Source organism: Lelliottia sp. WB101 (assembly GCF_003051885.1).
Taxonomy (GTDB): Bacteria; Pseudomonadota; Gammaproteobacteria; order Enterobacterales; family Enterobacteriaceae; genus Enterobacter; species Enterobacter nimipressuralis.
In genome coordinates this window covers 2643923-2701593 of record NZ_CP028520.1, presented here as the reverse complement: position 1 = coordinate 2701593, position 57671 = coordinate 2643923, and the positions used below count along the sequence as shown (strand labels likewise).

Sequence of the window (57671 nt, the reverse complement as noted above, 5' to 3'; positions counted from 1 at the left end):
GGTCTTTTTTTGTCTGGTTATCAAGCTTTTGGTTTGTAGTTGCGCAGCGCGTTGCGCCCTAACACAACGCCAGAACCGATAATGCCGCCCAGCAGAACAGCCAGAATCAGCGTAAGAGCTTTCTTCGGACTATCGCGACGGATCGGCAGGTTAGGCTTCATGACATAGCGGTAGGCATGAATGCTAGCCGGATCGACATTAAGATTGTGAATATCTAGTAAATTTTGTTTGGTCTGATAATAAGCACCAGAGAAGACCAGAGGACGCGTAGACTCGTGCTCAATCATTGAACTGAGCGCTTCACTGCCCAACAGGAACATTGTTTCCTGCGTCACATCCTGCGTCTGCTGGATTTGAGGAGCCGTGATTTTCGCGGCCTGCGCGAATTTCAATGCCTCTGTAATCTGTTTAATACGCAGATCTTTCTGTTCTTGCGAGACTTTTTCCTGGTTCTGCAGAGAGTCGTTCAACGTAACGATTTGCTGTTTGATGTTGTCTTTAAGGTCAACATCAAGCTCTTTCGCCGTCTGCTCGTCAATCTGCTGAATGTATTGTGCCAGCTGTTTTTGTGCGGCTTCTGCTGTTTCCCCGGCATAGCTTACTGTAAGGGGCAACTGCTGTCCTTTAACTGCTGGCTCAATGGTCAGTTTCTCAGGTACTTCCTGGTTTTCAAGGGCCTGTGCTAACGCGGAAAATGCCGAGTTGAAACGCCCAACAACGCGAATCTGAGTATCAAGCATTGAGGGCGCTGCTGATCCATATAGGATATTCAGAGCATTAGTGTAGGTTGCGATTTGAGCGGCATCTGGCTGGGTAATTAACGCGGTAGAGGTCCATTTCTCTTTTGTCATAGTTAAATAAATGCCAGCAAAGACTATCGCTATAGCTACAAATGCAGCAATGATCCACTTCCCACGCCAAAGCTGCATCATTAAATCTATCAAATCAATCTGTTCCGGGTCATGCCGACTAGTGAGCTCGTTATTGCTGTTCTGGGACATACATTCCTTAACGGTGAAATTTGCGTAAAAATTTTCTAACTAGTCTATCTCGTACTGATAATTTTTCTATAAGAATCCGTTGAGAATCTGCCGACTGGTGAAGTTTTGCTTACTCCACGCTTAGAGGTATGATGTGCGTCATAGGTTTTATGCTTAACAGATAGCTGTTTTTGATAGCAAAGAGGATGGATATGAAATTTCTGGTCACTGGTGCAGCGGGTTTTATCGGCTCACACGTCAGTAAGCGTCTTTTAGACGCAGGGCATCAGGTTGTCGGTATCGACAATCTCAACGACTACTACGATGTCAACCTGAAGCAGGCGCGCCTGGATCTGCTGACATCCGGGAATTTCAGCTTTCATAAACTCGATCTGGCCGACCGCGAAGGCATGGCAGCCCTGTTTGCCAACGAGAAGTTTGACCGCGTTATCCATCTGGCCGCTCAGGCAGGCGTGCGTTACTCGCTGGAAAACCCGCATGCGTATGCAGATGCCAACCTGACTGGCCATCTGAACGTACTGGAAGGTTGTCGCCATAATAAGGTTCAGCACCTGCTGTATGCTTCCTCGAGTTCGGTCTATGGTCTTAACCGTAAAATGCCTTTCTCGACCGATGATTCGGTAGACCATCCGGTATCCCTTTACGCAGCGACCAAGAAAGCCAACGAGCTGATGTCGCATACCTATTCGCATCTCTATAACTTGCCTACTACCGGCCTGCGCTTCTTTACGGTGTACGGGCCGTGGGGCCGTCCGGATATGGCGCTGTTTAAGTTCACCAAAGCCATGCTCGAAGGCAAAAGCATTGATGTGTACAACTACGGCAAGATGAAGCGTGATTTCACCTACATTGACGACATTGCCGAAGCCATTATTCGCCTGCAGGATGTTATTCCACAGGCGGATGAAAGCTGGACAGTTGAAGCAGGCACGCCAGCAACCAGTTCCGCTCCCTATCGCGTCTACAACATCGGTAATAGCTCGCCTGTTGAACTGATGGATTACATTACAGCGCTGGAAGAAGCGTTAGGCATTGAAGCAGATAAGAATATGATGCCGATTCAGCCGGGTGATGTTCTGGAGACCAGTGCGGATACCAAAGCGCTGTACGAGGTGATTGGCTTTAAACCTCAGACGTCGGTCAAAGAAGGCGTGAAGAATTTCGTTGACTGGTATCGTGACTTCTACAAGGCTTAAAAACAACAATGCCCGGCAGTGCCGGGCATATTCTCGATGCGTTTAGCAATAAAGATTAATCACTTCCGAACAGATCGCGGGTATAGACTTTATCCGCCACATCCGCCAGCTCTTCTGCCATACGGTTTGAAATAATTACATCGGCATCTTTCTTGAATGCGTCCAGATCGCGAATGACCCGTGAATGGAAGAACTCGTCTTCTTTCATCGCCGGTTCATAAATAATCACTTGCACGCCTTTCGCCTTAATACGCTTCATGATCCCCTGGATGGAGGATGCGCGGAAGTTATCTGACCCGCTCTTCATGATCAGACGATACACCCCCACCACTTTCGGCTGACGCGCCAGAATGGAGTCAGAGATGAAATCTTTACGCGTACGGTTTGCTTCCACAATCGCGGAAATCAGGTTGTTTGGCACCGTTTGGTAGTTTGCGAGCAGCTGCTTGGTATCTTTTGGCAGACAGTAACCGCCGTAACCGAATGACGGATTGTTATAGTGGTTGCCAATGCGCGGGTCCAGACAGACACCTTCAATGATCTGTTTGGTGTTCAGGCCAAGGCTTTCCGCGTAGCTATCCAGTTCGTTGAAGAAGGCCACACGCATCGCCAGATAGGTATTGGCGAAAAGCTTGATAGCCTCAGCTTCAGTGGTGTCGGTGAACAGCACATCAATATCTTTCTTGATCGCCCCCTCCTGCAACAGCGCCGCAAAGCGCTCGGCACGTGCGGAACGCTCACCAATAACAATACGCGATGGATAGAGGTTGTCGTAAAGAGCCTTGCCTTCACGCAGAAATTCTGGAGAGAAGATCACGTTATCGATACCCAGTTTCTCTTTAATTGACTGGGTGAACCCGACAGGGATAGTCGATTTGATGATCATCACGGCTTCAGGATTCAATGCCACCACATCTTTAATCACTGCTTCTACGCTGGAGGTATTGAAGTAGTTGGTCTTCGGATCATAATCCGTTGGAGTGGCGATAATCACATAATCTGCACCGCGGTATGCGTCTTCTTTATCGGTTGTTGCGCGGAAGTTGAGCGGCTTGTTGGCCAGGTATTCCTCGATTTCTTTGTCAGCAATCGGGGAGATCTTCTGGTTAAGCATATCCACTTTGGCCTGCACGATATCCAGCGCCACCACTTCATGATTTTGTGCGATCAGAATACCGTTAGATAGACCGACATAGCCTGTTCCGGAGATTGTAATTTTCATTCGTTCAACTTCTTCAAGTATGAGTGTCAGGAGGCCTCTACAGTGCCACCGCTGTAAACAACTGTTGAGGTTTTTACCTCTTATGTTTATGCACTGTCAAGGCAAAGACCTTGCTACCGTAGCGGGGTAACAGCGTCAATTATTCGGCAATTTTCGCATGAGACTGTGCAAAGCGAGGAGACACGGGGAAAGGAACAACAAAAAAGCCCGGTAATGATAACCGGGCTTTGCTATCAGACTGAGTTAAATCAGATTAATCCAGCCATTCGGTGTGGAACACACCTTCTTTGTCAGTACGCTTATACGTGTGTGCACCGAAGTAGTCACGCTGCGCCTGAATCAGGTTCGCAGGCAACACCGCTGCACGGTAGCTGTCGTAATATGCAACTGCTGCTGAGAAAGTCGGAACCGGAATACCGTTCTGAACCGCGTATGCAACAACATCACGCAGTGCTTGCTGGTAGTCGTCAGCAATTTTCTTGAAGTACGGTGCCAGCAGCAGGTTAGCAATGCCTGCGTTTTCCGCGTAAGCATCGGTGATTTTCTGCAGGAACTGGGCGCGGATGATGCAACCGGCGCGGAAGATCTTGGCGATCTCACCGTAGTTAAGATCCCAATTATTCTCGTCAGATGCAGCACGCAGCTGAGAGAAGCCCTGTGCGTAAGAGACGATTTTGCCCAGGTACAGAGCACGGCGAACTTTCTCGATGAACTCAACTTTGTCAGCGGCAGGTTTAGCCTGTGGGCCAGACAGCACTTTAGAGGCTGCAACGCGCTGCTCTTTCAGAGAAGAGATATAACGTGCAAACACGGACTCAGTAATGAGAGACAGTGGCTCACCGAGATCCAGAGAGCTCTGGCTGGTCCATTTACCGGTACCTTTGTTCGCCGCTTCGTCCAGAATCACATCAACCAGGTATTTACCCTCTTCGTCTTTCTTAGTGAAGATATCTTTGGTGATGTCGATCAGGTAGCTGTTCAGCTCGCCAGTGTTCCACTCAGTGAAAGTCTGCGCCAGCTCTTCGTTGGACAGATTCAGGCCGCCTTTCAGTAACGAGTAGGCTTCAGCAATCAGCTGCATGTCGCCGTATTCGATACCATTGTGAACCATTTTCACATAGTGACCCGCACCGTCTGGACCGATGTAGGTCACGCACGGTTCTCCATCTTCTGCAACAGCGGCAATTTTAGTCAGAATAGGCGCGACCAGCTCATACGCTTCTTTCTGACCTCCAGGCATGATCGATGGGCCTTTCAGGGCGCCCTCTTCACCGCCAGACACGCCGGTACCGATGAAGTTGAAACCTTCCGCAGAAAGCTCACGATTACGACGAATGGTGTCGTGGAAGAAGGTGTTACCACCATCAATGATGATGTCGCCTTTATCCAGATACGGCTTCAGGGAGTCGATAGCAGCATCAGTACCCGCGCCAGCTTTCACCATTAACAGGATACGACGCGGCGTTTCCAGAGATTCAACAAACTCCTGCACCGTATAGAAGGGAACCAGCTTCTTGCCAGGGTTCTCGGCAATCACTTCTTCGGTTTTGTCACGGGAACGGTTGAAAACGGAGACGGTATAACCACGGCTTTCGATGTTGAGCGCCAGATTGCGCCCCATCACTGCCATACCGACAACGCCGATCTGTTGTTTGGACATTACATACTCCTGTCAGGTGTGGTCACCGCGACTTATGCGCGGCTTGAATGTTTGCTTGATGTTAACTCAGGTTGCACACCGCTGTGTAGTGCAAGATGCTTTTAACCACTGCGACGGCTTAGTTATACGGCAACATCAATATATAACGCCATCATAGGAGGGCTACGGCTTTCATCGCTACCTTGCCGAGTTTTATTGCAGACTAGGGATTTTGCCTAAAATTGTCTCTACGTATTCTTTTGCCTGCAGTTCATCAGCGGCTTCTGTATAGCAACGCAATTCAGGGGCATTTCCCGAAGGGCGAAGATGGAAAACATCGCCATTATCAAGCGTGAAACGCGCACCGTCAGTTTGATCAATATCGGCGCATTGACGTTGCGATAGCCCGAGTTGACTTAAAAAGTTCTCGGGTGACATCACTGCTGATTCAATGATTTGCTGACTTTTCTCTGAAGCGAAGTTCTTGATCCTGTCTGACCAAGTAAAACGCTGAGGCAGATTTTCAACAAGTGACGAAATGTTGTCTTTACCTGCTGCAACAAGCAGCATTAAGGCTGGCAAAACAGCGTCTCGAGTTGGCAATGCTGAGAGCGTTTTACCGTTAATGACCAAATCGGTAGCTAATAGATAACCACCGTTAGCCTCAAAACCAGCAACACAATGATAAGACTCGATTAGACCCTCAAATCCAGCAATGACATAAGGTGAACCAATTTTGGTACGTAGCACCCTTTTAAATCGCTTACTCAATTCAACTGCGGTATTGCAACTCACAGGGATGGCCAAAGCTTCAATATCTAAAGCAATAGAAGTCAGCAAACCGAGGATATCGCCGCGCAACCAGTTGCCTTTTTCATCTGCCACTAGTGGGCGGTCTCCGTCGCCATCTGTTGAAAATATGGCATCTAAACAATATTTTTTAGACCAAGATTTAGCTAGGCTTCTGTCCTTATCTCCGACTGCTTCAGTATCGATGGGTATAAAATCATCACTTCTTCCTAAAGAGACAACTTCAGCACCTAATGATGTGAAAAGCTGATGATACAAATCTCGCCCTGAACTAGAATGTTCATAAATACCAATTTTTTTTCCGCAAAGTAAGTATTTGTCAAATAGAGATGTGTATCTAGCTATATAATTATCAGCAGCATCAGTACATTTAACGAGAGTAGGCAATGCAGATATTTTGGAAAAAGAGTAGTTACTATTAGAAATGGAGTATTCATCATCCTTACTAATTTCACCGTCAGGCCTATAGAACTTCATTCCATTTCTATCAAAGGGAATATGACTACCAGTAATCATAATACATGGAATTTTTTTTGTTAAAGAATAACTGGCGATCGCTGGTGTAGGGACAACGCCGTGAAACTCTACTTCAAAACCATGTTCTTCTATAGCCGCTGCACATGCTTGCGCAATTCCATAACTACTGGGACGGTTATCAATTGCCAAAGCGACCGTCTCAAATTCGAATTTCTGACTTATAACAGCTAGAAAAGCATGAGTGAACGCAGCACTAATATCATCAGTGAATTCTACAACAAGTCCACGAGCACCACTCGTTCCAAAGGAAATATTACTTGTTTTTATAATATCACTGGTAACTATGTTCGTCATAATTTTGCACCTGTATCAATTCTTATAATATCATCTTCGCCAAGGTAATCACCTGATTGAATCTCAATAATTTCTAAAGGATAGTCACCAATATTCCTAATGGTATGAACGCAACCAGGAGGAATGTAAATTGATTCATTAGCCTCATATATCTTTAAGACTTCATCTAAAATTACCTCAGCCTTTCCAGAAACGACAACCCAATGTTCTGCACGGTGCTTATGAAATTGCTTAGAAATAACACTGTCTTTATTAATAGTTATCCGATTAACTTGAAATCGAGAGCCTCTATCTAGACGTTCGTGCGATCCCCAACGCCTATAATTCAATGGATATTGGCGAAATTCTTCACGATCTTGAGACTTTAACTGGTCAACAACTAGTTTTACATCTTGATCTTTATTTTTTTGAGTAATCAGAACTGCATCTTTAGTACAGACAACCACAAGATCTTCAACACCTATCGTTGCTACTAACGTCGAATCCGTTTTTACAAAATTATTTTTACAATCAATGGAGATCACATCTGAATCAGAACAATTTCCAGATTCATTTTTCTCACCTAATTGCCATAATGCAGACCATGAACCAACATCACTCCAACCTGCATCCATAGATACCACAACGCCAATACTTGTATGTTCCATCACGGCATAATCAACGGATAATGAAGGATTCCTAGAGAAAGAATTGCGATCTATTCGTAAAAAGGATTCATCAACTTCCGAGTTATTTACTGCATGAGAGCAGTTCTGTAATATATCAGGGGCATATTTTCTTAATTCATTAATAAATACCGAAGCTCGAAACATGAACATGCCACTGTTCCAGTAGTAATCTCCCGAGTTAACATAAGAACAAGCAGTCTCGTAGGAAGGTTTTTCTTTGAATGACTCAATAAAATGAGAACCATTCAATTCGACTCCACGCTTGATATATCCATATCCTGTATGTGGAGAGGTTGGTTTTATACCAAAAGTTACCAGGTAATCTTTCTCAGCCAAATGGATTGCGTTTGCTATCGCATTATGAAAAGATGGTGTATCTGCAATAAAATGATCGGCTGCTAAAACTAATAATAAAGGGTCCTCTCCCTTTTTAAGGGCGTCAAGAGCCGCAACTGCAATTGCAGGTGCTGTATTTCGTCCAAAAGGTTCAAGAAGGATTGTGGCATTTTCATACCCAATTTCTTTGGTTTGTTGATTGACTAGAAAACGATGTTCTTCATTACAAATAATCTGGGGAGATGCCATTTCCAAACCATTTAAACGAATAAGAGTTTGTTGAAAAAGGCTATTTTTTTCATCAATTAATTTAAGGAATTGCTTCGGTCTTTGAGTTCGAGAAAGTGGCCATAATCGAGTCCCACTTCCTCCGGCAAGAATTACTGGTTTAAAAGAAATCATTTTAACACCTATTTTCTGAAGATTGCTCTGTATGCATAAAACAAAAAATAATAAGCTGCAGGTAATAAATTTATTTTCTCAATTTCACGATAGATATACCATTGCCTTTTTGCTTTTTTAAATTTATTCCTGGACAATGATCCAGGAACAATTCTGTAATGTGTCAAACAATGATTAAACAAAACTGCATTAGTTTCTTTCAATAATTGAAGCCAAAAAGCATAATCTTGGCCTGTTCTAATCAGTGGCATTCTATGTTGCTTTACAAGACATTTTTTTAATATTACTGTCGAGCATCCTAGGGTTGCTTTTTTCATTAACATATCTTTATAAGTAAAAACTTCTCCAGAATGTGTAGCATCGACAATTTTACATAATTTCCTTTCAGAAAAAGTTTCACAAGCATATGAGGTGAAGCAAAATTCAAGGGATCTTTCTTCCATATATTTTATTTGTAATGATAGTTTATCTTTTTCCCAATAGTCGTCTGCATCAAGAAAAGCTATATATTCCCCATTGGAATGATCAATAGAATTATTTCGAGCAACGGCCGCACCACTATTTTTATTCAACTTAAAGAGGCGAACGCGTTCATCTTTCATGGATAACTGCTTCAGGAAGTCGAAAGAGCCATCATTGGAGCAGTCATCAGTAACAATCCATTCCCAATTTTTATAGTTTTGCTCGGAAATTGATCTATACGTCTCTTGAATAAAACCAAGGCTATTGAAAGTTGGTGTAATAATCGAAACTAATGATTCATGCTTCACTGAATCCATTCCTCAACAATTTTGGTATCATTATTTCCCTCTCCTAAAACATAATTATTATGAATGTCCATATTATTAATAATAATTTTACACTGCTCAAATGAATCAATGAGAGCTGATAAATCATCAATATTTTCTGCAGAAACCATGTGAGGATAAGACTCCAGAAGGCTTTCTACAGCGTCATTTTTCAAAGTGAACACTAATTTTTGATGAATAATTGCATCAAGAGCAGTTGCTGATGCTGTCATCTTATATTGCGATTTATCAAACAAATAAATGAATCCATCAATATCTTTAATAACGCTTTCAAACTCTTCGTCACTATAAACAGTGTCCCACAGCTTAAACTTCACATCAGAATCATAATTTACAATGAAATCTTTATGTGCCCTGCCAATTGCCCATATTTCAGTGGAACTAGATGTTGATAAATCGTAAATTTTATTACAATTCTTCTTGTCATCTCTAAGAAGGCCAACCATTGCCAATTTAAGAGGCTTACCTTGAACTTCTCTTGCTGTATTTGATATTTTATTTGAAGGTAACGGATGTTTGATATAATAATAATTCCCGTTGTATGCAATGTTTTTTTTGATATGTTTACTCAAAAATAAGAATTTAGCTCCAGCTTTTGAAAGCTTCTGAAAAGCATATTTAAATAATTTCGCAGCTTTAGACAACTTTTGTGCATTAGCGCTTAACGCTTCTGCTTGGCCGTGCATGACAATACTCGGCTTTAAAAAAGAAAAGAAAGAGAGAATAAATACCTGAAGATTACTTGCTCCTAAAATACATATTTTTCGTCGTGTCATTAACATATATGGCGCAAGTATAATAAACCATACAACTTTTATAATCTCTCTATTAATTAATCTAAGATATGTGTTTTTTATCTTAGATTCTTTTAACAAATAACCTATATTTTTTTTTCGATTAGTTTTTAAAAATTTTTCGTGCACATCGTTTAACAGAAAAATGCTGTCTTTTTTTTCAAAAAAATCAATAAATGCTTCAACAAATAAAGAATGTTCTGCACCATGCGCATAAAGATCAACTACAAAATATTTCGAGATATTATTTTTCATATTTTAGATACTTTCATAAATGGAAACCTGTAAAGCAGTTTATGATAATTACTGTATAAATCGCCAACTTGTCTATCTGAAGTTTTTATAAAAACAACATTTGGTATCGATTCTAAAAGTTGTTTTTTATCACTAGAACAAAATATGATCGCATTTTTTTGCTTAGCAACTCTTTTGATATCCTGAATAGTCGCTCCGTCTCTATCTGTGAATATAGTCAAGTAATTATCTGTACGAGCCCTTTTCTTCCTTTGTTCCCACTTATCTTTTGCCTCATTAAAACTACTATAGTGTTGAAAAAATATAGTTATATCAGCTAATTTACCACATGGGTATTTTTTTTCTGTATCTTTAAATTCAGTTAATTCCTGATTCAAATAAAAATCGAGTTGTTCTGTAAGTTTAATGAAATCACTTGGATTAATCCATAAATTAATAGTAGGCGATTTATACTGTTTTTTTGCTGATTGGTAGACTCTGGTGCCAATACAATTAGATGATATGATTGTAATGTCTTTATTAACAAAAAATCGCAACAATATATTGAACATTATTTTTTCTAATTTAATGACTATATTTTTAACTAATTTTAGAAGTTGCTTCATACTTAGAAACCTTGTAGATAATCACAACATTAATAACCTGAGATAAAGACAACATAAATATATAAATAGCCAATCCATATTTAATTAGAATAATAATGCAACATAGCGAAACAAGCGTCCAAACTAGCGAAACTTGGAAGAATAATCGCGAAGCTCCAAGAAAAATCATTTTAGCTATTGCTGTCTGTCCTAACGGCCAGAACAAACAAAAGAGAGTCAATGCAAGGAGGAATGAATCATTTGAAAAATATTTTTTCATCCCGAAAAGGAGCTCATAAAAGGACTCCCCTCCTAAATACCATATAATCAAATAGGCAAGTGACATAACATATAATACAGCAGCGTAATACTTGAATATGTTCGAGGAAAACTGTTTTTTCTGAGCATAACGTATAACAATTTTATTCATTGCTCCAGCAATCAATCCTGGTGCACTATAGCAAGTATTAAATATCCTTATGGCTATTAATGCAGAAGGACCAATAAGCCAACCAATAAGCAAAGGGGAGATAGAATCGCGACATAATGATAACAAAGTGCCAGAAAAATACCCAAGTGAATATAACGGGTATCTATTCTTACTTTCATTAACGTTATCTGATTTGACGTGTTTTATATTTTTTACGTGATAAATCACACTAGCTAGTGCAGAACCAATTACGCGAAGTATTAATGCCACGATTAGAAAATTAAAATCAATGAAATTAAATAAAACAATAACAGTAACCAATGTTAAAATAATATCTATTATAAAATAAAAAGTATGTTTTGCTGAAGTACAAAATATATTTATCGTTCCAATAGATAAAATATTTGCTAAAAAGCAAACATATAAAAGTATATAATTAGCCGCTGAAATTGAGTATGACAAAATGTATGCTGAATAAACATAAACAAATAACAAGGATAATATCGGAATAATATATTGTAACCTGCATTGCTTTTTATATATTAATTGTGCCTCCTCGTCTTTATAAGACATAGTGTGTGTTAAAAATAATCCTTCATATAATGTATTTTGAGCATTAACTACCAACATAACCATCAAAAGAAAAGCTGCATCAACTTCTGTCAGATGCTTTATTCCCTTTGATATTAAAATAAAGCCAGACCCGGCAATTAAAAGATTTCTAATGAAGACAATAAACCCAGCGTTCATTAATATTTAAACCCAGTGATGAACATTATTAGCTTAGCCACAATTGAATTCTTAATCATACAATAATGAATAATCGAGAGCTTTTTACTATGCTCACTCAAATAATGCTCATGGATGATAGATTTAGCTTTAGACTCAAAAAATGACTTGTTACGATCATTTATTTTTTCTGATTTGTACCATCCATTATTTTCGTTCAACCACTTTTTAAGAAATACAGAATAACTTTTTGAGAGAAAAATATTATTTCTATATATATCATCTGGTAGGATCTTAACTTCAATATTATTTAAGTTAATCAAATCACTAAACTTATCGAAAGATAGATTGCTAAAGGCAAGAAATTTAGAATTAAAGTATCCTCCTTTCATTTCTGTATTTTGAAGAAATTTTGAGACATGCCAAAAGCCAAACATCGTTTGGTCCGACAACCGTTGGAATAAGTTTTTTAACTTCCATTCATTAAATGCAATTTGCTCGATTTTCCTTAATTTTCCGTGCTTCAAAATAGTATCATTAAGTAGGATGAATGATTGATTGGTTTCTACTGATACAAATTTTTTTTCAATATACCATTTAAGACCATAGTAATAACCAGAAAATTCCATTTCATTATTTACATAATCATTACTAAAAATAGCCATCTTCTGATTAGTGAATGATACAATTTCTCCTAGACGAGTGTTTACTATAACAATGTCAGTAATAAAGCACCATTTTAAAAAGGACTTTATTTTTTTAATATAATGTTTATATTCTGGGTCTTCATCGTAGCAAACAAAAATTATTAACCATCGTGTCATACAATCTCCAGTCGCCTTTTTCTTGTAATAAGAAAAACTTGAAATACCATAACAACAAATAACTCAATCACAACATCTCGTAAAAGAACTGGGGAAATTAAAAAACCCAAGGCGCAAAATCTAAATAAAAACCAACTAAAAAGTAATAATAACCTTGCGTTTAATAGCACAACCATAAATAGCATAGTAATAAAATAAGGTATAAAGCTGTATGATCCAAAATCAATGTATACGGTTGACCATAATGGATACATTACATTAGCGTTAAGCGAACCATAAATATCTGATACTCCGAGATTCACAAAATCATAGAGCATTTTATTATCAAAAAATGCATTTGAATTCAATGGATCACCAACAATTTTGGAAAGTGCATATCCAAAGTATCCGATACTTATGCCTTCAAGGTTTATATTACTAATTAAGTAACCACCTAAACCAAACGAATAAGAAAGATAAAATATAATATTCAATATACTCCGCCCAATTGCCCCTTCTACATTATCTGTACGCCCCTGAAGGATTGGCATCAATACCATGAGTAATATCACCCCCCCGCAGAGCAGGACAACCTGTTTCTTTGAAATATTTATCTTTACATTTGACAAGAACATAGCAATTGCAAAATAAAAAACCATCGTTCTTGATAGGTTAGTCATAGAGAAAAATACTAGCGCACACAAAATATAAATAAACGTTTTTTTTGATAAGGCTATTTTAATAGGTTGCATTAATGAACATAGCAGTACCATTAATGTACCACTATTAATCAAATTGATATAATATAATATATTGCTCGAAGAAATGATTTCAAGTTTAGCATCCCTCCCTGAAACAGGAAATGTTACAATCAACAGAATTAAAGATAAAGCTATACTGCCCTTGGCAACAGGTATGCACCATTGCAAATTATCAAAATATACTGTTTTTCTTCTTTGTCTAATCATAATCAAATAGCCTAGTATTAATGCAGCTATTTGTGGCCATATATATATTAAATTGAAATCAATTGCGGACGTTAATGCACTAAATTGATTTGTAATTGAAACTGCAGCATAAAGCAGAAATATAAATGCTATTGCCCGCATTTATTATGACCCTTTTAGAAAAGCACGAAGAGAAAGAATATATGCTAATGCAAAACCAACTCTACCATGCATAAAACCACCCTCTATAATATATTCACGCGAAAACGCTTTTAAAGCTTTTTTTACATTAAAGCTTTGTTCACCACTATCAATGAAGCCTTCAAATTCAGAATATCTGACAAGTCTACTTATAAATTCTAAAGCTGTTGTGGAATGGTAATGATATAGGTAATAACCTTTTTTGAAAGACAAAGTCTTGACATTTGAAATGTCATCGCGGAACCTTAAACCCGCATGAATCACATCTGACACAACTACTGTATCTCTTCTAAAAAATCTTAACTGACGATCATTTTCTGGTGAAAATTTACCCCATACGATATCTTTTTCAAACATACGATTAAGTCTGGGAATAAGCAAACCACTGTTTAAAACGTCATCGAATCCACTAAGTCCTTTGCCAGATTGGAACTTTCTCAGTTCGCTGATTATTTTTTTTGAAGGTGATTCGTCAGCATCTAAAATGAAAATATAATCATTTTTACACGCGTCTATACCCGTTTTTCTTGCTGGCTCAACGTATCCCATTTTATCAATTTCTATGAACTTAGTATTTTCAATATTTTCAAATAACTCACGCGAGCCATCATTACTTTTCATATCAACGATGATAACCTCATCAAATATATCAACTAAAGGAATGATATTTCGTCTTAAATTATCAATTTCATTTAAAGAGTTTACTAATAAAGATATTTTATTTTCCATCATTTAATATTCTTGCTTATATTGTTTGAACGAAATACCTTCTTTGTCTTTCCCTGAGATTTGTGGAGGTGTGTTGGTTCTCCATTTAATGTTCAACTCTGGGTCATTCCAGGATATAGTAACTTCTGATTCCGGATGATAATAGTTTGTTGTTTTATACAGAAATTCTACTGTTTCTGATAAAGTTAAAAAACCATGAGCAAAGCCCTCAGGAATCCACAACTGGCGCTTATTCTCAGCTGAAATGTTAACACCTACCCACTGACCAAACGTTGATGAATGCTTTCGCACGTCCACAGCTACATCAAAAACTTCGCCGACAACGCAACGTACTAGTTTACCTTGCGCATATGGCTCCTCTTGTAAATGGAGACCGCGAAGTACCCCTTTATGTGATTTCGAATGATTATCCTGAACAAACTCAATATTGCGACCTACCGCCTCTTCAAACACTTTCTGGCTGAAGCTTTCAAAGAAAAAACCACGTTCATCACCAAATACTTTCGGTTCAAAAATCAAAACATCTGGAATATCAGTCTTAATCACATTCATTGCTTAATAGCCTTTAATCATTTTCAGCAGGTACTGACCGTATGCATTTTTCTTCAACGGCTCTGCCAGTTTCTTAACCTGATCAGCGTCGATAAAACCTTTACGATACGCAATTTCTTCCGGGCAGGAAACTTTCAGTCCCTGACGCTCTTCTATGGTGGCAATGAAATTGCTCGCTTCTATCAGGCTCTGATGTGTACCGGTATCAAGCCAGGCATAACCGCGTCCCATCATGGCAACTGAAAGACGCCCCTGCTCCAGATACATACGGTTGATATCCGTGATTTCCAACTCACCGCGCGCAGAAGGTTTCAGGTTTTTCGCCATTTCTACAACATCATTATCGTAGAAATAGAGACCCGTTACGGCATAGTTACTCTTAGGCTCCAGCGGCTTTTCTTCCAGGCTGATGGCCGTACCCTTTTTATCAAACTCTACAACGCCATAGCGCTCAGGGTCGTTAACGTGATAGGCAAAAACCGTTGCACCAGCATCTTTATTCAACGCAGCTTCAAGCTGTTTTGGCAGGTCATGACCATAGAAAATGTTATCGCCCAGCACCAGCGCGCAACTATCGTCACCAATGAACTCTTCGCCAATAATAAAGGCCTGCGCCAGACCATCAGGACTAGGCTGCACTTTATATTGCAGGTTCAGCCCCCACTGGCTGCCGTCGCCGAGCAGTTGCTCAAAGCGCGGCGTATCCTGCGGTGTACTGATGATCAGAATATCTTTAATTCCCGCCAACATCAGTGTCGACAATGGATAATAAATCATCGGTTTATCATAGATAGGCAGCAATTGTTTACTTACCGCCATTGTCACAGGATAAAGACGAGTGCCAGAACCACCAGCCAGAATAATACCTTTACGCGTAGTCATCATTTTTCTCTATAAACGCAAAATGCCCTCTAAAGAGCATTTAAAATATTTAAATAGATTGAGCGGTAAACAGTTCAGCGAGCATACGTTTCACGCCAATATCCCAGGACGGCAATACCAGATCAAAGTTCCGTTGGAACTTTTCGGTGTTCAGGCGTGAATTTTGCGGCCGTTTTGCCGGAGTCGGATACGCTGATGTCGGAACGGCATTCAATTTTTCGATTGCCAATTCAATACCCGCTTCTCGAGCTTGTTCGAACACCAATGCGGCGTAGTCGTACCAGGTTGTGGTATTTGATGCTACAAGATGATACAGCCCCGCCACTTCGGGTTTTGCCAGCGCCACACGAATAGCGTGCGCGGTACAATCAGCTAAAAGCTCAGCTCCCGTCGGGGCACCAATCTGGTCGTTGATCACTGACAGCTCAGTCCGCTCTTTTGCCAGGCGCAGCATCGTTTTAGCAAAGTTGTTCCCTTTACCGGCGTATACCCAGCTGGTGCGGAAAATCAGATGCTTAGCACAATTCGCCTGCAGCGCTTTTTCGCCGTTAAGTTTAGTCTGACCATAAACGTTCAGCGGTGCCGTTGCATCGGTTTCCTGCCAGGGCGTCTCGCCGTCGCCAGGAAAGACGTAATCTGTGGAGTAATGAACAACCCAGGCACCAATCTTGGCAGCTTCTTTTGCAATCGCTTCAACACTTGTTGCATTCAGTAGCTCAGCGAATTTTCGCTCGGATTCGGCCTTGTCCACCGCGGTATGTGCGGCTGCGTTAACGATCACATCAGGCTTAATCGAACGCACCGTCTCGGCAATACCTTCAGGATTGCTAAAATCACCACAATAATCTTTGGAATGGACATCCAGGGCGATGAGATTACCAAGGGGAGCGAGGGCGCGCTGTAATTCCCAGCCCACCTGCCCTGTTTTACCAAACAGGAGAATGTCCATTACTGACGCTCTCCATAATTCTGCTCAATCCAGGTTTTATAAGCGCCACTTTTCACGTTATTCACCCAATCCTGATTGCTGAGATACCATTCCACTGTTTTGCGGATCCCGCTCTCGAACGTTTCTTGCGGTTTCCAGCCCAATTCTTCACCAATTTTATGGGCATCGATTGCATAGCGGCGGTCGTGTCCCGGACGGTCGGTCACATAAGTGATCTGATCGCGATAGGAGCCGTCTTTCGGTACGATTTCATCCAACAGATCGCAGATGGTATGAACAACATCAAGGTTCTGCTTCTCGTTATGGCCGCCAATGTTGTACGTCTCACCAGGCTTACCCTGAGTGACAACGGCATAGAGAGCACGGGCATGATCTTCAACATACAGCCAGTCACGGATCTGATCGCCTTTGCCATAAATCGGCAATGCTTTACCGTCCAGAGCGTTGAGGATCACCAGCGGAATAAGTTTTTCCGGGAAATGATAGGGACCGTAGTTATTAGAACAGTTAGTCACAATGGTTGGGAAACCATAGGTACGCAGCCATGCGCGAACCAGGTGATCGCTTGACGCTTTGGACGCGGAATACGGGCTGCTCGGCGCATAAGCCGTCGTTTCAGTAAACAGCGGCAGCTCGGTTGAAGCCGGGTGCTCATCAGGATGGGGCAGATCGCCATACACTTCGTCAGTCGAAATGTGGTGGAAGCGGAATGCGGCTTTTGCATCTTCATTCAACGCAGACCAGTATGCGCGCGCGGCTTCCAGCAGGACATAAGTCCCGACTATATTGGTTTCGATAAATGCCGCAGGCCCCGTAATGGAACGATCCACGTGGCTTTCAGCAGCCAAATGCATGACAGCATCAGGTTTGTGCTCAGCAAAAATGCGCTCCATCGCCGTTTTATCGCAGATGTCTGCCTGCTCAAATGCGTAACGCTCACTGTCACTCACTTCTGCAAGCGACTCCAGGTTACCGGCATAGGTCAACTTATCAACGTTAACCACTTCATCCTGGGTATTTTTAATAATATGCCGCACAACTGCAGAGCCAATAAAACCAGCACCGCCAGTAACAAGAATTTTCACGTTAGCTATTCCGTTGATTGAATATATCGGGATATTGATGTTCTGAATTCAGAATAATATGAGCGAAAACAGAAAATATGCACGCTACCGCCCCTGGCTTAACAGCTACCAGTGCACTGAGTACATTCGCAAGATGTGTTGACTTATGGTCATTTTTCGGACGTTAGGCGTAACTGGACAACCATAGAAGTCTGTTAATTGTCGTCCTTATCGACGACAGAAACAAGTAGAAATCCTTATCAAGTCGCCCAAAAAAACATCAGCTAACTTATTGTAATGTGAGAACTTTAAAAACAAAAAACGGCAACGAGCATTCTTGAGGATTTGCCTTCACTCAGAATGATCGGTTGCCGCTACTTTCGTGCTGCGCGCTTAGGAGGCCTGTAGAATTACTCGCTCGTCAGAAGTTTCTCAATGCTCTTACGGAACTTCGCCCCTTCCTTCAGGTTGCGCAGCCCATAGTTTACAAACGCCTGCATATAGCCCATTTTCTTACCGCAGTCGTAGCTGTCACCGGTCATCAGCATCGCATCCACCGACTGTTTTTTCGCCAGTTCTGCAATGGCATCCGTCAGCTGAATACGGTCCCAGGCACCGGGTTCCGTTTTTTCCAGCTCGGCCCAGATATCAGCGTTCAAGACATAGCGGCCTACTGCCATCAGGTCAGAAGCCAGTGTCTGCGGCTGATCGGGTTTTTCGATGAATTCAACAATACGGCTCACCTGCCCTTCTGAATCCAGCGGCTCTTTGGTTTTAATCACAGAGTACTCAGACAGATCGCCTTTCATGCGTTTCGCCAGCACCTGGCTACGGCCCGTCTCATTGAAACGCGCCACCATAGCGGCGAGGTTATAGCGCAGCGGATCGGCTGAAGCATTGTCCAGAATGATATCTGGCAGCACCACGATAAACGGGTTGTCACCGACAACCGGACGCGCGCAGAGAATGGAATGCCCAAGACCCAGCGGCTGTGCCTGGCGCACGTTCATGATGGTCACCCCTGGCGGGCAGATAGACTGCACTTCGGCCAGAAGCTGACGCTTAACACGCTGCTCAAGCAGCGCTTCGAGTTCGTAAGAGGTGTCGAAGTGGTTCTCTACCGCATTCTTGGAAGAGTGAGTCACCAGAACGATTTCTTTGATCCCTGCAGCAACAATCTCGTCGACGATGTACTGGATCATCGGCTTGTCAACGATCGGCAGCATCTCTTTAGGAATCGCTTTTGTGGCTGGCAGCATATGCATACCCAAGCCCGCTACCGGAATGACTGCTTTCAAATTAATCATTATTTCTTCCACCTTAAAATGGTTGCCGAATTATAGCTGTTAAACCCGTTTTCGCCAGCATGTTTTACGGTAATTCAGGACCTGATGGTACGCTTTCGACCCACAAATTACAGTAGTTGTTGTCCGAATACGTCACAGTTTTGACACAGAATAATCGCAAAATGGCTGACGCAGACTCTATCTGTGGGGCAGTTTGAAGTTCAGCCTCTCCACATTCACCACCTGCTGATCCACCCGGTCGATATCCACCGAACTCTGCCCTTTTTCATTGACCGCATGAATATTCGCCAGTGAGAGCAGCGTCTCATCTTTCGCCATAAACTTGCCGCGCACGTCTTTGCGCAGGTCAAAATTCATCTTCAGCGCGGGCCCGACTGTCGCCTGTTGCATCACGTTGATGTTGCGTAAAAATAGGTGCTGCGGTTTGTTGTGCAACTCCAGCGTCGCGCGCTGCATCTCCACGTTGGTGATGGCGACAAACGAGGTCGCGTTGCCCGATGAAATCTGTATGCCGCGCAGTTTGTATGCCAGCTGTCGATTATCCAGGCGGATATTGTTGAGCCTGAAGTTTTGCGGAATCGACAGGTAATCGCCCTTAATCACCCCGTAGCCGATCAGCATCCCGGCGCTGTTGACCATATCAACATTATCGATGACAAAGTTATCGCAGCCGTAAATCGCCACCGTGGCGTTATCAATCCCGGCTTTTTTACTGAAATCCGGGGTGATGTTTTTGGCTTTCACATTACGAATAATAAAGTGCTTACCGTTTTCCACGTGCACCAGTTGCCGACAGTTACTGCCCGTAATGTTCGCCACCACAAAGTTCTTCACGGTCTGCTTTTCCGGGTAGTCGTTATCGTAGGTACTCCCGGCGAGGCCAATGCCGATGCCCCAGTTAATCTTGCCGTTGGTACAGTTGATATTGTCGATCACATGGTCAGAGATCAGGATATTGCGGTCGTTAATGGCAACGTTCCATTCGATCGCATCGCCCTGCAAATGGCTGAAATGGCTGTTCGTGATCCGCGCGCCGTCGACCTGATTATGGAATCCCTGACGCAGAATGGCGTAGTTGGCCTGCGACACGCTGATGTTATCGATCAGCAAATTCCGCATCACCCGCGGTTTTTTACCGCCGATGTAAATCTGCGTCACCGGGCCAAAGCCGCTCATTGCCAGGCCCTGAATCACGCAGTCAGAGCCGCGCACATCCAGGGTGATGTTTTCCGTGCGGCCCTTCCCTTCGCCGATCACCTTGCTGCCTTCCTGTAACACAAAGCGCCCGCGCCCGTTGCCGGTGAGCGCCCCGCGAATCAGCAGGGTTTTACCATCGGGGATAAATATCCCGGTGTTGATGTTCTCGCAGGTGAGTCCCACCGGAACCACCACCGTATCGCCGTCGACAAAAGCCTGCTTAAAAGCAGCGATCCAGTCCTTGCGATTGTACTGGCTGATATCGACCGTGCCGCTGCCCGCCGCGCGTGCGAGACGTGACGTGAGCAACGGCGTCGCGGCCAGCAGCGAGCAGGCGGTCACAAAGTTGCGTCGGGTTATTTTTTTCAGCATACCACCTCGGCTTATAGCGTTTGTAACAGGCTCGCTAACTGACGATTTATTACCTGCTGATTAAATTCGGTTTCGACTTTTTGCCGCGCGTTATGCAGCACGGGCGCCAGCTCCTGCTGGTCGATATCGCTGAACGCGGCCAGCCTGTCGGCAAGCGCGACCGCGTTATTTTCCGGCACCAGCCAGCCGGAATGGCCAGGCTCGATCAGCTCCGGGATGCCGCTGTGCACGGTGGAGACCACCGGAATACCCACCGCCATCGCCTCCATCAGGGCAACAGGAATTCCCTCCATATCGCCATCCGCACCGGTCACGGACGGCAGCAGGAACACATCGGCGTCGTCGAGCATGGCTTTGACTTCATGACTCGGCTTAAAGCCCGGCATCTCAACAAAACCTTCCAGTTGGTATTGCTCGATCAACGTGCGCAGGCGACGCTCCCACGGGCCAATCCCGAGAATGCGATAGTGAAAATCCACCCCACGCGCCCTGAGCTGACGGCAGGCTTCAATCGCCACGTGCAGCCCTTTTTTCTCGGTGAGACGCGCCACAGAGATAATTTGCAGCGGTTTACCCGGCACTTTCACCGGGCGCTGGGTAAAGCGCTCCATGTTCACGCCCATCCGCGACACGGTGATTTTATCGGACGGACAGCCCATGGTTTTCAGCCGTCCGGCCCAGAGTTCGCTGATTGGCAGCATCATGTCGCCGCGACGAAACAGCTTCTGATATTCACCGGTGTAATGGTTCAACACCTCATGGCTGGAGATGTCGATCCCGTGGAAAATGGTCGCGATTTTGCCGTCAATCACCCCCAGCTCGCGCAGTTTTGCCGCTGTCACGCCCGCCGGGCCAAAGTGGGCGATAAACACATCGGCGCGAAATGGCCGAGCCGTTTGCCCGCGAATCGAGGAGAGGATCAGGTTGCGCGCTTCAGCGCCGTAGCGGGAAACGTTGAGCGCCCGCCAGGTTGATGTGCGATGCAGCCCGCGCAGCGTCTGGCCTGCACGAAAGCGCAGCTTCGCCAGGCGGCCCTGTGGCTCATCCTGCAGCCAGCGGGTTTTCGCCGCAAGATCATACTGCGTCCAGGCCGCATGAGTATTCTGCGTATCGCCCTTTTGCAGGGCGACAATCTCCACGTCATATCCCATATCGATAAACGCGGTGATTTGGTTCAGCACAAAGGTCTCCGATGAGAGCGGGAATTTCAGCAAGAAGAAACCAACCTTCATTTGCCCTCCCCGATGCGGTCGAGGACGGATTTGACCATGCTAATCCCGTTTTCCCGCTCGGCTTTCACCGCATGCGCCAGGCGTTCATTGATTGCCGGAAGCTGGCCGAGAGTATCGCCCACCATCGCGCCCAGGGAACCGTCCAGCAGATGTCGAATATCCACCGCCATCTCCGGCATGCCCAACTGCTGCATAATGCCCGCTGATTTGTGTTCATAGTTGATGGCGATAGCCGGCGTGCCAAAGTTCATGGAGATGATCGCAGAGTGCAGGCGTGTGCCCACCGTCAGGTCGCAGGCGGAAAGCAGCTTGCCCATCTCCAGATCGTTAAGCTCATCCATCACCACGTGGTAGCGCGACGGATCGTTCACGAGGTTGCGCAGGTTCAGCGCCACCATCCGGTCATCTTTGTTGTAGCTGTCGATGCCCGTACAGGTGGAGAGCGCCAGCACCAGATAGCCGCTGTCGAGCACGCGATTCACCATGTCGGCGAACGCCTGCTCGTAAGCCGCCTGAGTGGTGCCCAGACGCTTATCGAACGGCGCCAGTTCACGCAGGGTAATAGCCACGGTTTTCTGTTTCGCCGCCACGTTCAGCCAGTGCTGAACTGCATAGCTGGCCTCAAAGTTATCGTTCTGGTGATCCACCAGCCAGGCCGTATCCACCCCGTGCTCAACTTTTGAGGTATCAATTTCGCTGCGTTTCATCAGATCCAGGCTCACGGATTCGCGCAGGATCAGCGCATCGCAGTGGCCAAACACATAGTTCGCCAGCTGGTTAAACTGCGGGTCCTGGAATGGCCCGACGCTGTGGCCAATCATAAACAGCGGCTTTTTCGCCATAAAGGTGCAAAGAGCATGCTCGAACTGCGGCACGCCGTAGAGATCGACAAAGAACGACCCGCCAACCTGAATAATGGCGTCATAGCCCGACAGCAGGCGCACAAAATCGGTAAACCCCTGGGCGATAGCAATGTTGCGCAGCTTGCCGGTGTCGGTGACACGCGACAGCAGCACCTGATGCTGATAGCGGCGACGCAGCACTTTTTTCACGCGGCCCACAACGCCTGCGGCAGTGTTGTGCTGTTTCATCTGGCTGTAGAGCGGATCGCCCATTACCGGGCGGTTGAGTAACCACGACGAGCTCACCGGATAGCGGCTCATCACATCCACTTCTGTCTCAGGCTCGAGTGTGTTAATGGCATCCAGCAGGCCGCGCAGAATGGCGCTATCGCCACGGTTGCCGCAGGTATGGTTGCCCAGAATCAGTAATTTCATAATGACCTCTTAAAAAAAATCAGCCTGCACGAAGCAATGTTTTCATTTTTTCGCTGCGACAAAACTGGCGCTTCATCTCAACCACCAGCGCATTACGGGACAGCACAATCATCACCACAAACGCCAGCGCACCTGCGGCGATCTGTACCGCCAGCAACGCGCCCAGCGGCAGATGTCCGTTGAGTACAAATCCTAATCCGTAGCTCACAGCCAGCGTCGGCAGCGACAGATAAAACGGCAGCCACAGGCTCAGGATGTACTGGCGATAGCTGGAGCCAAGCACCGGTTTAATCATCACGAAGTAGCTCAGCACGGTGTTGATTATCTGCACCAGCAGGAAGCCAAGCGTTACGCCAATCGCGCCCGCCATGTGCCCACCGACGATAATCGCCGGAATAAACAGGAACGTTTTAAAGACGTTGAATTTGAAGCTGATATCGACGCGCGCTTTGGCCATCAGCAGTGAACCAATCGGGTTACCGACGGAACGCAGCAGGCCCACCACGCACAACAGCTGCAGGATCGGGATAATCCCGCTCCACTTCTCGCCAAACACCAGCGGAACGAAGTTATTGGAGACCACCATCAGCCCGAGCAGCGCCGGGAAGTTAATAATCCCCACCACCGACAGCAGCTTGTAGAAGTTCACGCGCAGCTTGTCCGTGTCGTCCTGAATTTTGGCGAACGCCGGAAACAGCACGCGGGTAATGATCGGGTTGAGTTTCATCGGCGGAACAACCGCCACGTTGTACGCCAGGTTATAGCCACCCGCGACGCTGGCACCGAGAATACGTGCCAGCACCAGCGTGGAGAGATTGGTATTCACATAGTTGATAATGCTGTCGGCAGTCAGCCACGCGCCGAAACGCAGATTGGAGGAGACGGACGCCAGCGAAAAGTGAAAACCGGGACGGTAAATCTTTCGGCCAAAGAAGCCGAACAGCAGCGTACGCACCGCAGTGTTGACCAGATACCCGAGGATCGCCGTCATCGCCAGCGGCCAGAAATGGGCGCTGACCACGGTGAAGGTAAAACCTGCCAGCACCGAGGTAGTCTCGATCATGCCGATCTTGTTGAACTCCAGCTCTTTTTGCATCAGCGCGCGGAACTGCTGACCGTGCGGGATCACCACAAAGGCAAACGACAGGGTGCGGATAAGCGGCGCGAGATCCGGGTTGTTCAGCACATCGCCGATAACGTCACTCAGCAGAAACACCACCACAAACACCGCAATCCCCAGCCCGACGTTCAGCCAGTAAAGCGTCGTGAGTTCAAGATGACTGATCTCTTTGCGCTGAATAATCGAGTTGGCAATGCCGAAGTCCGACAGGGTATCCGCCAGCGCGATAATCACCAGCGAGACCGTCAGCAGGCCGAACTGGTGATTATCAATAATCCGCGCCAGCACCGTCATCTGCACCAGCCCGAGACCGATGATGATGATGGTGGCCATCGCCGACCACTTGGCCCCGCTGATGGTTTTTTCACGTAAACTCATGACCACTCCTTTAAGCCTGTTCCATCAGGCACTTAATACGCGGCTTTATTAACAAAGCCTTTAAAGATGGTCAGAAACACGATTTTGATATCGAACCAGACGCTCCACTCGCGGATGTATTCCAGATCGAACTCAATGCGTTTTTCCATTTTTTCCAGCGTGTCGGTTTCGCCGCGCCAGCCGTTGATTTGCGCCCAGCCGGTAATGCCTGGCTTCACTTTGTGACGCAGCATGTAGCCCTCGATCAGCGCACGGTACTGCTCGTTATGCGCCACCGCATGCGGACGTGGCCCGACAATCGACATTCCGCCGGTCAGCACGTTGATAAACTGCGGCAGTTCGTCGAGGGACGTGCGGCGCAGGAAGTTGCCCACGCGGGTGACGCGCGGATCGTTCTGCGTAGCCTGAGTCACGACCCTGTCGTTTTCCATCACCTTCATCGAGCGGAATTTCCATACCATGATCGGCTTGCCGTCCATCCCGTAGCGGGTCTGGCGGAAGATCACCGGGCCTGGCGAGGTGATTTTGACCGCCAGCGCAATGCCGCACAGTACCGGGGAGATCAGCAGCAAAATCAAAGAAGAGAGCACGATATCTTCTGCGCGCTTGAGCAGACGGTTGATCCCGGAGAGCGGCGTGTCATACAGCGGTACCACCGGCACGCCGTTCACTTCTTCAATACGCGAGTGCAAAATGTTGAAGGTAAACACGTCAGGGATCAGGATCACCGAGCAGGTGGTGTCGGCCAGCTCACGCATCAGGTGTTTGATACAGGACTCTTCGCTCATTTTCAGGGCGAGATAGACGTTATGAATTTTGCCCGCGCGCGCATCTTCGATCAGCTGGTCGTAGTTACCCGCCCAGTCCGACGTCACGCCGCCCGGTTTAGCATCGTGATACACCCCCACAACGTCGAAGCCCAGCCACGGCTCTTTGCGAAAACTGTCCAGCAGCGCTTGACCCACGGGCAGATCCCCTGCCACCGCCACGTAACGCTTGTTATAGCCGCGGTTACGCAGCCAGCCTGCGATACAGCGGATCAGGGAACGGCAGACCACCATCCCGACGCTGGTTAACGCGTACCAGCAAAGATAGGTTTTCAGGCTGTTATCAAAGTCGCTGCTGAATGCCACCAGCCCGGCGCTGAAAATCAGGCTTAAGGTCCAGTTTTGCAGAAGTAACATCAGCTCGGTGGTGATTTTGACTCCACGGTAAGAGCGATAAAAATCGGTCATCCCGCCGATCATCTGAAAGACCACCAGCGCCAGCAGCGCCATCAACAGATGCATGTATAAAAACGACAGGTCGCTTAGCTGACACACCACCCACAGCCCACCGAACATGATGGTGATATCAGAAAAACGCTGCACCATAGAGATTAACGATGCATTCGTTTTGGCTCGCTCGCGCTTTTTTAGATTTGTCATCGTTGTTCCTGTTATCGGGTTCCCTCTCCCATCGGGAGAGGGCAATGATCACTGTTTCAACAGCGCCAGAATGTCCTGCGTTCGTGCCTCCATCAGCGGAACGTCGGCACGCGACTCCACGTTCAGGCGTACCACCGGCTCGGTGTTCGACGAGCGCAAATTAAAGCGCCACTGCGGGAACGACATGCTGATCCCGTCCGTACGGTCGATTTCGAGGGCGTGCAGGGCAAAATGCTGCTCGACGCGGGCGATAGACTCGGCTGGCTGTTCCAGCTTGCTGTTGATTTCGCCGCTCGCCGGGAACGCCGCCATGCGGTCGCGCACCAGTTCGCCCAGGGTTTGTCCCTTCAGGCACAGCAGCTCGGTCACCAGCAGCCACGGGATCATCCCGCTGTCGCAATAGGCAAAATCACGGAAGTAGTGATGGGCGCTCATCTCGCCGCCATAGATGGCGTCTTCTTCGCGCATGCGCTCTTTAATGAACGCGTGACCGGTCTTCGACATCACCGGCGTGCCGCCCGCAGCGCTGACCACATCGACGGTGTTCCAGGAGAGACGCGGGTCGTGAATAATTTTCGCCCCCGGGTTTTTCTCAAGGAAGGCTTCAGCCAGCAGGCCGACAATGTAATAGCCCTCGATAAACTGGCCTTTTTCATCGAAGAGGAAGCAGCGGTCGAAATCGCCGTCAAAGGCAATCCCCATATCCGCGCCATGCTCGATTACCGCGTTGCGGGTATCGTCGCGGCACTCTGGCAGCAGCGGGTTCGGGATCCCGTTCGGGAAGTTGCCATCCGGGGTGTTGTGGACTTTAACAAAGGTGACCGGCACGTTCAGCGCCTTAAAGCGGGCTTCAAGGGCGTCCACCACCGGACCCGCCGCGCCGTTGCCGGAGTTAATCACCAGCTTCAGCGGCTTGAGGTTTGCCACGTTGATATACCCCAGCAGATGGTCGATATACGCGTTGCGCAGATCAATCTGCTGATAGCTGCCGCGCGCGGCGTCGTTCACCGGCGGGAAGTCGTTGGCTTCCGCCAGACGCTGCACGTCGCGCAGCCCGGTGTCGCCGCTGATCGGGCGCGCGCCTTCGCGCACCAGCTTCATGCCGTTGTAATCCATCGGATTATGGCTGGCGGTGACTTCGATGCCGCCGTCCACGCCCAGGTGGAAAGTGGCGAAATAGATCTCTTCGGTGCCGGACAGGCCGATATCAAGTACATCCACACCGGCGTCCTGCAGGCCCTTTGCCAGCGCCAGTTTCAGCGCTTCACTGGTGAGACGCACATCACCGCCGAGCACAATGGTTTTCGGTTTCAGGTATTCGCCGTACGCGCGGCCAATGCGCCACGCGATATCTTCATTCAGCTCTTCACCCAATTTGCCGCGAATATCGTAGGCTTTGAAACAGGTTAACTTATTCATGTTTTTACCCTTCTTCAGGCAACAGTCGGCCCTGACCAGAAAGTGGCCAAAAATTATCGTTGTCATTATTTGCCGGATGGCGCCATGCCACCGGGCATTGTAAACCGGTGCTAAACCCGCCCGTACCGGTCCTGGAACCGGACAATATCGTCCTCTTCCAGATAGGAGCCGGATCGCACTTCGATCAGATCGAGAGGAATTTTCCCTGGGTTTTCCAGACAGTGCGTCGCGCCCAGCGGAATATAGATAGATTCGTTTTCACCAAGCAGTTTGATCTCACCATCAATGGTGACTTTCGCCGTCCCCGCGACCACCACCCAGTGTTCCGCACGATGATGATGCATCTGCACAGAAAGCCCCTCGCCCGGTTTCACGGTAATGCGCTTCACCTGATAGCGATCGCCCGCGTCGATGGAGTCATATTTGCCCCACGGACGGTACACTTCGCGGTGAATGTGATGCTCATGACGGCCATCAGCTTTAATCTGCTCAACGACTTTTTTGACGTCCTGGACGGAGTTACGGTCGGCAATCAGCACCGCGTCTTTGGTCTGTACCACCACCAGATCTTTGACGCCGACCGTGGTGACCAGGCCGGATTCCGCATAGACATAGCTGTTTTCGGTTTTATGGCTGATAACATCGCCATGATGGACGTTGCCTTCCGCCGTATGGGCGCTGATTTCCCACAGAGAGGACCAGGAGCCGACATCGCTCCAGCCCGCATCCATCGGCACCACCACCGCGTCCGCCGTGCGTTCCATTACCGCGTAGTCCACGGACTCTTCCGGGCAGGCGAGGAACGCCGCTTCATCCACGCGGATAAAGTCGAGATCCGGGTCTACCACCGCCATCGCTTTTTCGCAGGCGCGGAGAATATCCGGGCGATATTTTTCCAGCTCTTCCAGATAACGCCCGGCGCGGAACAGGAACATCCCGCTGTTCCAGTAGTATTCGCCGCTGCCGACATAGGCCTGAGCGGTTTCCAGATTCGGTTTTTCGACAAACTGCGCCACGTTAAAGGCCACGCTGTCGCCTTCTCCGGTCGTTACATCGCCGCGACGGATATAGCCGTAGCCGGTTTCCGGGAGATCCGGCACGATGCCGAAGGTCACCAGTTTGCCGCTTTCGGCATAAGGAATGGCGGCGCGCACCGCGTTACGGAAGGCGTCTTCCTGCTGAATCACATGGTCAGCCGCCAGCACCAGCATCAGCGGATCGCAATCGGGGCTGCTGCGTCGCGCGGCCAGTGCCGCCAGAGCGATCGCCGGGGCGGTATTACGGCCTGCCGGTTCCAGAATGATGTTCTCCGTCAGCTTATTCAGCTGACGCAGCTGTTCGGCGACAATAAAGCGGTGCTGCTCGTTGCAAATCACCACCGGACTTTCGCACTCCACGCCGTTCAGACGAGAAACCGTCGTTTGCAGCATGGTGAGTTCCCCTTTCAGGCAGAGGAACTGCTTGGGATAGAGCACGCGGGACAGCGGCCACAACCGACTACCGGAGCCACCCGCCATCACGACCGGGTACAATTTATTCTGACTCATTATTCATCCCCGTATATCTGCAATAAATTGGCTAAGCACGTTCTCTTTTTCGAGCGTGCGTTCGGCATAATCACGTGCCACCGTGTTCTCTTTTGGCATCGCGAGAGCCTGTTCAATTCCGGCGGCCAGCGCCGTTACCGACTCCGGCTCAACGCAAACGGCGATCCCCGGATAGCTGTCACACAACTGGCCTAACTCGGTCTCCGGCTCGGCGGTGATCACCGCATTGCCGCCGACGGCCAAAATGTTGGTCAGCTTGGAGGGCAGTACCGCATCTGCGGCGCCGCGCTTTTGCACGACCAGGTGGCAGTCGCCCATCTTCAGCAGGGCTGGCAGCGCTTCATAAGACTGAAGCGGGAAAAATTTCACGTTGTTCAGGCCGCGTTCGCTGACCATTTTCTCAAGCCGGGCTTTGCCACCGCCCTGCCCGACAATCACAAACATCCACGGGTGATTGCGAAGCTGCTGCGCGGCGTCGATAACGCTTTCCAGCCCCTGTTTTTCCCCGATGTTCCCTGAGTAAAGAATGATTTTTTGATCAGAAGGCAGACCGAGCTGGGTACGTAACGCCATCGCATCGCTCTCGGTTACGTCGCGAAAACGCGCCACTTCGGACCAGTTCGGGAAAAAGATCACTTTCTGCGCCGGGACGCCCTTTTCCTGCGCTTTGTTCATCATCGAGCGCGAGATGGTTGAGACGTAATCGACGTTATGCAGGCCGCTGCGCTCAAAGGCGCTGGCCAGTTTCGCGATTGTCCCGCCTTTGCCTTTCCCGGCCATACCGAGGCCGAGCATCGCGTCGACTTCATAATCCTGGATGTGCAGCAGGGTGCGTGCGCCAGAGAGTTTGCCCAGCAGGCGCATGCCTGGCGTGCAAAACAGCGTCGGCACCACGCCAATAATGCGATCCGGCTTCCAGCGGCGTTGGGCCATCAGCGGGAAGAAACTGCTCAGAGCAAAGCTTCCCAAATGCAGCAGGCGTTTTAGCGTCGAGGGCTGTTTCGGCACATACAGCGGGCAGCGCCAGACGGTCGCGTCCCCCTGCTCGCGGCGATAGCGCCAGCTGGAGTAGCGCTCGCCGACTTTCCATTCCGGGTAGTAAGGCGGGGCCGTAATGACCCGCACCTCGTGACCCTGACGGGCCATCCATTCGACCATTTCACCGGTGTACTTACCGATACCGGTTAGCTCCGGCGAGTAGTTGATGCCGTAGACCAAAATCTTCATAGTCCCGGCACCTCAGCCTGACGTTCCGCCAGGAAATAGGCGCGACTGTTGTCGTGAACGTTGTCACTGGCCAGCAGCGCGGCCTGTTCCAGCCAGCGGTAATCGTCGTGCTGAGAATCAGGCAGACGCAGGTCTGCCTCACTCACCTTCAGGCGAAAACCGAGCACCACGTAATGGGTGCTAAAACCGGTGCCGGAAAAGTTATCGTCATAGAAGTGCTGCCAAACCCCGTAAAACTGGCCTGCCGCCATCGGCAGACGCAGCCCCAGCTCCGCCAGGGTGAGACGTTCAAACGCAGTGTCTAACGTCTCATCCTTTTGCACGCGTCCTCCCGGAACAAACCAGAATCCTTGTGCCGGGCGATTGGTGCGTTTACCGAGCAGAAACTCACCGCGTTCGTTCTCCACGATCAAATCGATGGAGATCAGCGGAGTGGAGCGGACTACCGTGGCAAAATCTTCCTGACTTAAAAACATGATTACCCCCGGAAGCGATGCTGGTTTTCCAGGAACCACTGGTACGTACTCGCCAGTCCCTGTTCGAGCGACACTTCGTGATACCAGCCGAGCTGGTGCAGACGCGTCACGTCCAGCAATTTACGCGGTGTGCCGTCGGGCTTAGTGGCGTCGAACACCACGCGGCCTTTGTAGCCCACCACCTGGGCGATGGTCTGCGCCAGTTCGCGAATGGTGCAATCCACGCCGGTGCCAACGTTGATGTGCGACAGCATCGGCTGGGTGTTTTCAGCCCACACCTCGCGATCCAGTTCCATCACGTGAATGCTGGCGGCAGCCATGTCATCCACATGCAGGAATTCGCGCATCGGCGTCCCGCTGCCCCACACCACCACATCAGGCGTGTTGGCGGCGGTCGCTTCGTGGAAGCGGCGCAGCAGCGCCGGGATCACGTGCGAGTTACTCGGGTGGAAGTTATCGTGCGGGCCGTACAGATTGGTCGGCATCACCGAGCGATAGTCGCGGTCATACTGGCGGTTATAGGACTCGCACAGTTTGATCCCGGCAATCTTGGCGATGGCATACGGCTCGTTCGTCGCTTCCAGCGTGCCCTGCAGCAGCTCGCTCTCAGCGATCGGCTGTTTGGCCAGCTTCGGGTAGATACAGGATGAACCGAGGAACAGCAGCTTATTCACGTTGTGCAGATGCGCCGCGTGAATGATATTGCTCTCGATCATCATGTTTTCGTAGATGAAATCCGCCGGGTAGCTGTTGTTGGCGACAATGCCGCCCACTTTCGCCGCCGCCAGATACACCTGGTCAATACGTTCGTTAGCAAAGAACTGCTGCACCGCCTGGCTGTCCAGCAGGTTCAGCTCGTCGCGGGTGCGAAGAATCAGCTCTGCATCGCCACGCTGTTCCAGCTGGCGAACGATGGCCGATCCCACCATTCCACGATGACCGGCGACAAAAATACGTTGTTTGGTCATGACTCAGGACTCCAGCGCGATGGCAACCTCGTAGCCATGGGACTTCAGCAGGGAGTGTTTTTTCGCTGCTTCGAGATCGTGGGCAACCATTTCAGAGACCATCTCCTGCAGAGTGATTTCCGGTTTCCAGCCCAGTTTTTCGTGCGCTTTGGTTGGGTCGCCGAGCAGGGTTTCCACTTCCGCAGGACGGAAGTAACGCGGGTCAACCTGAACAATCACATCGCCCGGTTTCACGCCCGGTGCATCGTGACCGGTCACAGAAACCACCACACCACGCTCTTCTACACCGGTGCCTTCAAAGCGCAGTTTGATACCGAGCTGTGCGGCTGCCATTTCAACGAACTGACGCACGGAGTACTGCACGCCGGTGGCAATCACGAAATCTTCCGGTTTGTCCTGCTGCAGCATCATCCACTGCATTTTCACGTAGTCTTTCGCATGGCCCCAGTCACGCAGGGAGTCCATGTTGCCGAGGTGCAGGCAGGATTCTAGGCCCTGCGCGATGTTAGCGATCGCACGGGTGATTTTACGGGTTACGAAGGTTTCGCCACGACGTGGAGATTCGTGGTTGAACAGAATGCCGTTACAGGCGTACATGCCGTAGGATTCGCGGTAGTTCACGGTGATCCAGTAAGCGTAGAGTTTGGCGACAGCGTAAGGAGAGCGCGGGTAGAACGGCGTGGTCTCTTTCTGTGGGATTTCCTGCACCAGGCCGTACAGCTCAGAGGTGGATGCCTGGTAGAAACGGGTTTTCTTTTCCAGACCCAGGAAGCGGATGGCTTCCAGCAGGCGCAGCGTGCCCATACCATCGACGTCTGCGGTGTATTCCGGGGATTCGAAGGAGACAGCCACGTGGCTCATTGCGCCCAGGTTGTACACTTCATCCGGCTGCACTTCCTGCAGGATACGGGTCAGGTTGGAGCTGTCGGTCAGGTCGCCGTAGTGCAGATGGAATTTCGGGTTTGCAGCATGCGGATCCTGATAGATGTGGTCCACACGTTCGGTGTTGAACGAAGAAGCGCGGCGTTTAATGCCGTGAACTTCATACCCTTTCTCCAGCAGAAACTCCGCCAGATAAGAACCATCCTGCCCGGTAACGCCGGTGATGAGAGCGACTTTAGACATGTTTATATTCCTCTACTTATCGAATTTAATCAGTTTCAACGCGTTCGCGTATCACCACTGCGGGGTTGCCACGGCAAATCTTATTTGCCGGTAGCGATTTAAAAACGCTGCTGCGGGCGCCAATAACGGTGCCATCGCCAACAGAAACACCAGGTGCAACAAAAACATCTGTCGCCAGCCAGCATTTTTCGCCAATCACAATAGGCGTGGCGTTAATATCGAAATGCTGACTCATAAAATCGTGACTGCCGGTACACAAATAACACTTTTGTGACACCACAGAGTGGGCGCCAATCGTAATATCGCCCAGGGTATATAACACCGCGTCATCACCCACCCAGGCGTAATCACCGAGGGTTAATTTCCAGGGATAGGTAATTTTCACGGACGGGCGAATAACCACATTTTTGCCAATTTTTGCGCCAAATAAACGCAGCAAAAAGGCTCGCCAGCGATACAGCACCTGCGGTGACCAGGCAAATAATGTTGCCTGCACCGCCCACCACAGCTGCACTTTTATTCCATTTCCACCGCGAAAACCTTTCGGGACGGTAAAACCACTGAGATCCTGCATCACCTTTCCTTATATTCAGGCTTTGTTATATAAGGCTTTCGTTTTGCCCGTCGTTTTCAGACGTAATAAATAGGATAATTCCGCCCAGAAGCCCGGCACGCGCAATATGTTGCGCTGGACTTTTTTAGCATCCTGGCATAATTCCAGATTATTCGAGGTTGACACACCACCCATCGAGAATTCCGATACCAGCCCTTTAATTCGACGGAACGGATAACCGGATTTATACAGACTGGCGGCCAGTGCATAATCAGATGACACTTTATATTGCAAATCGTACGGGTGCTTTTTCAGGCCCGCCGTCGGGAAGAAAATCGCCTGATGGCTGGCAGGCAAACTGTGGTAGATATACCAGCCGCTTTTGGCGCTACGACGAATTTTTGTGCCATCGCCGAAATCGAGCAGCGCATCACCGATAAACATCGCTTCTTCTTTCTGGCGCGACAGCTGACGGGCAAACAATGCCACATCGTCGTGGAAAACATCACCGGAATTGAGGAAGATCGCATAGCGCCCTTGCGCCATGTCGATGCCTTTATTCATCGCATCGTAAATGCCTTTATCTTTCTCGCTGATGTAACGTAAGTTGAACTCACCGTTAAGTTTTTCCAGAAACTCCGCGGTGCCATCGTCAGAGCCGCCGTCGACCACAATCCATTCAAACGTGAGGCTGGGATCGCGAGCCAGATTGCGCAGCGAGCGCCAGGTTTTGACGACCCCTTCGTGATTGCGAAAAGCGACTGTAATGACGCTAAGAAACATAAACCACCTCGTTTCGTCATACGTTCGTAATATTAAGCGCTTTGCGCAGAATAAACGGACAGACAATTAAGAATGCATATTCCGGGCTAAATATTGACCCGGTAAAAAACAGCGACACCGGCGTAAAAAGATAAAGCTGCACACGGAAATTCTGATTATCACCAAACGCGTTAATCATCATTTTGAACACTTTAAACAGGTACCATGCTGTTAACAGTACGGCGAACCAGGAAAAGTAAATAATTAACAGATACAGCCCATTGTCTATGGTTTTACCGACATCCGCACCGTTAAAGATTCCGAATGATGCAACATATTCGTAAAGTGAGCCAAATCTGACTACGCCATCAATATGAGTTAATGAATACCCCACCATCACCAGTGGCCCAATGATACGATAATATGATGACGAACCTTCCGTGCCTAAATCACCGAGACGCGTGGCGATGTAGGGGAATGCAAAAACAATACCCACTAAAAATACGGCTAATGAAATGATAGCCAGGGGTAGTTTTTTCTTAATCGCGTCTTTATTCAGGTACTGAAAGGCCCATTCCAGCAGGTAAAACAAGATAAATGTCATTACCCCGGAGAAAGAGCCTGACAGAACAATCCCTGCAAGAATCATAGCATCGGTCTTAGGGGTTTTGATACCAAACTGTTTGATGCTGAGCCAAATTGAGATTAGTGCCAGAGCAAAAAACGCCGGTTCAAAATAAAGCGCAGTGGTGCGTTTGCCACCAAATTTAATGAAGTTCAGAACATAGCTATTACTGTAAATCAGATATTTCGAAATCATCTCCATCAGGCTACTGCCGCCGGTCAAAATAATTTGCGCCATTTCCATAGCGGCAAGCATAACAATGAACGCAACGGCAATATAAAAGAACCTAAGGATTTTCCGATAATTGTGCGGCGAAATAGTTTTAAACCGAATACTCCACACCATGCCAATAATAATGACGATATAGACAAATAACATGGTGGAGGTGACGTACTTGCTGGCATCCAGCGACTGACCAAAGATGTAGTTAAATGCCGTTAAGCCAAAACCCAGCCCCAGAGCAATCATCAGTTTCTTCACGCTAATTTTGTCGACATAGAGCAGCAACAAAAGCGGTAAGAAAGTCACGATGGTGATCGGGAAGCTTTCGCCCAGTTGGGCAATTTTGACGTTAACCAGCAGATAAATCAGCGGCAACAGCAGGTAGCTACAGATTCTGATAGAACGAGACATACTCCTCCAGCATCTGTTCACCGCTGTAAGCCTTGCGGCTGCGGTTGCGGAACGATTCCAGGCTGGTGTTAAAAACAGCCTGCGCGATCTCGGCTTTTGGTCGTTGCACCAGCGGCAACACCTCGTGCTCGCTGAAAGTTTTCCCGCCTGATTTCTCCAGCACTTCGCGCGCGGCGTCGCTGTGGGTGGCGATCACCGGCACGCCGATGGAGAGCGCTTCGCACAAAATCAGCGGGTAGTTGTCCACGCGAGAGCTAAACACCAGCGCGTCCATGCCGTTCAGGGCGCTCATCAGCTTGCGTTTATCCGTCTCAAAGCCGTGATTAATCACGTTCGGCCCTTCAAACGGCGAGAATTTGCCGAAGGTGTGCAGCTCAATTTTGTCGCCGAGCGCCATCATGTCGCGCACCAGCTGTTGATTGGTTTTGCCGTCGTAGCGCAGATCGTGCGCAACCACCGCAATTTTCGGCTTACCCGGCGTCACTGCCACCGGCGTGAGTTCCGCCAGAATGTCTTCGGTCGCCACATCAATGCCGTTATTGATAATTTTGCAGCGCCCGACGCCATACAGGCTGTTAAAGGCATCCGCCACGTGCTGACTCGGGGAGATAAAGTGGCAGCCAAGGGCCATCATGTCGCGGAACAGCTGACGTTTTCCCGCCACCAGCTGGTGCGCGCGATCCACTTTCACCGGCGGATAGTTGCTGAGCGTCGGGCATTTCTGGCAGTGCGTTTTCCAGCCTTCGCAGCCATCGGTGAACGCGCAGCGTCCGGTAACGCTCCAGTGATCGTGCAGGGTCCAGACAAACGTGGTGTCCGGCTTGTGCGCCTGCACGTTTTCACAAAAGGCAACCACCTCTTCGAGTTTCAGCCAGTAGCTGTGCATAACGTGGAAATGCAGAACCACCGGGCCGGGGGTGCGCGTCACGGTGCGGTAGAGGTTATTCAGATTGCCGAACAGATCGCGGTTGAACAGACGAAACAGCGCGATGTTGGCCACCGATGTCAGACGCGGGGTCTGCTTCAGGACGTGCGGATAGTTATCATGACTAACGCTTTTTTTACCGCCCTTGCCGTAGCCATACACAAAGCGGGACTTGAACCCTTTTTGCAGCGCACGCTGATGCAGATCCAGCGCCACGCCGGCCGCCCCGCCTTCGGCAAGACGGACGTTAAATTGCAGAATATTCATTTCAACACCTTCACGCGGGCTTTTTCACCCACCACCAGCGCGTTATCCGGGATGCTGTCCAGCACCACGCTCCCCGCGCCAACGGTGACGTTGTTGCCAACGGTAATCTCACCAATCATCACCACATTGGCCCCCAGCTCGACGTTGTTGCCAATCACCGGGCAGGCCAGGCTGTCCGGGCCACGGTTACCGATAGTGACGCCGTGGCGAACGGTGAAATCATCACCCGCGACCACGAATTTATTGATAACGATGGCGTAGCCGTGGTGAATGGTAAAACGTCGTCCGATGGTGGCCGCCGCCTGGATTTCATAGCCAAACAGGCATTCAGTGATGATGCGGTACAGCACCAGAACCGGCGCTGCCCACAGGTTATTGAGCACATTCTTCTTGCGCCAGACGGAGCAGAAATGGGCGATGCGATACGCCAGAACCATGCAGCACGGGCGCAGGCTCCAGCTGTTTGCGCGGCAATCTTCCAGAATCATTATTTCCCCCGCAGCCCGTCGGCCAGACGCTTAGTGTTTCGCACGGAAAAGAGCGTCAGCAGCGTGCGCCAGTTCATGCGCTTATTGCGGATCTGATAGAGGGTAAACAGCTGATATTTACGGCTGGCACGATCGAACTTGTCTTTATGCTTGCGATAGAAGTGGAAGTAGCCGGAGAATTTTTTCGGCGATGAGGTGATCTGCATTTCACCGTGATTGATGTGCAGAATTTGCGTGGCGTCATCCACTTTCCAGGGTTCGCCATACTCCACCACCATGCGCAGGAAAATGTCGTAGTCCTGCGCCGCTTTCAGTTCCGTATCGAACAGGCACTCTTTAAAGCGCCATGCCCAGGTAAAGACCTGGTTGCCGATGATATTGCGTTTGTAAAACAGACGGCGCGAGTACGGCGATTTCGGGTACAGCGGCAGGCTGGCAGGCTGGGAGTAAACTTCGCCCTGGCAGACATAGTCGTTGGCATACAGAAACGCGTGGGTGACCAGCTGATGTTTATGCGCCAGGAAGGTCGACAGACGGTTAGGCGTCCACTCGTCGTCGTCATCGATTCCGGTCAGGAACTCCCCTTTCGCCTGCAAAATCGCCTGGTTGCGCACCGCGCACGCCCCGGAGTTGATGGCGTTGTGGGTATACATCACGCGCGGGTCGTTCAGCTCGGTGACAAATTTTTGCAACTGCTCGAAGGATGACGAGCAATCATCCACGATGATCAATTCCCAGTGGTCATAGTCCTGACGTAAAACCGATTTAATCGCACGGATCGCCAGCTGCTGACGATTCCAGGTTGGCATATAGATGGAGATCAAAGGGCGTGGTGTTGTCATTTTATTCCCCGGATGGCTTGTTGCCCTCACCCCTGCCCTCTCCCACTGGAAGAGGGAATTAAGGTTAGGGTGAGGGAAAACGATTATTTACTGTCAGACTTATATTCGTACTCGTAATACCCGTAATCCTGGTACCCGGTTGCGCGGCGGAAGATAGAGTTCAGAATCACCCCTTTCACTTCGATGCCGTTCTGCTCGAAGCGACTCAGGCTGGTTTCCACCTCTTTCAGGGTGTTCACCGCATAGCGCGCCACCATAAGGGTGGTCCCGGCGTGGCGGCCAACAATCGCGGCGTCGGTGACGGCCAGAATTGGCGGCGTATCAATCAGCACCAGGTCGTAGTGTTCACTCGCCCATTTCACCAGCTGTGCGAAACGTTCGCTCATCAGCAGTTCGGACGGATTCGGTGGCACCTGGCCGCGCGGCACAAGGTCAAAATTGGTAATGGAGGTCGGCTTGGCGCACTGGCTGATCTCCCCTTTGCCGAGCAGAATTTCCGACAGACCGTTGACGTTGTTGGTGCCAAGCAGCTCGTGGGTGTAGCCCTTTCGCATATCGCAGTCGATCAGCAGCACGCGTTTGTTGGTCTGACTGATTACCGCCGCGAGGTTGGCACACACGAAGGTTTTACCAATCGACGGGCTGACCCCGGTGAGCATCAGGACGTTATTTTTGGCCTGCATCATGGCGAAGTGCAGGCTGGTACGCAGGCTGCGCACCGCTTCAATCGCCAGATCCGTTGGGTTACCCACGGCCAGCAGCTGGCTCTGTTTGTAACGTTTGACCCCTTTGACCGTTTTGACGCTATCGCGCGATTTCTGCCATTCCGACAGCGGAATGCTGGCATAGACGCTGATACCGTTCTCTTCGAGGACCTGCGGGCTTTCGATACCGCGGTTGAACAGGGAGCGCAGCAGCACACCGACGATGGAGAGCATCAGGCCGAGAATAATGCTGCCGAAAATGATCAGCGCTTTCTTCGGTTTCAGCACGCCAGGCTGGGTGATAGCGGAGTCAACGATGCGCACGTCACCGACGGTACTGGCTTCGGTGATTTTCAGCTCTTGCTGTTTATTCAGCAGCTGCATGTACACCTGCTGGCCCGACTCCACATCGCGTGTCAGACGCACAATTTCCTGCTGGGTTTTCGGCATCGCGGTGACGCGGTTGTTGAGTTTCGATTTCTCATCTTCCAGCGCCTGGCGTTTTTCCAGCAGCGTGCGGTAAGCCGGGTGGCGTTTGGTGTAAAGCTTGGAGATTTCCGCTTCTTTGAAGGTCAGCTCGTTTAACTGGGCATCGATGTTAACCATCGAATCGAGCACCGATTTCGCCTCCAGCGGCAGATCGACAGAGTCTTTCTGCTGGCGATAGGCGTTAAGTTTGTTCTCCGCGTCATCCAGACGGGTACGCACTTCCGGCAGCTGTTTCGCGAGGAAAGCGAGGCTCTTCGCCGCCTCTTCCGACTTGCGCTCCACGTTCTGCTCAAGGTAGTTACGGGTAATGCTGTTCAGGACGTTGCGGATCATCTCCTTATCTTCACCGGTGAAGCTCAGGCTCAGCACGCCCGTGTCTTTGCCATTTTCGGTGACGGTCAGGTTGTTTTGCAGATTGTTGATCATGCCAAGCGTCGAGAATTTGCTGACGGTAAATTCACCGCCCTCAGCCGCCTGAATGGCGCTGACCATCATGGTGACACCGTTTTTAGACAGCAATTGCCCCACTTCGCCGCGTGCGCTAAAGCCCGCATCGCTGGTCAGTTCATACTGCTTAGGGCCGAGCACCGTCAGGGTGAACACCTGATCCGCCGAACCTTTTGGCAGGGTAAAGGTGGTGACTTTAACGGTATCGTTTTGACGCCCCATCAGTCGGTCCCAACCGGCACCAAACACCGGGAAGGTGTTTTTGCTGACGGCGATATCCAGGTCGAGATCGTCAACGGTTTTACCGAGGACCATGCGCGACTGAATCAGCTGGATTTCCGCATCGGACGCCGGTGGCTTATTCGCCAGCGCTGAACCGATATCCTGCACCAGTGAGTTACCGGAGTTTTGCTCGATCTGCACCAGCGCATCGGCACTGTAGATAGGCGTAGCAAACAGGGTGTAGATCACGGCGGCGATGGCAAAAACCGCGGTAATGCCCAGCACCCACCAGCGCGCCTCGACCACCGTCCCGACCAGACGGCCAATATCAATTTCATCACTGCCCGAGATCGGGGCGGCAGAAGGTTTTGTTTTTTCTGTCATTGTTATCCCTGCTGAGCTTTCAGTGCCTGCGCCCACTGTTGGGCAGACTGGTCTAGTAAGGTATAAACCGCCTCAAATGCCTCACGGCTCTTGCGATACGGATCGGGAATTTCGCGCTCACTGTCCCAGTGACCAAACAGCATCACTTTGCCGCGCATCTCCGGTGCGATTTCGCACAGCGCACTAATGTGGCGTTTTTCCATCGCGAGGATCAGATCGTACTCCCGGCACATCCGGCCAGAGACCTGACGGGCCACATGCCCGTCGAGGGAGAGGTTATGCGACTTCGCCACGCTCGTTGCGCGCTCATCCGCCCCCTTCCCCACCAGCGCCCCCAGCCCTGCGGAGTCCACCACCAGATCGGGCTGATAATTTTTCAGCAGCCGTTCAGCCGTGGGGGAACGGCAAATGTTCCCCACGCACACCACCAGAATTTTGTTAAACATCGCGGGTTACCAGGTATGAATGTCGCGCGCCGTGTCCGTCATGTAGCGAACGCCACTGATGGTTGGCAGCAACTGGTTGATCAGACGGTTCCAGCGTGTGACTGGCGCGGTAGTGACATAGACCACATCGTATGGCTGCAGACGGAATTCCGTCGCCATCACCAGGGACGTCGCATCGGACATATCCAGCTGGTAGATGTTGGCAATCTTGCCTTTCGCACTGCCTTCGCCTTTTAGCGGACGGATCACGAAGATGCCGCTGGCGTTAGACGACGTCAGATCCAGACCTTCCGCATTACCCAGCGCTTCGGTCAGGGTCATGCCGCTGAAGTCCATTTTGAGGGTGCTCTGTTTTTTAACTTCGCCCATCACGAACACTTTCAGATCGTCGTTGCGCGGCACAAACAGAATGTCGCCCGGATAGAGCAGACGGTTTTGGCTCAAATCGCCGTTCTGCATCAGCGCCTGGAGTGAAATGCGCTCCTCTTTGCCGTTGTGCGTCAGCACCACGTTGCGCCAGTCGGCCTCGTCCGTTAACCCGCCCGCGGTGTTGATGGCGTCGAGAATGGTCAGCGGTACGTTGGTGATCGCCTGCTGGCCTGATTTATTGACCTGGCCGGAGACGTAGGCTTTCTGCGAACGGAATGCGGCGATATTAACGTCCACCTGCGGGTCAGCGATGTACTGCGCTAAACGGCCGGTAATATCACTACGAATTTCTGCGAGGGTTTTCCCCACGACGTGCACTTTACCGATGTAGGGATAGAACATGGTGCCATCAGGCTGCACCCAGTTACCGGTATCGCTGGAGCTGCGGTATTGCCCTGCTGGAGTGGTCAGTTCCGGGTGATCCCAGACGGTGACGCTCACAACGTCGCCCGGCCCCACGCGGTATTGATAAGAGGCAATTTCCTGATCCAGAGACATATTCGGCTGTGCAACATTCGGACGCGGGCGTAATTGTTCGACGATACGCGGCGTTAATGGATAAACATTCACCATTTTGTCGAGATCAAAATCAGCATCCTGTTGCTTGATCACATCCTTGCCCATTGTTGACATATTGCTGCCGGGAAAGACCGTACAACCACTCATCAAGGTCACAGACACCAATAATGGCATCAATTTCATTTTGGATTTCATCATTGATTATTTATCACTTTGGCAGAGTAATTATCCTGTGCAATTTAAATAAGCGCGGGTTGTTTAGGCAATCAGAATGCAGTTAATAAAATAGAAATATAACTGGCATCAATCCTAAAAAACGCTTATTCATCCATTGGCTATTGACAGAATAATCGAGGCTGATTCACACGCTTTCAGGCACGCTACCGCCCTTGGCTTTCAGTTACCAATCCACTGACGAAACAATATATTATGGATAGACACCCTCTAAAATTAGGTCTTGCAGGATAAATATATCCGGCATTTTCAATGCCTGAGCGGTAATGAATGTTCGCTCTTAAGACCGTTACATAAATAGCAGCAAGAAGATTTAACATTTGATGCCTGGAGAATTGTTGCAGCTAACCTAATAGCAGGCAAGGAGACAACCGTCCTATTATTGGTTTTTAAGAATAATATTAAGCGCAAAGTTTTATGGTTTTAGGAATTTCTTTATATTGACAAAATTCAGACATAAAACATTTCATGCGATATTTCCTAATTATCCGTTTAACCGGATAATTTAACTTTCATATAGAAATAACAGGGTTATTCGCCATGGCTATTTCACGTGCTTTCATTAAGAGAAATCTCAAGCAGTCATTGCAATTTTTGCCAGCTTTATCCATGATCGAAGTGTGACAAATGTCATATCTTCAGAGGTACTGCTATTACTATGGAATGGATTGCCGATCCATCAATCTGGGCCGGGCTGGTGACGCTGGTCGTCATCGAATTAGTGCTTGGCATCGATAACCTGGTCTTTATTGCCATCCTCGCCGAAAAATTGCCCCCGGCGCAGCGCGACCGCGCACGCGTTACCGGTTTGCTGTTGGCGATGGTGATGCGTTTGCTGTTACTGGCTTCGATCTCCTGGCTGGTCACCCTGACCACTCCCCTCTTCTCGTTCCACGGCCTGAGCTTTAGCGCCCGTGACGTGATCATGTTGTTTGGCGGCCTGTTCCTGCTGTTCAAAGCCACCGTTGAGCTGAACGAACGGCTCGAAGGGAAAGACAGCGAGAACCCCACCCAGCGTCGTGGGGCGAAGTTCTGGCCCGTGGTCGCGCAAATCGTGGTGCTGGACGCGGTCTTCTCGCTGGATTCCGTGATTACCGCCGTGGGGATGGTTGATCATCTGCCTGTCATGATGGCGGCGGTGATTATTGCCATCACGCTGATGGTGATGGCGAGCAAGGCCCTGACGCGCTTTGTGAACAGCCATCCAACGATTGTGATTTTGTGTCTGAGCTTCCTGCTGATGATCGGCTTTAGCCTGGTCGCAGACGGCTTTGGCTTCCATATTCCAAAAGGCTATCTGTACGCAGCGATCGGTTTCTCGGTGATTATTGAATCCCTGAACCAGCTGGCGATTTTCAACCGCCGCCGTTTTCTCTCTGCCAATCAGACCTTGCGTCAGCGCACGGCGGAGACCGTTCTGCGTCTGCTCAGCGGTAAGAAAGAGGACGCCGAGCTGGATGCAGAGTCAGCGTCACTGCTTGCCGATCACGACGACAGCCAGATCTTTAACCCGCAGGAACGGCGGATGATTGAGCGCGTGCTCAATCTTAACCAGCGCTCGGTCAGCAGCATCATGACGTCGCGCCACGATATCGAACATATCGACCTGAATTCGCCGGAAGCGCAGATCCGCGCCCTGCTGGATAAAAACCAGCACACTCGCGTGGTGGTGACCGGGGGTGATGATGAGGAAGGTCTGCTTGGGGTGGTGCACGTCATTGACCTGCTCCAGCAGTCCCTGCGCGGTGAGCCACTGGATTTACGCGCGCTGATCCGCCAGCCGCTGGTGTTCCCGGAAACCCTGCCGCTGCTTTCGGCGCTGGAACAGTTCCGCAACGCGCGCACCCATTTTGCCTTTGTGGTCGATGAGTTTGGTTCCGTTGAAGGGCTGGTGACGCTGAGCGACGTGATGGAAACCATCGCCGGTAATTTGCCTAACGAAGTGGATGAGATCGACGCCCGCCACGACATCCAGAAAAATGCCGATGGGTCCTGGACTGCCAATGGTCATATGCCGCTGGAAGATCTGGTGCAGTACGTTCCACTGCCGCTGGATGAGAAGCGCGAATACCACACGATCGCCGGTCTGCTGATGGAATACTTACAGCGCATTCCGCAGCCGGGTGAAGAGGTTCAGGTAGGGGAATATGTGCTCAAGACGTTGCAGGTGGAGAGTCATCGCGTGCAGAAAGTGCAGCTGATACCCCTGCGCGGAGAGGATGATTTGGATTTTGAGGTTTGATCTCTTCTTATCCCCCTCTCCCGTTCAAGGAGAGGGGGATGATTGGATCAGAGCTTATCTAAAAGCTTCTTCACATCTTTGCTGTTCTGCGAATCTTTATTCTTATCCGCCCACTCATTCAGACGTCGTTTCGCTTCATCCTGCAGATGTTTACGCAGGATCTGGTCAACCTGAAGACTGTAATTCAGCTCCTGCCATCTGCCGTAAACGTTGAGCGGGATAGCCGTCTCTTTCAGGACATCAATCAGTGGGCCTTCGCCTTCCCAGCCGGACATCACGCGGACGTTAAAGCGCGTATCCGTCGTCTCTTTCACCAGATCCAGCGTGCCTTTGCCCGTGACCGCCAGCATCGAGGATTGCCCCTGCATGTCATCAAGCGTGAGCTGCCCGTTGTCGAGCGTCAGATCGGTGGTAAAGGTGTCGAGTTTCGTCGCGCTGTCGAAGTTCTCTTTGGCTTTGACATTGCTGCTGCGCTCGACGGCCTGCTGCACCAGCTGCTGGAAGTTCAGCCCTTCCATGCGGCTGTTGGCGAGATCAACGTGCGCCTGCCCCTGCCAGCTGTGACGGAAGGCGTCAGCGTCAATCTTATCGCCGGAGAAATCCCCCGCCATGGTCAGATTTCCGGTCAGCGCGATAGGGTAATCAAAGGCTTTGAGGATAGTGCCAATCTCTATGTTCTCAAGACGCGGCTGGAACTCGGCCTTCGCCATATTCTTACGCACGTCCAGCATGCCAGGCAGCGAAATATGCCCCGCCCCCATCTGACCGCTTAGCTCGGAAATGACCAGTAAACCGTTATGGTTCAGCATCTGGCTACTGACGTTCGTGAAGTCGATGCCCCGCCAGCGCACCGCGTTGGCTTTAAGCAAAATATCCGCCGTAAAGCTGCGCAGCCCGTTGTAGTCTGGCGCGTCGACGTTTGACGCAATAACCGGTCGCATCTGTTTCGGCAGTCCAGGTGCCTGAGTGTCGTCACCCTCTTTCGCCGGGACCGGCTGCGGAGGCAACAGATTTACCAGGTTGAGCTTGTCGAACTGAAGATCAAAGACCCATTTCGGCTCTTCGCCCAGCAGCACGCTGGCACGACCTTTTAAGGAACTGTCATTTGCCTGCAGGTTGAGATTATTCAGTTCAAGCTGTTTTTGCTCTTCGCGCCACATCGCCTGCAGTGTGCCCTGGCCAGTGATCCCTTGCGTTGGGAGATCGGCGCCAGAGAGTTGCCAGTTCAGCTGTTGAATATCGGCGGTAAGTTGATGCGGGTAGTCCGACGCATTGACGCGGGCATTTAGCGACAGAGTCAGGTCACGCTGATTGCGATTAATGCGACCTGAAAAATCGACCGTCGCCAGATGATGCGGGTCCTGTTCCATCGTCAGATTAATATTGCGCACGGTGACCTGGTCGTCATCCTCATGCTGGAAGACCAGCACGCTGTCCGCGACTTTCAGACTGGCGATATCAAATGACCAGCCCGCATCTTCGGGGACGTCGGGGAGTGAATTTGCGCGAGGGGCAACAGGCTCACCCGGCTTTCGGACGGCTTCTGTTTGCGGCGTCAGCTGAATGACGGCACCTTTCAGCATCACCTGACGCACCTGCAGCTGGTGCGAAAGCAGCGGCATTAAGGCGACGTCCAGACGCATATTGTCGGCAGAGACCACCGGCAAAGCGGCGCCCGGTGCAGTCAGTGACATGCGGCCAGACAGAATGCTGAGTTGCGGCCAGACATGCCAGCGAAGAGGCCCATCCAGCTTCAGTTCATACCCGCTTCGTGCTTCGACCTGGCGGACCATGTAGGCGCGGAAATCATTGGGGTTAACCAGCAGAACCAACGCTGAAAGGCCAGCAACCAGCACCACCAGCAAAATCATCAGCGTTGTAAGAACTCTTCTCATGGCATCCTCGATGAAGCCTAATTCAGTCTTTATCAATACGACTGGCAACCGCACCCTGCTGGTCGCGGTACTTCGCGTCCTGACGGCGGTTGTAAGGGCGCTCGGCCGGGCCGGTCAGCGGCTCGAAGCTCAGCGCACCAATCATCATACCAGGGCGCAACGCCAGCGGTAATTTACCGGCATTGAAGAACTCAAGCACGATACGGCCAGACCAGCCGGGATCGATACGGTGCGCGGTGACGTGCACCATCAGCCCCAGACGCGCCAGAGACGAGCGGCCATCGAGCCAACCGACCAGATCGGCAGGCAGCGTCACGGATTCATAGGTCACCGCCAGCGCCAGTTCGCCCGGGTGCAGATAGAAAGCGTCGCCTTCCGCCAGCACAATTTCATCGCTCATGACGCGATCGAGCGCGGCGCTGACTTCGTCTTTCGGTCCGCTCAAATCAATAAAAGGTGCGGTGTGGCCGCTGAAAGTACGGAATTTATTGCCCAAACGCACATCAACGGTGACACCGTTAATGCGTTCTACTGGCGGACGCGGGGTGATAGACAGACGCCCTTCATCCAGCCAGGCTTCTATATCTCGGTCACAAAGACGCATGACACTTTCTCCTTTCGTGCATCAAACCCTGAAACCGCACTGGCTTCAGGGCAAACCCGGTTATCTCTGAACGGTACACAATTCGGGCGTATTATTCAAAAAACTGGCTAATTTTCGCTTTCAGGATATCGATAGCAATGCGGTTTTTACCCCCGCGCGGCACGATGATATCAGCGTACTGTTTGGACGGTTCAATAAACTGCAGGAACATCGGACGTACGGTTTTCTGATACTGCGCCATCACGGAGTCCATCGAACGACCACGCTCGTTCACGTCGCGCTTGATACGACGCATCAGACAGATGTCCAGCGGCGTGTCGACGAAAATCGAGAAGTTCATCGCTTCGCGCAAGCGCGCATCGGTCAGCAGCAGGATGCCTTCCAGAATGATGACCTTTTTCGGTTCAATGTGAATCGTTTCTTGCGTACGCGTGTGGTCGACATAGCTATAGACCGGCAGATCGATAGGCGTGCCGCTTTTGATCATTTGCAAATGCTGGAACAGCAGGCTGTGATCCATGGCATTAGGGTGGTCGTAATTCGTTTTTACGCGTTCTTCCATCGACAGATGGGATTGATCTTTATAGTAGCTGTCTTCGGGAATGACGCCGATGTGCTCATCACCAACTTGTTCGCGCAGTTCGCGATAAAGCGTACTGGCAATAAGACTTTTACCTGAAGCTGATGCGCCGGCGATGCCTATGATGACGCACTGATGAGACTTATCAGTCATAAATTTAGCGACCTGATTAACCTGGATGTAAAGGAAGGACGACGCCTGAGCGTCAAACGCGGCAATTATAGGGATTTCGCGTGCCTGATACTAGTGGAAAGGGCAGGTAATGCGAGAGTCATTCCAAATCACTCTTTTCACCCTGACCGAAATTTTAACGGTCATTTTTAACGCGTTAAACCTGAAATTTCTGCTGACTAAGTATTTAATAACTCTATGATGACAAATTATGAGCAGTCGGCATATGAATTGTAAATTGTTTGTACTAGCATAATCCAAATTAAAATTCTCATTCGTGCGGACCTTGTTCCTGGCAGCATGGCGTCTCTGGATAAAGCGGTAATGAATAAACAATACCAGCATGTTTTGGTGACTACCCCACATCCTTTACTACGGCTTGTCAGTCTTGGTCTGGTGACCTTCATCTTCACCCTTTTCTCGCTCGAGCTGACGCGTTTCGGTACTTTACTGGCACCGTTATGGTTCCCGACGTCGATCATGATGGTCGCCTTCTACCGCCACGCCGGAAAGATGTGGCCAGGAATCGCCCTCGCCTGCTCGTTTGGTAACATTCTTGCCTCGTGGATGCTGTTTTCCTGGGAAACCCTCAGTTTCTGGTACACGGCCATCAACGTGATCGAAGCGTGCGTCGGCGCGCTGCTGCTGCGTAAATTATTGCCCTGGTATAACCCGCTCAAAAATCTTAGCGACTGGATTCGTCTGGCGATAGGCAGCGCCGTTGTGCCGCCGCTGTTGGGTGGTGTTCTGGCCTGGCTGCTGGTCCCCAGCGCCGAGCCGCTGCGTAACTTTTTTGTGTGGGTGCTTTCAGAATCTATCGGCGCGCTGGCGCTGGTTCCGCTCGGTCTGCTGTTTAAACCGCACTATTTACTGCGCCACCGCAACCCGAAACTGCTGCTGGAAACCCTGCTCACCATGGCGGTCACGCTGGTGCTGTGCTGGGTGTCGATCACTTTCCTGCCCTGGCCATTTACCTGCGTAATTGTATTACTGATGTGGAGCGCCGTGCGTCTACCGCGCATGGAGGCGTTCCTCGTCTTTCTGGTGACGGTGATGATGGTGTCGCTGATGATTGCGACCAAACCGGCGCTGCTTACGCCCCAGAACACCGACGTGATGCTCAACGCTCCCTGGCTGCCCTTCCTGATGATGCTCCTGCCAGCGAACGTGATGACCATGGTGATGTACGCCTTTCGCGCCGAGCGCAAGCACATCACTGAAAGTGAAGAACGTTTTCGTAATGCGATGGAGTATTCCGCCATCGGCATGGCGCTGGTCGGCATTGAAGGGCAGTGGCTGCAGGCAAACAAGGCGCTGTGCCAGTTCCTTGGCTACTCGCAGCCTGAGCTGCAGGCCCTGACTTTCCAGCAGTTGACCTGGCCGGAAGATTTAAATTCCGACCTGAAAAGCCTGGAAGATCTGGTACGTGGCGACATCAACAGCTATTCAATGGAAAAGCGCTACTACACCCGCAACGGCGAGGTGGTCTGGGCGCTGCTGACGGTCTCCGTGGTGCGTCATACGGACGGCTCCCCGCTCTATTTCATCGCGCAAATCGAAGATATCAACGACCTCAAACACACCGAGTGGGTCAATAAGCGCCTGATGGAGCGTATTACGCTCGCGAACGAAGCAGGCGGCATCGGTATCTGGGAGTGGGATTTACAGCCGGATGTGATCAGCTGGGACAAACGTATGTTCGAGATGTACGAGATCCCGTCGCATATTAAACCGACCTGGCAGCTGTGGCACGAGAGCATGCTTCCGGAGGATCGCGAGCATGCCGAACAGGTGATCCGCGACGCCCTGATGGCGCGCGTGCCGTTTAAACTTGAATTCCGCATACGCGTCAAAGAGGGAGTGCGTCATATCCGCTCGCTGGCGAATCGGGTGCTCAACAAGCAGGGCGAAGTCGAACGCCTGCTGGGCATCAATATGGACATGACCGAAGTTAAAGAACTTAACGAAGCCCTGTTCCAGGAAAAAGAGCGTCTGCATATCACCCTCGACTCTATCGGCGAGGCGGTGCTGTGTACCGATATCGATATGCACGTCACCTTTATGAACCCGGTCGCAGAGAAAATGAGCGGCTGGACGCAGCAGGAAGCGATGGGACAGCCCATCCTCAACGTGCTGCACATTACCTTCGGCGAGAACGGCCCGCCGATGGAAAATATTCACAGCGGCGATATGTCGCGTTCTGACATTAATCAGGATGTGGTCCTGCACAGCCGCAATAGCGGCAGCTTCGATATTCACTACAGCATCACGCCGCTGAGCACCCTTGACGGGCAGAATATCGGCTCGGTGCTGGTCATTCAGGACGTCACCGAGTCGCGCAAAATGCTGCGTCAGCTAAGCTACAGCGCCTCTCACGACGCCCTCACCCATCTGGCGAACCGCGTCAGCTTTGAAAGCCATCTCAAGCGTCTGTTGCAAACCGTGCATGACACCCATCAGCGCCACGCGCTGGTCTTTATCGATCTCGACCGCTTCAAAGCGGTGAACGACACCGCAGGCCACGCGGCGGGCGATGCCCTGCTGCGCGAACTGTCGTCTCTGATGCTGAGTATGCTGCGCTCAAGCGACGTGCTGGCGCGACTGGGCGGCGATGAATTTGGCCTGCTGCTGCCGGACTGTAACGTCGAGAGCGCACGCTATATCGCGGGCCGAATTATTCATGCCATCAACGATTACCACTTCATGTGGGAAGGTCGCCTGCACCGCATCGGCGCCAGCGCCGGGATCACGCTGATTGACGACACAAACAGCCTGGCCGCAGAAGTCATGTCCCAGGCTGATATCGCCTGCTACGCCTCGAAAAACAACGGTCGCGGCGTGGTAACGGTGTACGAACCGCAGCAGGAGAGAATTCACAGCGCGCGCAGCATGATGTCGCTGGATGAGCAATGGCACATGATCAAAGACAACCATCTGCTGATGATTGGCCGCAGCGTCGCGTCGCCGCGCATTCCGGAGAGCAGCAACTTCTGGCTGGTCTCCCTGCGGCTGTGGACCAGTCAGGGCGAAGTGCTCGAAGAACACGCGTTCCGCTCGGGGCTGGCAGAACCGGATCTGCTGCATGCCCTCGACCGCCGTATTTTCCAGGAATTTTTCCGCGCCTTTGCCGTTCAGGTAGCGAATAAAGGGATGGGTGTGGCGCTGCCGCTCTCACCTGAGGGGATGTCCAGCTCGACGCTGGTGAATGAACTGCTCGATTTGCTGGAGAAAAGCCCACTGCCAGGGCGCCTGCTGCATCTGGTGATCCCGGTCGAAACCCTGCAAAACCAGGATGCGACGATTCAGGACGGGCTGCAAAAACTGCGTCAGGCCGGCTGCCGCATTATTCTGAGCCAGGTCGGGCGCGATATGGACATCTTTAACCACCTGAGCGCCCACATGGCGGATTACCTGCTGCTGGACCCGGAGCTGGTGACCAACGTCCACGGTAATCTGATGGACGAAATGATGGTGACCATTATCCAGGGCCACGCCCAGCGGCTGGGGATGAAAACCATTGCCGGACCGAGCAATCAGCCGCTGATGATGGATACCCTTTCCGGCATTGGCATCGACTTCATCTATGGCGATTCCATTGCCGAACCGCAGCCGCTGGAGCTACTGCTCAACACCAGTTATTTCGCTATCAACTGAGGGTGCCCAGTTTTCCGTATACCAGATATGGAGCAGCGCATAAGACCGCCACGGCTGCCAGCGCAGCGCATACTTGCGGATCTGCGCCGGCGTCATACCGGCGAAGCGCTGTTTAATCAGATAATCATCCGGCAAGAACACATCTTTCGCCTGCCAGCCGCGCAGGGCTAAGTAATTAGCCGTCCAGCGCCCGATCCCGGGCCGCGCCTGAAGCGCCTTCATTCCGCTCTCAATATCTTCCGGCGGCTGGAGCGGAAAAGTGCCGTCAACGACCGACTGCGCAAGGTGAATCAGCGACTCCGCGCGTTTCACCGGCATCCCCAGCGCCTTGAGCGCCAGCGGATCGGCAGCAGCCAGTGCCGCCGGGGTCGGAAAGCAGGTGTAATCCGGGAATCCCTTCAGCGGTTCGCCGCAGAGCGCGACTACGCGCGCCGCGAGTTTCGCCGCCATCGACACACTCACCAGTTGCCCGAGAATCGCCCGCACACCTTGTTCGTACGCATCCATCGCCCCCGGCAGGCGTAATCCTGGACGTGCTGCGCCCAGCTCACCCAGCGTGGCAGCGATGTGCTGCGGATTGCAGGAGAGATCGAACAGGCGTTCGATACGCGCCAGGCAGTTCTGCGCGACCGGCACCAGCCCTTCGCTGAGCGTGACCTGCAGGGTGCAATCCGCCAGCGATGGCGTGACCCGAAACAGCCCCTGATGGCCGTCGCAGGTGAAACTGCGCTCGTAATAGGTATCGGTCACGGTCTCCACGCCCGCGACCGCACGCGCGCCAAGAAAGCCAAACATCCATTGCCAGTCGTAGGGGGGTTGCCAGTTCAGGGTGTACATCATCGCTCCTTTTGTTGTCTTCACAGCATAACCCGACCTTACGCGGCGTGCCTTGCTTTCATATTCCTGTTGTCGTGAGCGAGACATTTCGCTAAAGTCTCGCCCCTTCTCAACGGCATGGGGATTACGTCAGTGTTTATTGGTTTTGACTACGGTACGGCAAACTGCTCTGTGGCGGTGATGGATGACAACACGCCACGTCTGCTGAAAATGGAAAAAGAGAGCTCGCTGCTGCCGTCGATGCTGTGCGCGCCGACGCGCGAAGCCGTGAGCGAATGGCTGTATCGCCACCATCAGGTTCCGGCGACTGCCACAGAGACGCAGGCGTTACTGCGTCGTGCCGTGAATTTCAACCGCGACGAAGATATCGACGTCACGCCGTCCAGCGTACAGTTCGGTTTGTCCTCTCTGGCGCAGTACATTGAAGATCCGGAAGAAGTTTACTTCGTTAAATCCCCCAAATCCTTCCTCGGTGCCAGCGGGCTTAAGCCGCAGCAGGTAGCCCTGTTTGAAGATCTGGTGTGCGCGATGATGCTGCACATTCGCAACCAGGCGCAGACGCAGGTGTCAGACGCGATCACCCAGGCCGTCATTGGCCGCCCGATCAACTTCCAGGGGCTGGGCGGCGATGAAGCCAACCAGCAGGCGCAGGGTATTCTTGAGCGCGCGGCCCATCGCGCCGGTTTCCGCGACGTTGTGTTCCAGTATGAGCCGGTCGCTGCGGGTCTGGATTTTGAAGCGACGCTGCGCGAAGAGAAACGTGTGCTGGTGGTGGATATCGGTGGGGGTACTACCGACTGCTCCCTGCTGCTGATGGGGCCACAATGGCACCAGCGCCGCGACCGCGAAAACAGCCTGTTAGGGCACAGCGGTTGCCGCGTAGGCGGTAACGATCTGGATATCGCCCTGGCATTTAAAAGCCTGATGCCGCTGCTCGGTATGGGCGGGCAAACGGAAAAAGGGACCGCCCTGCCGATTCTGCCATGGTGGAATGCCGTCGCGATTAACGACGTTCCGGCGCAGAGCGATTTCTACAGCACCGCTAACGGACGCTTCCTGAACGACCTGGTGCGTGACGCCCAGGACGGCGACAAAGTGGCCCTGCTGCATAAAGTCTGGCGTCAGCGTTTGAGCTACCGTGTGGTGCGCACTGCGGAAGAGAGCAAAATTGCCCTCTCCGATGCGACCGAGCACGCGGTCACGCTGCCGTTTATCAGCGATGAACTGGCGACCGCCATTTCTCAGCATGGGCTTGAGACAGCGCTGTCGCAGCCGCTGCAGCGCATTCTGGAGCAGGTCCAGCTGGCGCTGGAAAACGGTAACGAGAAGCCGGATGTGATCTACCTGACGGGCGGTAGCGCACGTTCACCGCTGATCAAGAAAGCGCTGGCAGAACAGTTGCCGGGCATTCCGATTGCCGGTGGCGATGATTTTGGCTCCGTCACCGCCGGGCTGGCACGCTGGGCGAAGGTAATGTTCAGCTGATATTTGTCGGGGTCTGTGTGGGCTGATGCCCTCCCCCCGCGCTCTCCCGGTGAGAGCGAGAAATCCTCAAAACGGCAGCTCAGGTTGCCGTTTTGCTTTTATCTCTCAGACAAATCCAGACAGTCTTTCATATTTCCTCCATTATTCCACTGCGTTGCCTGACTAAACTAGTATCATTCCCCGAAGTGTTTCAGGAAGAGAACGTATAACGATGAAAGGCAGCAAAAAATTCCGCTGGGCAATCGCCGTCGGTGTCATTGTGGTGGCCCTTGCCGCCGCGTGGTACTGGCACAATCAATCGGCGCAGAGTGCCGCTCCGGCAGGCGCTAACGGCCAGACGCAACGCCCTGCGGGCGGTGGACGCCACGGCATGCGCGGTGGCGCGCTTGCCCCGGTACAGGCCGCGACCGCCGTCAGCAAATCGGTTCCTCGTTATCTCACAGGTCTTGGGACGGTCACCGCCGCGAACACAGTAACCGTGCGCAGCCGCGTCGATGGACAGCTGATGGCGATCCACTTCCAGGAAGGCCAACAGGTCAAAGCTGGCGATCTGCTGGCTGAAATCGATCCAAGCCAGTTCAAAGTGGCCCTCGCACAGGCGCAAGGTCAGCTCGCCAAAGATAAAGCAACGCTTGCCAACGCCCAGCGCGATCTGGCGCGTTATCAGCAACTGGTGAAAACCAACCTCGTTTCCCGTCAGGAGCTGGACACGCAGCAGTCGCTGGTGAGCGAAGCCCAGGGCACCATTAAAGCGGATGAAGCCGCCGTCGCCAGCGCACAATTGCAGCTCGACTGGAGTCGCATTACCGCGCCGATTGACGGACGCGTCGGCCTGAAAAAGGTCGATATCGGCAACCAGATATCCAGCGGCGACACCACCGGTATCGTGGTGCTCACCCAAACGCATCCAATTGATCTCGTCTTCACCCTGCCGGAAAGCGAAATCGCCACCGTCGTTCAGGCGCAAAAAAACGGCCAGACCCTGGCGGTAGAAGCCTGGGATCGTGCGAACAAAGCCAAGCTGAGCGACGGCCAACTGCTGAGCCTGGATAACCAGATCGATACCACCACCGGCACCATCAAGCTTAAAGCCCGCTTTACCAATCAGGATGACGCCCTGTTCCCGAACCAGTTCGTCAACGCGCGGATGCTCGTCGCTACTGAAGAGAATGCGGTGGTGATCCCAACGGCGGCGCTGCAGATGGGCAACGAAGGCAACTTTGTTTGGGTGCTGAACAGTGACAATAATGTCAGCAAACATCTGGTGAAACCGGGTATTCAGGACAGCCAGACGGTCGTCATCAGCGCGGGCCTTTCCGCAGGCGATCGTGTGGTGACGGACGGGATCGACCGTCTGACCGAAGGGGCCAAAGTCGAAGTCGTTGAAGCACACACGGATACGGCCACCAGCGAAAAACCGGCTAAACGTGAACACGTGAAACAGGGAGCGGCGTCCTGATGCAGGTATTGCCACCCAGCTCCACAGGTGGGCCATCACGCCTGTTCATTTTGCGCCCCGTCGCCACCACGCTGCTGATGGTGGCGATCCTGCTGGCAGGGATTATCGGCTATCGCTTCCTGCCCGTGTCGGCCCTGCCCGAAGTGGATTACCCAACGATTCAGGTCATCACCCTCTATCCTGGCGCCAGCCCGGATGTGGTGACGTCGGCGATCACTGCCCCGCTGGAGCGCCAGTTTGGGCAGATGTCGGGTCTGAAACAGATGTCATCGCAAAGCTCCGGCGGTGCGTCGGTGGTGACGCTACAGTTCCAGCTCACCCTGCCCCTCGACGTGGCCGAGCAGGAAGTGCAGGCGGCGATTAACGCAGCCACCAATCTGCTGCCCTCCGACCTGCCCAATCCACCGGTTTACAGCAAGGTCAATCCGGCGGATCCGCCGATCATGACCCTCGCCGTCACCTCCTCCGCCATGCCGATGACACAGGTGGAAGATATGGTGGAAACGCGCGTGGCACAGAAAATCTCCCAGGTCTCCGGCGTCGGGCTGGTGACACTCTCCGGTGGTCAGCGTCCGGCAGTGCGCGTGAAACTGAACGCCCAGGCGATTGCCGCCCTCGGATTGACCAGCGAAACCATCCGCACCGCCATCAGTAGCGCCAACGTCAACTCGGCAAAAGGCTCGCTGGACGGCCCAACGCGCGCCGTCACGCTCTCGGCTAACGACCAGATGCAGTCCGCCGACGAGTATCGTCAGTTGATTGTGGCTTACCAGAACGGCGCCCCCATTCGCCTCGGCGATGTGGCAACCGTAGAGCAAGGCGCAGAAAACAGCTGGCTCGGCGCATGGGCCAACAAACAGCAGGCGATCGTGATGAACGTCCAGCGCCAGCCGGGCGCGAACATTATCGACACCGCCGACAGCATTCGCACCATGTTGCCGCAGCTGATCGAAAGCCTGCCGAAATCGGTGAGCGTAAAGGTCCTGTCGGATCGCACCACCAATATCCGCGCCTCCGTCAGCGACACTCAGTTCGAGCTAATGCTGGCGATTGCGCTGGTGGTGATGATTATTTACGTCTTCCTGCGTAACGTTCCAGCGACCATTATCCCTGCCGTCGCCGTTCCGCTGTCGCTGGTCGGGACCTTTGCGGTAATGGTGTTCCTCGATTTCTCCATCAACAACCTCACCCTGATGGCGCTCACCATCGCCACCGGGTTCGTGGTCGATGATGCAATCGTGGTCATCGAGAACATTTCGCGCTATATCGAAAAAGGCGAGAAGCCGCTGGCCGCAGCGCTAAAAGGCGCAGGCGAGATCGGCTTTACCATTATCTCCCTCACCTTCTCGCTGATTGCGGTGCTGATCCCGCTGCTGTTTATGGGCGATATTGTTGGCCGTCTGTTCCGCGAATTTGCCGTCACCCTGGCGGTGGCGATTCTCATCTCCGCCGTGGTCTCCCTGACGCTGACGCCGATGATGTGCGCCCGCATGCTGAGCGCGGAATCCCTGCGCAAGCAAAACCGTTTTTCTCGCGCCTCCGAGCGCCTGTTTGAACGCGTGATTGCGGCCTATGGCCGAATGCTAACCAAAGTGCTCAATCACCCGTGGGCGACGTTGAGCGTCGCGCTGGGAACGCTGGCCCTGAGCGTGCTGCTGTGGGTGATGATTCCGAAAGGCTTCTTCCCGATTCAGGATAACGGCATTATTCAGGGTACGCTGCAGGCGCCGCAGTCCGTCTCCTTCACCAGCATGGCCCAGCGCCAGCAGCAGGTGTCAGAGGTGATCATGAAAGATCCGGCGGTCGAGAGCCTGACGTCGTTTGTCGGCGTCGACGGCACCAATCCGTCGCTGAACAGCGCTCGCCTGCAGATCAATCTCAAACCGCTGGACGACCGAGACGATCGCGTGAATACCGTGATCGAACGGCTGCAAAATGCGGTGGCGAGAGTGCCAGGCGTCGAGCTGTATCTGCAGCCGACTCAGGATTTGACCATCGATACCACCGTCAGCCGCACCCAGTACCAGTTCACCCTGCAGGCCACCAGTCTGGAGGCGCTCAGCACCTGGGTTCCACAACTGGTCAGTAAGCTCCAGGAACTGCCGCAACTGTCGGACGTGAGCAGCGACTGGCAGGATCAGGGGCTGGCGGCCTACGTCAACGTTAACCGTGACACCGCCAGCCGTCTGGGCATTTCCATGGCCGATGTGGATAATGCGCTGTACAACGCCTTCGGCCAGCGCCTGATCTCCACGATCTACACCCAGGCCAACCAGTATCGCGTGGTGCTGGAGCATAACACCGAACAGACGCCGGGCCTTGCGGCGCTGGATTCGATTCGCCTGACCAGCAAAGACGGCGGGATGGTGCCGCTGAACGCAATAGCCACCGTCGAGCAGCGCTTTGCGCCGCTCTCCATCAACCATCTCGATCAGTTCCCGTCCACCACCATTTCGTTTAACGTGCCGGACAATTACTCCCTCGGGGAAGCGGTGGAGTCTATTCTCAACGCCGAGAAAACCCTCAGCTTCCCGACGGATATCCAGACCCAGTTCCAGGGCAGCACCCTGGCGTTCCAGGCCGCACTCGGGAACACCATCTGGCTTATCGTGGCGGCGGTGGTGGCGATGTATATCGTGCTCGGCGTACTGTACGAGAGCTTTATCCATCCGGTGACCATCCTCTCCACCCTGCCCACGGCGGGCGTGGGGGCGCTGCTGGCGCTGATGCTGTCGGGCAGTGAGCTGGATGTGATTGCGATTATCGGCATTATTTTGCTGATCGGCATCGTTAAGAAAAACGCCATCATGATGATCGACTTCGCCCTTGCCGCCGAGCGCGAGCAGGGCATGGCCCCGCGCGAGGCCATT

General features: G+C 51.0%; 47 protein-coding genes (1 of these 47 cut by a window edge). 6 read left to right on the top strand and 41 right to left on the bottom strand.

The window, feature by feature from the left end; genetic code table 11:
- Positions 1–20: 20 nt before the first annotated feature.
- Positions 21–1001 carry an LPS O-antigen chain length determinant protein WzzB gene (gene wzzB, locus DAI21_RS12895; protein ID WP_107703287.1) on the bottom strand — a complete coding sequence of 327 codons (981 nt, stop codon included), beginning with the start codon at positions 999–1001 and terminating at the stop codon, positions 21–23.
- 191 nt (positions 1002–1192) lie between these two features.
- Here wzzB and DAI21_RS12890 point away from each other — a divergent pair, with 191 nt between their 5' ends.
- Positions 1193–2197, top strand: a complete 1005-nt coding sequence (locus tag DAI21_RS12890; protein ID WP_107703286.1) for an NAD-dependent epimerase — start codon at positions 1193–1195, stop codon at positions 2195–2197.
- 55 nt (positions 2198–2252) lie between these two features.
- Here the strand turns inward: DAI21_RS12890 and ugd are convergent, their stop codons facing one another.
- The 36 genes from ugd to DAI21_RS12710 all read right to left on the bottom strand — a co-directional run bounded on the left by ugd (position 2253) and on the right by DAI21_RS12710 (position 41838).
- A complete protein-coding gene (ugd, locus tag DAI21_RS12885) occupies positions 2253–3419 on the bottom strand; it encodes a UDP-glucose 6-dehydrogenase (RefSeq protein ID WP_102104071.1) in 1167 nt (388 codons plus the stop codon).
- Positions 3420–3672: 253 nt separating this feature from the next.
- Entirely contained in the window at positions 3673–5079 is a 1407-nt protein-coding gene (gndA, locus tag DAI21_RS12880; protein ID WP_107703285.1) for an NADP-dependent phosphogluconate dehydrogenase, read from the bottom strand.
- 192 nt (positions 5080–5271) lie between these two features.
- A complete protein-coding gene (locus DAI21_RS12875) occupies positions 5272–6699 on the bottom strand; it encodes a phosphomannomutase (protein ID WP_107703284.1) in 1428 nt (475 codons plus the stop codon).
- Positions 6696–8105: a mannose-1-phosphate guanylyltransferase/mannose-6-phosphate isomerase gene (locus DAI21_RS12870; protein WP_107703283.1), complete on the bottom strand. Its 1410-nt coding sequence runs from the start codon at positions 8103–8105 to the stop codon at positions 6696–6698. The genes DAI21_RS12875 and DAI21_RS12870 overlap by 4 nt, the downstream gene beginning before the upstream one ends.
- Before the next feature lie 8 nt (positions 8106–8113).
- Positions 8114–8884, bottom strand: coding sequence for a glycosyltransferase family 2 protein (locus tag DAI21_RS12865; protein WP_107703282.1), 771 nt, complete (start codon positions 8882–8884; stop codon positions 8114–8116).
- Entirely contained in the window at positions 8872–9963 is a 1092-nt protein-coding gene (locus DAI21_RS12860) for a hypothetical protein (RefSeq protein WP_107703281.1), read from the bottom strand. The genes DAI21_RS12865 and DAI21_RS12860 overlap by 13 nt, the downstream gene beginning before the upstream one ends.
- Positions 9960–10568 carry a DUF1919 domain-containing protein gene (locus DAI21_RS12855; protein WP_107703280.1) on the bottom strand — a complete coding sequence of 203 codons (609 nt, stop codon included), beginning with the start codon at positions 10566–10568 and terminating at the stop codon, positions 9960–9962. The genes DAI21_RS12860 and DAI21_RS12855 overlap by 4 nt, the downstream gene beginning before the upstream one ends.
- Complete coding sequence (locus DAI21_RS12850) at positions 10543–11727, bottom strand: hypothetical protein (protein WP_107703279.1); 1185 nt, start codon at positions 11725–11727, stop codon at positions 10543–10545. The genes DAI21_RS12855 and DAI21_RS12850 overlap by 26 nt, the downstream gene beginning before the upstream one ends.
- On the bottom strand, positions 11727–12530 hold the full coding sequence (locus DAI21_RS12845; protein ID WP_107703278.1) for a hypothetical protein: 804 nt from the start codon (positions 12528–12530) through the stop codon (positions 11727–11729). Before DAI21_RS12845 ends, DAI21_RS12850 begins: the two co-directional genes overlap by 1 nt.
- Entirely contained in the window at positions 12527–13618 is a 1092-nt protein-coding gene (locus DAI21_RS12840) for a hypothetical protein (RefSeq protein ID WP_107703277.1), read from the bottom strand. Before DAI21_RS12840 ends, DAI21_RS12845 begins: the two co-directional genes overlap by 4 nt.
- A 3-nt stretch (positions 13619–13621) precedes the next feature.
- Positions 13622–14389 carry a glycosyltransferase family 2 protein gene (locus tag DAI21_RS12835; RefSeq protein ID WP_234419477.1) on the bottom strand — a complete coding sequence of 256 codons (768 nt, stop codon included), beginning with the start codon at positions 14387–14389 and terminating at the stop codon, positions 13622–13624.
- Complete coding sequence (rfbC, locus tag DAI21_RS12830) at positions 14390–14938, bottom strand: dTDP-4-dehydrorhamnose 3,5-epimerase (RefSeq protein ID WP_107703276.1); 549 nt, start codon at positions 14936–14938, stop codon at positions 14390–14392.
- Positions 14939–14941: 3 nt separating this feature from the next.
- Entirely contained in the window at positions 14942–15820 is an 879-nt protein-coding gene (gene rfbA, locus DAI21_RS12825) for a glucose-1-phosphate thymidylyltransferase RfbA (RefSeq protein WP_107703275.1), read from the bottom strand.
- Between the two features lie 49 nt (positions 15821–15869).
- Positions 15870–16769, bottom strand: a complete 900-nt coding sequence (gene rfbD, locus DAI21_RS12820) for a dTDP-4-dehydrorhamnose reductase (protein ID WP_107703274.1) — start codon at positions 16767–16769, stop codon at positions 15870–15872.
- Complete coding sequence (gene rfbB, locus DAI21_RS12815; RefSeq protein WP_107703273.1) at positions 16769–17854, bottom strand: dTDP-glucose 4,6-dehydratase; 1086 nt, start codon at positions 17852–17854, stop codon at positions 16769–16771. The genes rfbD and rfbB overlap by 1 nt, the downstream gene beginning before the upstream one ends.
- A gap of 389 nt (positions 17855–18243) precedes the next feature.
- Complete coding sequence (gene galF, locus DAI21_RS12810; protein WP_102104084.1) at positions 18244–19140, bottom strand: GalU regulator GalF; 897 nt, start codon at positions 19138–19140, stop codon at positions 18244–18246.
- Positions 19141–19317: 177 nt separating this feature from the next.
- Positions 19318–20709, bottom strand: coding sequence for a colanic acid biosynthesis protein WcaM (gene wcaM, locus DAI21_RS12805; protein WP_107703272.1), 1392 nt, complete (start codon positions 20707–20709; stop codon positions 19318–19320).
- Positions 20710–20720: 11 nt separating this feature from the next.
- Positions 20721–21941, bottom strand: coding sequence for a colanic acid biosynthesis glycosyltransferase WcaL (gene wcaL, locus DAI21_RS12800; RefSeq protein ID WP_107703271.1), 1221 nt, complete (start codon positions 21939–21941; stop codon positions 20721–20723).
- Positions 21938–23218 (bottom strand): colanic acid biosynthesis pyruvyl transferase WcaK, encoded by a 1281-nt coding sequence (gene wcaK, locus DAI21_RS12795; RefSeq protein ID WP_107703270.1) that lies wholly within the window; start codon positions 23216–23218, stop codon positions 21938–21940. Before wcaK ends, wcaL begins: the two co-directional genes overlap by 4 nt.
- A 19-nt stretch (positions 23219–23237) precedes the next feature.
- On the bottom strand, positions 23238–24716 hold the full coding sequence (gene wzxC / locus DAI21_RS12790; protein WP_102104089.1) for a colanic acid undecaprenyl disphosphate flippase WzxC: 1479 nt from the start codon (positions 24714–24716) through the stop codon (positions 23238–23240).
- A gap of 32 nt (positions 24717–24748) precedes the next feature.
- Positions 24749–26143 (bottom strand): undecaprenyl-phosphate glucose phosphotransferase, encoded by a 1395-nt coding sequence (gene wcaJ / locus DAI21_RS12785; RefSeq protein ID WP_107703269.1) that lies wholly within the window; start codon positions 26141–26143, stop codon positions 24749–24751.
- A gap of 48 nt (positions 26144–26191) precedes the next feature.
- A complete protein-coding gene (cpsG, locus tag DAI21_RS12780; RefSeq protein WP_107703268.1) occupies positions 26192–27562 on the bottom strand; it encodes a colanic acid biosynthesis phosphomannomutase CpsG in 1371 nt (456 codons plus the stop codon).
- 110 nt (positions 27563–27672) lie between these two features.
- Positions 27673–29109, bottom strand: a complete 1437-nt coding sequence (gene cpsB, locus DAI21_RS12775) for a mannose-1-phosphate guanyltransferase (RefSeq protein WP_100779617.1) — start codon at positions 29107–29109, stop codon at positions 27673–27675.
- A gap of 3 nt (positions 29110–29112) precedes the next feature.
- Positions 29113–30336, bottom strand: a complete 1224-nt coding sequence (wcaI, locus tag DAI21_RS12770; RefSeq protein WP_107703267.1) for a colanic acid biosynthesis fucosyltransferase WcaI — start codon at positions 30334–30336, stop codon at positions 29113–29115.
- A complete protein-coding gene (locus tag DAI21_RS12765) occupies positions 30333–30812 on the bottom strand; it encodes a GDP-mannose mannosyl hydrolase (protein WP_107703266.1) in 480 nt (159 codons plus the stop codon). The genes wcaI and DAI21_RS12765 overlap by 4 nt, the downstream gene beginning before the upstream one ends.
- 2 nt (positions 30813–30814) lie before the next feature.
- On the bottom strand, positions 30815–31780 hold the full coding sequence (locus DAI21_RS12760; protein ID WP_100779614.1) for a GDP-L-fucose synthase: 966 nt from the start codon (positions 31778–31780) through the stop codon (positions 30815–30817).
- Between the two features lie 3 nt (positions 31781–31783).
- The gene (gmd, locus tag DAI21_RS12755; RefSeq protein WP_100779613.1) at positions 31784–32905 is read right to left on the bottom strand and encodes a GDP-mannose 4,6-dehydratase; all 1122 of its coding nucleotides are present in this window, start codon (positions 32903–32905) and stop codon (positions 31784–31786) included.
- A 25-nt stretch (positions 32906–32930) separates the two neighbouring features.
- Complete coding sequence (gene wcaF, locus DAI21_RS12750) at positions 32931–33479, bottom strand: colanic acid biosynthesis acetyltransferase WcaF (RefSeq protein ID WP_102104095.1); 549 nt, start codon at positions 33477–33479, stop codon at positions 32931–32933.
- 15 nt (positions 33480–33494) lie between these two features.
- A complete protein-coding gene (wcaE, locus tag DAI21_RS12745; protein ID WP_100779611.1) occupies positions 33495–34241 on the bottom strand; it encodes a colanic acid biosynthesis glycosyltransferase WcaE in 747 nt (248 codons plus the stop codon).
- 16 nt (positions 34242–34257) lie between these two features.
- Complete coding sequence (gene wcaD / locus DAI21_RS12740; RefSeq protein ID WP_100779610.1) at positions 34258–35478, bottom strand: colanic acid polymerase WcaD; 1221 nt, start codon at positions 35476–35478, stop codon at positions 34258–34260.
- The gene (wcaC, locus tag DAI21_RS12735) at positions 35453–36670 is read right to left on the bottom strand and encodes a colanic acid biosynthesis glycosyltransferase WcaC (protein ID WP_107703265.1); all 1218 of its coding nucleotides are present in this window, start codon (positions 36668–36670) and stop codon (positions 35453–35455) included. The genes wcaD and wcaC overlap by 26 nt, the downstream gene beginning before the upstream one ends.
- Positions 36667–37155 carry a colanic acid biosynthesis acetyltransferase WcaB gene (wcaB, locus tag DAI21_RS12730; RefSeq protein WP_100780848.1) on the bottom strand — a complete coding sequence of 163 codons (489 nt, stop codon included), beginning with the start codon at positions 37153–37155 and terminating at the stop codon, positions 36667–36669. Before wcaB ends, wcaC begins: the two co-directional genes overlap by 4 nt.
- Before the next feature lie 2 nt (positions 37156–37157).
- The gene (gene wcaA / locus DAI21_RS12725; protein ID WP_100779608.1) at positions 37158–38000 is read right to left on the bottom strand and encodes a colanic acid biosynthesis glycosyltransferase WcaA; all 843 of its coding nucleotides are present in this window, start codon (positions 37998–38000) and stop codon (positions 37158–37160) included.
- 83 nt (positions 38001–38083) lie between these two features.
- The gene (gene wzc / locus DAI21_RS12720; RefSeq protein WP_107703264.1) at positions 38084–40246 is read right to left on the bottom strand and encodes a tyrosine-protein kinase Wzc; all 2163 of its coding nucleotides are present in this window, start codon (positions 40244–40246) and stop codon (positions 38084–38086) included.
- Between the two features lie 2 nt (positions 40247–40248).
- Positions 40249–40692, bottom strand: a complete 444-nt coding sequence (wzb, locus tag DAI21_RS12715) for a low molecular weight protein-tyrosine-phosphatase Wzb (RefSeq protein WP_100779606.1) — start codon at positions 40690–40692, stop codon at positions 40249–40251.
- Positions 40693–40698: 6 nt separating this feature from the next.
- On the bottom strand, positions 40699–41838 hold the full coding sequence (locus DAI21_RS12710; protein ID WP_107703263.1) for a polysaccharide export protein: 1140 nt from the start codon (positions 41836–41838) through the stop codon (positions 40699–40701).
- A gap of 694 nt (positions 41839–42532) precedes the next feature.
- On the opposite strand from DAI21_RS12710, the gene DAI21_RS12705 reads away from it, so the two are divergent.
- Positions 42533–44116, top strand: coding sequence for a TerC family protein (locus tag DAI21_RS12705; RefSeq protein WP_100779604.1), 1584 nt, complete (start codon positions 42533–42535; stop codon positions 44114–44116).
- Between the two features lie 47 nt (positions 44117–44163).
- Here DAI21_RS12705 and asmA read toward each other — a convergent pair whose 3' ends face one another.
- The 3 genes from asmA to udk form a co-directional block, all read right to left on the bottom strand.
- On the bottom strand, positions 44164–46011 hold the full coding sequence (gene asmA / locus DAI21_RS12700; RefSeq protein ID WP_107703262.1) for an outer membrane assembly protein AsmA: 1848 nt from the start codon (positions 46009–46011) through the stop codon (positions 44164–44166).
- Positions 46012–46033: 22 nt separating this feature from the next.
- Positions 46034–46615: a dCTP deaminase gene (gene dcd / locus DAI21_RS12695; RefSeq protein WP_100779602.1), complete on the bottom strand. Its 582-nt coding sequence runs from the start codon at positions 46613–46615 to the stop codon at positions 46034–46036.
- Positions 46616–46706: 91 nt separating this feature from the next.
- The gene (udk, locus tag DAI21_RS12690) at positions 46707–47348 is read right to left on the bottom strand and encodes a uridine kinase (protein ID WP_100779601.1); all 642 of its coding nucleotides are present in this window, start codon (positions 47346–47348) and stop codon (positions 46707–46709) included.
- A gap of 342 nt (positions 47349–47690) precedes the next feature.
- Between udk and DAI21_RS12685 the strand changes: the two genes are divergently transcribed.
- A complete protein-coding gene (locus DAI21_RS12685) occupies positions 47691–51020 on the top strand; it encodes a diguanylate cyclase (RefSeq protein WP_107704247.1) in 3330 nt (1109 codons plus the stop codon).
- On the opposite strand, the gene alkA is transcribed toward DAI21_RS12685, so the two are convergent.
- Positions 50985–51857, bottom strand: a complete 873-nt coding sequence (alkA, locus tag DAI21_RS12680; protein ID WP_107703261.1) for a DNA-3-methyladenine glycosylase 2 — start codon at positions 51855–51857, stop codon at positions 50985–50987. The genes DAI21_RS12685 and alkA overlap by 36 nt on opposite strands.
- A gap of 132 nt (positions 51858–51989) precedes the next feature.
- On the opposite strand from alkA, the gene yegD reads away from it, so the two are divergent.
- The 3 genes from yegD to DAI21_RS12660 all read left to right on the top strand — a co-directional run.
- Complete coding sequence (gene yegD / locus DAI21_RS12670; RefSeq protein ID WP_107703260.1) at positions 51990–53342, top strand: molecular chaperone; 1353 nt, start codon at positions 51990–51992, stop codon at positions 53340–53342.
- 211 nt (positions 53343–53553) lie between these two features.
- Positions 53554–54801, top strand: a complete 1248-nt coding sequence (locus DAI21_RS12665) for an MdtA/MuxA family multidrug efflux RND transporter periplasmic adaptor subunit (protein ID WP_107703259.1) — start codon at positions 53554–53556, stop codon at positions 54799–54801.
- Positions 54801–57671, top strand: the 5' portion of a protein-coding gene (locus tag DAI21_RS12660; RefSeq protein ID WP_107703258.1) for an MdtB/MuxB family multidrug efflux RND transporter permease subunit. Its footprint extends 252 nt past the window's final position; the window shows 2871 of its 3123 coding nt (coding positions 1–2871); its start codon is at positions 54801–54803; its stop codon lies off the right edge, out of view. The genes DAI21_RS12665 and DAI21_RS12660 overlap by 1 nt, the downstream gene beginning before the upstream one ends.

Coding starts and splice junctions, on each gene's coding strand:
- DAI21_RS12835 (WP_234419477.1), bottom strand. CDS start 14,389: ATGATGGAAAATAAAATATCTTTATTAGTAAACTCTTTAAATGAAATT.
- DAI21_RS12855 (WP_107703280.1), bottom strand. CDS start 10,568: ATGAAGCAACTTCTAAAATTAGTTAAAAATATAGTCATTAAATTAGAA.
- DAI21_RS12870 (WP_107703283.1), bottom strand. CDS start 8,105: ATGATTTCTTTTAAACCAGTAATTCTTGCCGGAGGAAGTGGGACTCGA.
- DAI21_RS12845 (WP_107703278.1), bottom strand. CDS start 12,530: ATGACACGATGGTTAATAATTTTTGTTTGCTACGATGAAGACCCAGAA.
- DAI21_RS12685 (WP_107704247.1), top strand. CDS start 47,691: ATGAATAAACAATACCAGCATGTTTTGGTGACTACCCCACATCCTTTA.
- DAI21_RS12710 (WP_107703263.1), bottom strand. CDS start 41,838: ATGATGAAATCCAAAATGAAATTGATGCCATTATTGGTGTCTGTGACC.
- DAI21_RS12890 (WP_107703286.1), top strand. CDS start 1,193: ATGAAATTTCTGGTCACTGGTGCAGCGGGTTTTATCGGCTCACACGTC.
- udk (WP_100779601.1), bottom strand. CDS start 47,348: ATGACTGATAAGTCTCATCAGTGCGTCATCATAGGCATCGCCGGCGCA.
- wzxC (WP_102104089.1), bottom strand. CDS start 24,716: ATGAGTTTACGTGAAAAAACCATCAGCGGGGCCAAGTGGTCGGCGATG.
- DAI21_RS12765 (WP_107703266.1), bottom strand. CDS start 30,812: ATGTTTTTAAGTCAGGAAGATTTTGCCACGGTAGTCCGCTCCACTCCG.
- gmd (WP_100779613.1), bottom strand. CDS start 32,905: ATGTCTAAAGTCGCTCTCATCACCGGCGTTACCGGGCAGGATGGTTCT.
- wzzB (WP_107703287.1), bottom strand. CDS start 1,001: ATGTCCCAGAACAGCAATAACGAGCTCACTAGTCGGCATGACCCGGAA.
- rfbD (WP_107703274.1), bottom strand. CDS start 16,769: ATGGACATTCTCCTGTTTGGTAAAACAGGGCAGGTGGGCTGGGAATTA.
- wzb (WP_100779606.1), bottom strand. CDS start 40,692: ATGTTTAACAAAATTCTGGTGGTGTGCGTGGGGAACATTTGCCGTTCC.
- dcd (WP_100779602.1), bottom strand. CDS start 46,615: ATGCGTCTTTGTGACCGAGATATAGAAGCCTGGCTGGATGAAGGGCGT.
- wcaD (WP_100779610.1), bottom strand. CDS start 35,478: ATGTCTCGTTCTATCAGAATCTGTAGCTACCTGCTGTTGCCGCTGATT.
- galF (WP_102104084.1), bottom strand. CDS start 19,140: ATGATTAATTTGAAAGCAGTCATTCCGGTAGCGGGCTTGGGTATGCAT.
- cpsB (WP_100779617.1), bottom strand. CDS start 29,109: ATGAGTCAGAATAAATTGTACCCGGTCGTGATGGCGGGTGGCTCCGGT.
- wcaK (WP_107703270.1), bottom strand. CDS start 23,218: ATGAAATTACTGATTCTGGGCAACCATACCTGCGGCAACCGTGGCGAT.
- wcaA (WP_100779608.1), bottom strand. CDS start 38,000: ATGACAACACCACGCCCTTTGATCTCCATCTATATGCCAACCTGGAAT.
- ugd (WP_102104071.1), bottom strand. CDS start 3,419: ATGAAAATTACAATCTCCGGAACAGGCTATGTCGGTCTATCTAACGGT.
- DAI21_RS12875 (WP_107703284.1), bottom strand. CDS start 6,699: ATGACGAACATAGTTACCAGTGATATTATAAAAACAAGTAATATTTCC.
- DAI21_RS12850 (WP_107703279.1), bottom strand. CDS start 11,727: ATGAACGCTGGGTTTATTGTCTTCATTAGAAATCTTTTAATTGCCGGG.
- DAI21_RS12865 (WP_107703282.1), bottom strand. CDS start 8,884: ATGGATTCAGTGAAGCATGAATCATTAGTTTCGATTATTACACCAACT.
- DAI21_RS12840 (WP_107703277.1), bottom strand. CDS start 13,618: ATGCGGGCAATAGCATTTATATTTCTGCTTTATGCTGCAGTTTCAATT.
- wcaL (WP_107703271.1), bottom strand. CDS start 21,941: ATGAAGGTTGGTTTCTTCTTGCTGAAATTCCCGCTCTCATCGGAGACC.
- wcaE (WP_100779611.1), bottom strand. CDS start 34,241: ATGTTTCTTAGCGTCATTACAGTCGCTTTTCGCAATCACGAAGGGGTC.
- asmA (WP_107703262.1), bottom strand. CDS start 46,011: ATGAGAAGAGTTCTTACAACGCTGATGATTTTGCTGGTGGTGCTGGTT.
- wcaC (WP_107703265.1), bottom strand. CDS start 36,670: ATGAATATTCTGCAATTTAACGTCCGTCTTGCCGAAGGCGGGGCGGCC.
- DAI21_RS12665 (WP_107703259.1), top strand. CDS start 53,554: ATGAAAGGCAGCAAAAAATTCCGCTGGGCAATCGCCGTCGGTGTCATT.
- wzc (WP_107703264.1), bottom strand. CDS start 40,246: ATGACAGAAAAAACAAAACCTTCTGCCGCCCCGATCTCGGGCAGTGAT.
- wcaI (WP_107703267.1), bottom strand. CDS start 30,336: ATGAAGATTTTGGTCTACGGCATCAACTACTCGCCGGAGCTAACCGGT.
- rfbC (WP_107703276.1), bottom strand. CDS start 14,938: ATGAATGTGATTAAGACTGATATTCCAGATGTTTTGATTTTTGAACCG.
- gndA (WP_107703285.1), bottom strand. CDS start 5,079: ATGTCCAAACAACAGATCGGCGTTGTCGGTATGGCAGTGATGGGGCGC.
- alkA (WP_107703261.1), bottom strand. CDS start 51,857: ATGTACACCCTGAACTGGCAACCCCCCTACGACTGGCAATGGATGTTT.
- wcaF (WP_102104095.1), bottom strand. CDS start 33,479: ATGCAGGATCTCAGTGGTTTTACCGTCCCGAAAGGTTTTCGCGGTGGA.
- DAI21_RS12760 (WP_100779614.1), bottom strand. CDS start 31,780: ATGACCAAACAACGTATTTTTGTCGCCGGTCATCGTGGAATGGTGGGA.
- DAI21_RS12860 (WP_107703281.1), bottom strand. CDS start 9,963: ATGAAAAATAATATCTCGAAATATTTTGTAGTTGATCTTTATGCGCAT.
- DAI21_RS12705 (WP_100779604.1), top strand. CDS start 42,533: ATGGAATGGATTGCCGATCCATCAATCTGGGCCGGGCTGGTGACGCTG.
- rfbA (WP_107703275.1), bottom strand. CDS start 15,820: ATGACTACGCGTAAAGGTATTATTCTGGCTGGTGGTTCTGGCACTCGT.
- wcaJ (WP_107703269.1), bottom strand. CDS start 26,143: ATGACAAATCTAAAAAAGCGCGAGCGAGCCAAAACGAATGCATCGTTA.
- cpsG (WP_107703268.1), bottom strand. CDS start 27,562: ATGAATAAGTTAACCTGTTTCAAAGCCTACGATATTCGCGGCAAATTG.
- wcaM (WP_107703272.1), bottom strand. CDS start 20,709: ATGCTGAAAAAAATAACCCGACGCAACTTTGTGACCGCCTGCTCGCTG.